At 55.0% G+C, this 56673-nt stretch carries 56 protein-coding genes (2 of these 56 running past the window's edge); 47 read left to right on the top strand and 9 right to left on the bottom strand.

Annotated features, from left to right (window positions below; genetic code table 11):
* The 11 genes from cvpA to ACREYP_RS06655 all read left to right on the top strand — a co-directional run.
* Positions 1 to 141, top strand: the 3' end of a protein-coding gene (gene cvpA / locus ACREYP_RS06605; RefSeq protein ID WP_008459721.1) for a colicin V production protein. It extends 345 nt beyond the left edge of the window; only the last 141 of its 486 coding nucleotides appear in the window; its start codon lies beyond the left edge, outside the window; the stop codon is at positions 139 to 141.
* A gap of 37 nt (positions 142 to 178) precedes the next feature.
* Positions 179 to 1696 (top strand): amidophosphoribosyltransferase, encoded by a 1518-nt coding sequence (purF, locus tag ACREYP_RS06610; RefSeq protein WP_008459723.1) that lies wholly within the window; start codon positions 179 to 181, stop codon positions 1694 to 1696.
* Between the two features lie 135 nt (positions 1697 to 1831).
* A complete protein-coding gene (locus ACREYP_RS06615; protein ID WP_336819260.1) occupies positions 1832 to 3244 on the top strand; it encodes an MFS transporter in 1413 nt (470 codons plus the stop codon).
* Between the two features lie 65 nt (positions 3245 to 3309).
* Positions 3310 to 3981 (top strand): ArsR/SmtB family transcription factor, encoded by a 672-nt coding sequence (locus tag ACREYP_RS06620; RefSeq protein WP_166862568.1) that lies wholly within the window; start codon positions 3310 to 3312, stop codon positions 3979 to 3981.
* Positions 3982 to 4002: 21 nt separating this feature from the next.
* Positions 4003 to 4575, top strand: coding sequence for a UbiX family flavin prenyltransferase (locus ACREYP_RS06625; RefSeq protein ID WP_008459730.1), 573 nt, complete (start codon positions 4003 to 4005; stop codon positions 4573 to 4575).
* Between the two features lie 287 nt (positions 4576 to 4862).
* Positions 4863 to 5645, top strand: a complete 783-nt coding sequence (argT, locus tag ACREYP_RS06630) for an ABC transporter substrate-binding protein (RefSeq protein ID WP_498881203.1) — start codon at positions 4863 to 4865, stop codon at positions 5643 to 5645.
* Positions 5646 to 5836: 191 nt separating this feature from the next.
* Entirely contained in the window at positions 5837 to 6619 is a 783-nt protein-coding gene (gene hisJ, locus ACREYP_RS06635; protein ID WP_008459733.1) for a histidine ABC transporter substrate-binding protein HisJ, read from the top strand.
* A gap of 74 nt (positions 6620 to 6693) precedes the next feature.
* Positions 6694 to 7380 carry a histidine ABC transporter permease HisQ gene (locus ACREYP_RS06640; protein WP_008459735.1) on the top strand — a complete coding sequence of 229 codons (687 nt, stop codon included), beginning with the start codon at positions 6694 to 6696 and terminating at the stop codon, positions 7378 to 7380.
* The gene (locus tag ACREYP_RS06645) at positions 7377 to 8090 is read left to right on the top strand and encodes an ABC transporter permease (RefSeq protein WP_008459736.1); all 714 of its coding nucleotides are present in this window, start codon (positions 7377 to 7379) and stop codon (positions 8088 to 8090) included. Before ACREYP_RS06640 ends, ACREYP_RS06645 begins: the two co-directional genes overlap by 4 nt.
* A gap of 10 nt (positions 8091 to 8100) precedes the next feature.
* On the top strand, positions 8101 to 8874 hold the full coding sequence (gene hisP / locus ACREYP_RS06650) for a histidine ABC transporter ATP-binding protein HisP (protein WP_008459737.1): 774 nt from the start codon (positions 8101 to 8103) through the stop codon (positions 8872 to 8874).
* Between the two features lie 154 nt (positions 8875 to 9028).
* Positions 9029 to 10447 (top strand): putative phage abortive infection protein, encoded by a 1419-nt coding sequence (locus ACREYP_RS06655; RefSeq protein ID WP_336819259.1) that lies wholly within the window; start codon positions 9029 to 9031, stop codon positions 10445 to 10447.
* Positions 10448 to 10546: 99 nt separating this feature from the next.
* Here the strand turns inward: ACREYP_RS06655 and ACREYP_RS06660 are convergent, their stop codons facing one another.
* The 3 genes from ACREYP_RS06660 to yfcG all read right to left on the bottom strand — a co-directional run bounded on the left by ACREYP_RS06660 (position 10547) and on the right by yfcG (position 12533).
* Complete coding sequence (locus tag ACREYP_RS06660; RefSeq protein ID WP_336819258.1) at positions 10547 to 11443, bottom strand: TIGR01777 family oxidoreductase; 897 nt, start codon at positions 11441 to 11443, stop codon at positions 10547 to 10549.
* A gap of 23 nt (positions 11444 to 11466) precedes the next feature.
* The gene (gene folX, locus ACREYP_RS06665) at positions 11467 to 11826 is read right to left on the bottom strand and encodes a dihydroneopterin triphosphate 2'-epimerase (protein ID WP_192810979.1); all 360 of its coding nucleotides are present in this window, start codon (positions 11824 to 11826) and stop codon (positions 11467 to 11469) included.
* Positions 11827 to 11903: 77 nt separating this feature from the next.
* A complete protein-coding gene (gene yfcG, locus ACREYP_RS06670; RefSeq protein ID WP_336819257.1) occupies positions 11904 to 12533 on the bottom strand; it encodes a GSH-dependent disulfide bond oxidoreductase in 630 nt (209 codons plus the stop codon).
* 151 nt (positions 12534 to 12684) lie between these two features.
* Here yfcG and yfcF point away from each other — a divergent pair, with 151 nt between their 5' ends.
* From yfcF to yfcD, 3 genes are read left to right on the top strand one after another with little or no spacing between them, the layout of a single operon-like run.
* A complete protein-coding gene (yfcF, locus tag ACREYP_RS06675) occupies positions 12685 to 13329 on the top strand; it encodes a glutathione transferase (RefSeq protein WP_008459745.1) in 645 nt (214 codons plus the stop codon).
* A gap of 57 nt (positions 13330 to 13386) precedes the next feature.
* Positions 13387 to 13938, top strand: coding sequence for a phosphodiesterase (yfcE, locus tag ACREYP_RS06680; protein ID WP_008459747.1), 552 nt, complete (start codon positions 13387 to 13389; stop codon positions 13936 to 13938).
* Positions 13939 to 13996: 58 nt separating this feature from the next.
* On the top strand, positions 13997 to 14539 hold the full coding sequence (gene yfcD / locus ACREYP_RS06685; protein WP_039305105.1) for an NUDIX hydrolase YfcD: 543 nt from the start codon (positions 13997 to 13999) through the stop codon (positions 14537 to 14539).
* A gap of 57 nt (positions 14540 to 14596) precedes the next feature.
* Here yfcD and ACREYP_RS06690 read toward each other — a convergent pair whose 3' ends face one another.
* Positions 14597 to 15616 carry a LacI family DNA-binding transcriptional regulator gene (locus tag ACREYP_RS06690; RefSeq protein ID WP_008459749.1) on the bottom strand — a complete coding sequence of 340 codons (1020 nt, stop codon included), beginning with the start codon at positions 15614 to 15616 and terminating at the stop codon, positions 14597 to 14599.
* Between the two features lie 256 nt (positions 15617 to 15872).
* Here ACREYP_RS06690 and ACREYP_RS06695 point away from each other — a divergent pair, with 256 nt between their 5' ends.
* The 5 genes from ACREYP_RS06695 to ACREYP_RS06715 all read left to right on the top strand — a co-directional run bounded on the left by ACREYP_RS06695 (position 15873) and on the right by ACREYP_RS06715 (position 19869).
* Positions 15873 to 16316 (top strand): PTS sugar transporter subunit IIA, encoded by a 444-nt coding sequence (locus tag ACREYP_RS06695; RefSeq protein WP_336819256.1) that lies wholly within the window; start codon positions 15873 to 15875, stop codon positions 16314 to 16316.
* Positions 16317 to 16401: 85 nt separating this feature from the next.
* Positions 16402 to 16674 (top strand): PTS sugar transporter subunit IIB, encoded by a 273-nt coding sequence (locus tag ACREYP_RS06700; RefSeq protein ID WP_008459751.1) that lies wholly within the window; start codon positions 16402 to 16404, stop codon positions 16672 to 16674.
* Positions 16675 to 16698: 24 nt separating this feature from the next.
* A complete protein-coding gene (locus tag ACREYP_RS06705; protein ID WP_008459752.1) occupies positions 16699 to 18090 on the top strand; it encodes a PTS ascorbate transporter subunit IIC in 1392 nt (463 codons plus the stop codon).
* The gene (locus ACREYP_RS06710) at positions 18090 to 18923 is read left to right on the top strand and encodes a transketolase (protein ID WP_336819255.1); all 834 of its coding nucleotides are present in this window, start codon (positions 18090 to 18092) and stop codon (positions 18921 to 18923) included. Before ACREYP_RS06705 ends, ACREYP_RS06710 begins: the two co-directional genes overlap by 1 nt.
* Complete coding sequence (locus ACREYP_RS06715) at positions 18916 to 19869, top strand: transketolase family protein (RefSeq protein ID WP_008459755.1); 954 nt, start codon at positions 18916 to 18918, stop codon at positions 19867 to 19869. The genes ACREYP_RS06710 and ACREYP_RS06715 overlap by 8 nt, the downstream gene beginning before the upstream one ends.
* Positions 19870 to 19933: 64 nt before the next feature.
* On the opposite strand, the gene pta is transcribed toward ACREYP_RS06715, so the two are convergent.
* Both pta and ackA read right to left on the bottom strand, forming a co-directional pair.
* Positions 19934 to 22075, bottom strand: a complete 2142-nt coding sequence (pta, locus tag ACREYP_RS06720; protein ID WP_336819254.1) for a phosphate acetyltransferase — start codon at positions 22073 to 22075, stop codon at positions 19934 to 19936.
* An 85-nt stretch (positions 22076 to 22160) separates the two neighbouring features.
* Positions 22161 to 23363, bottom strand: coding sequence for an acetate kinase (ackA, locus tag ACREYP_RS06725; protein ID WP_008459758.1), 1203 nt, complete (start codon positions 23361 to 23363; stop codon positions 22161 to 22163).
* Positions 23364 to 23441: 78 nt separating this feature from the next.
* On the opposite strand from ackA, the gene ACREYP_RS06730 reads away from it, so the two are divergent.
* The 5 genes from ACREYP_RS06730 (at position 23442) to ACREYP_RS06750 (ending at position 27344) form a co-directional block, all read left to right on the top strand.
* Complete coding sequence (locus tag ACREYP_RS06730) at positions 23442 to 23645, top strand: hypothetical protein (RefSeq protein WP_157141428.1); 204 nt, start codon at positions 23442 to 23444, stop codon at positions 23643 to 23645.
* A gap of 56 nt (positions 23646 to 23701) precedes the next feature.
* On the top strand, positions 23702 to 24157 hold the full coding sequence (gene yfbV / locus ACREYP_RS06735; RefSeq protein WP_008459760.1) for a terminus macrodomain insulation protein YfbV: 456 nt from the start codon (positions 23702 to 23704) through the stop codon (positions 24155 to 24157).
* 95 nt (positions 24158 to 24252) lie between these two features.
* Complete coding sequence (locus tag ACREYP_RS06740; protein ID WP_008459766.1) at positions 24253 to 24747, top strand: YfbU family protein; 495 nt, start codon at positions 24253 to 24255, stop codon at positions 24745 to 24747.
* Entirely contained in the window at positions 24725 to 25420 is a 696-nt protein-coding gene (locus ACREYP_RS06745) for a sugar phosphatase (RefSeq protein ID WP_336819253.1), read from the top strand. The genes ACREYP_RS06740 and ACREYP_RS06745 overlap by 23 nt, the downstream gene beginning before the upstream one ends.
* Before the next feature lie 91 nt (positions 25421 to 25511).
* Positions 25512 to 27344 (top strand): SLC13 family permease, encoded by a 1833-nt coding sequence (locus ACREYP_RS06750; RefSeq protein WP_336819252.1) that lies wholly within the window; start codon positions 25512 to 25514, stop codon positions 27342 to 27344.
* Between the two features lie 82 nt (positions 27345 to 27426).
* Here the strand turns inward: ACREYP_RS06750 and yfbR are convergent, their stop codons facing one another.
* Positions 27427 to 28026 (bottom strand): 5'-deoxynucleotidase, encoded by a 600-nt coding sequence (yfbR, locus tag ACREYP_RS06755; protein WP_008459769.1) that lies wholly within the window; start codon positions 28024 to 28026, stop codon positions 27427 to 27429.
* Positions 28027 to 28101: 75 nt separating this feature from the next.
* On the bottom strand, positions 28102 to 29316 hold the full coding sequence (gene alaA, locus ACREYP_RS06760) for an alanine transaminase AlaA (protein ID WP_008459770.1): 1215 nt from the start codon (positions 29314 to 29316) through the stop codon (positions 28102 to 28104).
* Positions 29317 to 30318: 1002 nt separating this feature from the next.
* Between alaA and lrhA the strand changes: the two genes are divergently transcribed.
* The 14 genes from lrhA to nuoN all read left to right on the top strand — a co-directional run bounded on the left by lrhA (position 30319) and on the right by nuoN (position 47010).
* The gene (lrhA, locus tag ACREYP_RS06765) at positions 30319 to 31254 is read left to right on the top strand and encodes a transcriptional regulator LrhA (RefSeq protein ID WP_008459771.1); all 936 of its coding nucleotides are present in this window, start codon (positions 30319 to 30321) and stop codon (positions 31252 to 31254) included.
* A gap of 631 nt (positions 31255 to 31885) precedes the next feature.
* On the top strand, positions 31886 to 32332 hold the full coding sequence (gene nuoA / locus ACREYP_RS06770; RefSeq protein WP_336819251.1) for an NADH-quinone oxidoreductase subunit NuoA: 447 nt from the start codon (positions 31886 to 31888) through the stop codon (positions 32330 to 32332).
* A gap of 15 nt (positions 32333 to 32347) precedes the next feature.
* Positions 32348 to 33022, top strand: a complete 675-nt coding sequence (nuoB, locus tag ACREYP_RS06775) for an NADH-quinone oxidoreductase subunit NuoB (protein WP_008459774.1) — start codon at positions 32348 to 32350, stop codon at positions 33020 to 33022.
* Between the two features lie 86 nt (positions 33023 to 33108).
* The gene (gene nuoC / locus ACREYP_RS06780) at positions 33109 to 34920 is read left to right on the top strand and encodes an NADH-quinone oxidoreductase subunit C/D (protein WP_008459775.1); all 1812 of its coding nucleotides are present in this window, start codon (positions 33109 to 33111) and stop codon (positions 34918 to 34920) included.
* Positions 34921 to 34922: 2 nt separating this feature from the next.
* The gene (gene nuoE / locus ACREYP_RS06785) at positions 34923 to 35423 is read left to right on the top strand and encodes an NADH-quinone oxidoreductase subunit NuoE (protein WP_008459776.1); all 501 of its coding nucleotides are present in this window, start codon (positions 34923 to 34925) and stop codon (positions 35421 to 35423) included.
* Positions 35420 to 36766 carry an NADH-quinone oxidoreductase subunit NuoF gene (gene nuoF, locus ACREYP_RS06790; RefSeq protein ID WP_039305072.1) on the top strand — a complete coding sequence of 449 codons (1347 nt, stop codon included), beginning with the start codon at positions 35420 to 35422 and terminating at the stop codon, positions 36764 to 36766. Before nuoE ends, nuoF begins: the two co-directional genes overlap by 4 nt.
* Before the next feature lie 169 nt (positions 36767 to 36935).
* A complete protein-coding gene (nuoG, locus tag ACREYP_RS06795; RefSeq protein ID WP_336819250.1) occupies positions 36936 to 39659 on the top strand; it encodes an NADH-quinone oxidoreductase subunit NuoG in 2724 nt (907 codons plus the stop codon).
* Positions 39656 to 40633 (top strand): NADH-quinone oxidoreductase subunit NuoH, encoded by a 978-nt coding sequence (gene nuoH / locus ACREYP_RS06800; RefSeq protein ID WP_008459779.1) that lies wholly within the window; start codon positions 39656 to 39658, stop codon positions 40631 to 40633. Before nuoG ends, nuoH begins: the two co-directional genes overlap by 4 nt.
* Before the next feature lie 14 nt (positions 40634 to 40647).
* The gene (gene nuoI, locus ACREYP_RS06805; protein WP_008459780.1) at positions 40648 to 41190 is read left to right on the top strand and encodes an NADH-quinone oxidoreductase subunit NuoI; all 543 of its coding nucleotides are present in this window, start codon (positions 40648 to 40650) and stop codon (positions 41188 to 41190) included.
* Between the two features lie 10 nt (positions 41191 to 41200).
* The gene (gene nuoJ / locus ACREYP_RS06810; RefSeq protein WP_008459782.1) at positions 41201 to 41758 is read left to right on the top strand and encodes an NADH-quinone oxidoreductase subunit J; all 558 of its coding nucleotides are present in this window, start codon (positions 41201 to 41203) and stop codon (positions 41756 to 41758) included.
* Complete coding sequence (gene nuoK, locus ACREYP_RS06815) at positions 41755 to 42057, top strand: NADH-quinone oxidoreductase subunit NuoK (RefSeq protein ID WP_008459783.1); 303 nt, start codon at positions 41755 to 41757, stop codon at positions 42055 to 42057. Before nuoJ ends, nuoK begins: the two co-directional genes overlap by 4 nt.
* Positions 42054 to 43895, top strand: coding sequence for an NADH-quinone oxidoreductase subunit L (gene nuoL, locus ACREYP_RS06820; protein ID WP_336706920.1), 1842 nt, complete (start codon positions 42054 to 42056; stop codon positions 43893 to 43895). The genes nuoK and nuoL overlap by 4 nt, the downstream gene beginning before the upstream one ends.
* Positions 43896 to 44016: 121 nt before the next feature.
* Positions 44017 to 45546: an NADH-quinone oxidoreductase subunit M gene (gene nuoM / locus ACREYP_RS06825; RefSeq protein WP_336819249.1), complete on the top strand. Its 1530-nt coding sequence runs from the start codon at positions 44017 to 44019 to the stop codon at positions 45544 to 45546.
* Positions 45547 to 45552: 6 nt separating this feature from the next.
* Positions 45553 to 47010, top strand: coding sequence for an NADH-quinone oxidoreductase subunit NuoN (gene nuoN, locus ACREYP_RS06830; RefSeq protein WP_008459789.1), 1458 nt, complete (start codon positions 45553 to 45555; stop codon positions 47008 to 47010).
* Between the two features lie 54 nt (positions 47011 to 47064).
* Here nuoN and ACREYP_RS06835 read toward each other — a convergent pair whose 3' ends face one another.
* Entirely contained in the window at positions 47065 to 47967 is a 903-nt protein-coding gene (locus ACREYP_RS06835; RefSeq protein WP_336819248.1) for a LysR family transcriptional regulator, read from the bottom strand.
* 112 nt (positions 47968 to 48079) lie between these two features.
* Here ACREYP_RS06835 and ACREYP_RS06840 point away from each other — a divergent pair, with 112 nt between their 5' ends.
* The 9 genes from ACREYP_RS06840 to menE form a co-directional block, all read left to right on the top strand.
* On the top strand, positions 48080 to 48937 hold the full coding sequence (locus ACREYP_RS06840; protein ID WP_336819247.1) for an NmrA family NAD(P)-binding protein: 858 nt from the start codon (positions 48080 to 48082) through the stop codon (positions 48935 to 48937).
* 37 nt (positions 48938 to 48974) lie between these two features.
* On the top strand, positions 48975 to 49424 hold the full coding sequence (locus ACREYP_RS06845) for a GNAT family N-acetyltransferase (protein WP_336819246.1): 450 nt from the start codon (positions 48975 to 48977) through the stop codon (positions 49422 to 49424).
* 68 nt (positions 49425 to 49492) lie between these two features.
* Complete coding sequence (gene elaB / locus ACREYP_RS06850; RefSeq protein WP_166872207.1) at positions 49493 to 49789, top strand: stress response protein ElaB; 297 nt, start codon at positions 49493 to 49495, stop codon at positions 49787 to 49789.
* 111 nt (positions 49790 to 49900) lie between these two features.
* Complete coding sequence (gene menF, locus ACREYP_RS06855; RefSeq protein WP_336819245.1) at positions 49901 to 51202, top strand: isochorismate synthase MenF; 1302 nt, start codon at positions 49901 to 49903, stop codon at positions 51200 to 51202.
* 82 nt (positions 51203 to 51284) lie between these two features.
* Positions 51285 to 52955, top strand: a complete 1671-nt coding sequence (menD, locus tag ACREYP_RS06860; RefSeq protein WP_336819244.1) for a 2-succinyl-5-enolpyruvyl-6-hydroxy-3-cyclohexene-1-carboxylic-acid synthase — start codon at positions 51285 to 51287, stop codon at positions 52953 to 52955.
* Positions 52952 to 53725, top strand: a complete 774-nt coding sequence (gene menH, locus ACREYP_RS06865; protein ID WP_336819243.1) for a 2-succinyl-6-hydroxy-2,4-cyclohexadiene-1-carboxylate synthase — start codon at positions 52952 to 52954, stop codon at positions 53723 to 53725. The genes menD and menH overlap by 4 nt, the downstream gene beginning before the upstream one ends.
* A gap of 9 nt (positions 53726 to 53734) precedes the next feature.
* Positions 53735 to 54592 carry a 1,4-dihydroxy-2-naphthoyl-CoA synthase gene (menB, locus tag ACREYP_RS06870; RefSeq protein WP_008459804.1) on the top strand — a complete coding sequence of 286 codons (858 nt, stop codon included), beginning with the start codon at positions 53735 to 53737 and terminating at the stop codon, positions 54590 to 54592.
* The gene (gene menC, locus ACREYP_RS06875; RefSeq protein ID WP_336819241.1) at positions 54592 to 55557 is read left to right on the top strand and encodes an o-succinylbenzoate synthase; all 966 of its coding nucleotides are present in this window, start codon (positions 54592 to 54594) and stop codon (positions 55555 to 55557) included. The genes menB and menC overlap by 1 nt, the downstream gene beginning before the upstream one ends.
* A protein-coding gene (gene menE, locus ACREYP_RS06880; protein ID WP_336819240.1) for an o-succinylbenzoate--CoA ligase crosses the window boundary here: on the top strand, positions 55554 to 56673 show its 5' portion. It continues 236 nt past the right edge of the window; only the first 1120 of its 1356 coding nucleotides appear in the window; its start codon is at positions 55554 to 55556; its stop codon lies beyond the right edge, outside the window. The genes menC and menE overlap by 4 nt, the downstream gene beginning before the upstream one ends.

A 56673-nucleotide genomic window follows, 5' to 3' on the forward strand; every position in this document is an offset into this window, starting at 1 on the left:
ATTCTGTTCTTCCTGGATACCTTTACCGGTTTTTCGAAAAGCGATGACTGGCAAAAGTCGCAGCTTATCCCGCAATTCAGTTTCATCATCAGATGGTTCTTTGACTATCTGCAAAGCTCGTCAAGTTTCTTGCCCCGCTAATCGTAGTGGGGATGTGGCTTAATGAGGAAAAGACAACATGTGCGGTATTGTCGGTATCGCCGGTTTCATGCCGGTAAACCAGTCGATTTATGATGCGTTAACGGTGCTTCAGCACCGTGGCCAGGATGCCGCAGGCATCGTCACCATCGACGCGTTAAATTGCTTCCGTCTGCGTAAAGCGAATGGCCTGGTGAGCGATGTGTTTGAAGCCCGTCACATGCAGCGTCTGCAGGGGAATATGGGTATTGGCCACGTGCGTTACCCCACAGCCGGCAGTTCCAGCGCTTCTGAAGCTCAGCCTTTCTACGTCAACTCGCCTTACGGGATTACGCTGGCGCATAACGGTAATCTGACCAATGCCCACGAGCTGCGCAAAAAGCTGTTCGAAGAAAAGCGCCGCCACATTAACACCACTTCTGATTCTGAAATCCTGCTCAATATCTTTGCCAGCGAGCTGGATAACTTCCGTCATTATCCGCTGGAAGCAGACAACATTTTTGCTGCTATCGCCGCCACTAACCGCCAGATTCGCGGCGCTTACGCCTGCGTGGCGATGATTATCGGCCACGGCATGGTTGCCTTCCGCGACCCGAACGGCATCCGCCCGCTGGTGATCGGCAAACGCGATCTGGGCGATGGCCGCACCGAATACATGGTGGCCTCCGAGAGCGTGGCGCTGGACACTCTGGGCTTTGAATTCCTGCGTGATATCGCGCCGGGCGAAGCAGTTTACATTACCGAGAAAGGCCAGCTGTTCACCCGGCAGTGCGCCGACAACCCGGTCAGCAATCCTTGCCTGTTCGAGTACGTGTACTTTGCTCGCCCGGACTCCTTCATCGACAAGATCTCCGTCTACAGTGCGCGCGTTGAGATGGGGAAAAAGCTTGGCGAAAAAATTGCCCGTGAATGGGAAGACCTGGATATCGACGTGGTCATTCCGATTCCAGAAACCTCCTGCGACATCGCGCTGGAAATCGCCCGCATTCTTGAGAAGCCGTACCGCCAGGGGTTTGTGAAAAACCGCTACGTAGGCCGTACGTTTATTATGCCGGGCCAGCAGCTGCGCCGTAAATCCGTGCGCCGCAAGCTGAATGCCAACCGCGCTGAATTCCGCGACAAGAACGTGCTGCTGGTGGATGACTCCATCGTGCGTGGCACCACCTCTGAGCAGATTATCGAGATGGCGCGTGAAGCCGGTGCCAAAAAGGTTTACCTGGCATCCGCTGCACCGGAAATTCGCTTCCCTAACGTGTACGGCATTGATATGCCGAGCGCCAACGAGCTGATTGCTCACGGCCGCGAAGTGGATGAAATTCGCCAGATCATCGGCGCCGACGGCCTGATTTTCCAGGATCTGGACGATCTGATCGAAGCCGTACGCGTGGAAAACCCGGACATCACCCAGTTCGAATGCTCCGTCTTTAACGGCATCTACGTGACGAAAGACGTTGACCACAAATACCTGCAGTATCTCGAATCCTTGCGTAACGACGACTCCAAAGCACTGGCGCGTCAGAACGAAGTGGAAAACTTAGAGATGCACAACGAAGGCTAAGCTAAGCCGCCCTCGTTTACAGGCCCACGGTTTACCCCGTGGGCTTTTTTATGCCCGATGCACAGAGAGACAAATTGTGGTTGGTTTTTCATTCTATCATTCCATTACTTTATGGAATGATAGATGGAAGAGTGAATGTCAGACATTACGAGTCAAAATGCCTCCTGGGCCACGCTGCTTAGCGGCCATAACGGGCTGCGATCCCTGGCCCTTGCCGGCGGCGTGGCGCTGCATGCCATTAATATCTATATCGTCACCACGATTTTGCCGACCGTCATTCAGGAGATTGGCGGCCTGGCCTGGTATGCGTGGAACACCACGCTCTTTGTCGCCGCGTCGATTGTAGGCTCCGCCGTCTCTGCGAAGCTGATTGCGCGGCAGGGCGCGGCGATGGCCTACCTGTCGGCCCTGCTGCTGTTTTCCTGCGGGGCGGTAATCTGCGCGCTGGCACCCTCCATGCCGGTCATGCTCCTGGGGAGAGTGGTGCAGGGACTCGGAGGTGGTGTGCTGTTTGCGCTGAGCTACGCGCTGATCCGCGTCGCCTTTGAGGCTCCGCTTTGGTCCCGGGCTATGGCGCTGGTTTCCGGCATGTGGGGTATCGCAACCCTTTGTGGCCCGGCGATCGGCGGTGTTTTCGCGGAGATCGGCGAATGGCGCCTTGCGTTTTGGGCGTTGCTGCCGATAGCCGCCGTGCTTGCCCTGATTGTGATGGTGCAATTTAGAAGCATGTCGAAGCCTGAAGCCGGTGAGGCACGATTGCCCGTACTCACCATCTCGCTGTTGGTCCTGTCTGTGCTAGCCATTTCCCTCGCCGGGCTGGGCGGCTCTTTGGCCCTGAATATCTCCGGAATAGCCGTTGGTCTGGGGCTAGGGTGGCTCATCGCTCGCCTGGACAGCAGGCCGGACGCGGCAAAATTGCTGCCTCGCGGCGCTTATTCCCCGACGCGCGGTATTGGCCTGCTTTATGCGATGATGGCGCTGCTGGTCATTGGCCTGACGACGGAAATTTACGTGCCATACTTTCTGCAGCTCATCCATCTATTCAGCCCGTTGTCTGCCGGTTATTTGACGGCAATGATGGCCGGGGGCTGGACGCTGGCGGCGCTTTTTAGCGCTTCAGTCAGTTCAAAAATGTCGCAGCGGATAATCTGCGTCGGGCCGCTGGTGGTGCTTGTGTCGTTGGTCACGCTGTCCATTATTATGCCGACACCTTTTAACGGCCCGGCGGGCGTGGTTGCCTGCGGTACGGCGCTGGCGGGCGTTGGGTTCGGGATTGGTCTTGCCTGGCCTCATCTTTTAACGAAGGTATTTCAGGCGGCACCGCCCGGGGAAGAAACGCTGGCGTCCGCCTCCATTACTACCGTGCAGCTTTACGCGACGGCGCTCGCCGCCGCCCTGGCCGGGGTTATTACTAACGGGGCCGGCATCACTTCACCCGGAGGGGTTGAAGGGGCCAGCGCGGCCAGTATGGCGTTGTTTGGGGTCTTCGCTTTGGCGCCGGCCGGTGCGACGCTTTTAGCAATACGCCTGAGTCGGCAGGCCAGGTGATATCTGTCACTTTAGGGGCGGCAATGCTAACATCGGCGGCGTTTGGCGGATAACGGGCAGCGTGGATGAAAAAAGTGATGGGGAGCCCGCAGGGCCAACTAGAAATACTGGCAGGTCTTGCTCGCGCGATGGCGCATCCCCATCGTCTTGCCTTGCTGGAGGCCGTTTTTCAGCACGAAAGTTCAGTTGAGCAACTGGCAGAGACAACCGGCCTTTCCGTGACCAATACCTCCCAGCATTTACAGCAGCTCAGGCGGGCCGGGTTCGTACAGTCGCGGCGCGTCGGGAAGCAGGTTTTTTACCGCGAAGGCGAAGGGCCGGTGGCAAACGTGCTTTCTGCTCTGCACAATTTTAATACCTGGCAGCACAGCGAAATGCAGCGCGTTGCGACGGAGAGTCTCTACAACCCGCAGCGGCTGGAGGGGGTTTCCATTGAAGCGCTGCTGGCCAGGCTGGAGCAGGGCGCGTTGTTGCTGGATGTTCGCTCCGCGGAAGATTATTCCGCCGGCCATATTCCCGGTGCGCTGAATATTCCGCTGGAGAAGCTGGAGCAGCACCTGTCTGATTTACCTCGCGACAGGGATATTCTGGCCTACTGCGGCGGGCGTTTCTGCGTACTTTCCAGACAGGCAGTGGCGTTTCTGCGCCAGAAAGACTTTATGGTGCAGCGCGTGGATGATGGTTTTCCTGGCTGGCAGGCGGCCGGGTTGCGAGTTGAGTCGAAATGGTCATCCTGAAAGGGTGAGAAAAGGTGATGAATGAAACGACTGATTGTCGGTATTTCCGGCGCAAGCGGCGCCATTTACGGGGTGCGTTTACTGCAGATCCTCCAGCAGCTGCCGGAGGTGGAAAGCCACCTGGTGATGAGCAATGCGGCGCGCCAGACGCTGGCGCTGGAAACCGATTACTCGCTGCGTGATGTGCAGGCCCTGGCGGATGTTGTGCACGACTCACGGGATATCGCCTCCAGCATCTCCTCTGGTTCGTTTAAGACCATGGGGATGGCGGTGCTGCCGTGCTCGATTAAAACGCTGTCCGGCATCGTGCACAGCTATACGGACGGGCTGCTGACCCGTGCGGCGGACGTAGTGCTGAAAGAGCGTCGCCCGCTGGTGCTTTGCATTCGCGAAACGCCGTTGCACCTCGGGCACCTGCGCCTGATGACCCAGGCGTCCGAGCTGGGCGCGGTGATCATGCCGCCAGTGCCGGCTTTTTATCATCGCCCGCAAACGCTGCAGGATATTGTCGACCAGACGGTCAACCGGGTGCTGGATCAGTTTGACCTTGAGCTGCCCGAAGACCTGTTCGTTCGCTGGGGTGAACACAAGTAATGCACTGCTGCGGTGCATCACAAAATGATTGCCTCATTATGGGGCAATTCTGCAACGCCGATCGCTTTTAGAAGATTTAATCCTCGAAAACCGCCTTCCCCTCTAGTCCCGCTTCCCAGACCTGCTATCTTTCAAACTAGCGCGAAGTTGCAACGTTTTATTAACATAAATCAGCGGCTTTTTTCCACGCAGGGAAAAGTGGCATGAGAACTGCAACTCTCCGTATGCAAAGGCATTACCACACAACAAGACATCACAAATAAGAAAGCCAAACTTGAGGGTATCGTATGAAGAAGTCGGTTCTTGCACTGTCTTTACTGCTCGGCCTGTCCAGCGCAGCCAGCGTGTTTGCAGCGATTCCGCAAAACGTCCGCATTGGTACCGACGCGACCTACGCGCCATTCTCTTCGAAAGACGCGAAAGGCGATTTTGTTGGGTTTGATATCGATCTGGGTAACGAACTTTGCAAGCGCATTCAGACCAAATGTACCTGGGTTGGCAGCGACTTTGATTCCCTGATCCCGTCGCTGAAAGCGAAGAAAATTGACGCCATTATCTCGTCTCTGTCGATCACTGAAAAACGCCAGCAGGAGATCCTTTTCTCCAACAAGCTGTACGCGGCGGATTCCCGCCTGATCGCGGCCAAAGGTTCCCCGATTCAGCCGACGCTCGAATCGCTGAAAGGCAAGCACGTTGGGGTGCTGCAGGGCTCCATTCAGGAGACCTACGGCAACGCTGAATGGCGCCCGAAAGGCGTTGATGTGGTGGCCTACGCCAACCAGGATTTGATTTACTCTGACCTCGCTGCAGGGCGCCTGGATGCGGCATTCCAGGACGAAGTTGCCGGGAGCGAAGGCTTCCTGAAACAGCCTGCCGGGAAAGACTATGCCTTTGCCGGTCCGTCCGTGAAGGACAAAAAATACTTCGGCGATGGGACCGGGATCGGCCTGCGTAAAGATGACGTTGAGCTGAAGGCCGCGTTTGACAAAGTGCTGGCTGAAATGCGTAAAGACGGGACTTACGACAAACTGGCGAAAAAGTACTTCGACTTTAATGTTTACGGCGAATAAGTTTATCCCTTAGTCTGTAGCCCGGTTTTGAATATATTCTTAACCGGGCAGGATAACTATGCAGTGGTGCAGCCCCGTTCCGGCTGCACCGTTATGGTGCGAAAACGGTTTGTTCGCAACGTGTTGCGTAAGTTTTCCCTGTTTGTAGTGGGTGTGAGCCTTAAGTAACGGACAGTCTATTGAGGATAATTATGAAAAAGCTGGTTTTGTCTCTTTCTCTGGTGCTGGCGTTTTCCAGCGTGACCACAGCATTCGCTGCCATTCCGAAAACCCTGCGGATTGGCACGGACCCAACCTATGCGCCATTTGAATCCAAAAATGCTCAGGGCCAGCTGATCGGCTTTGATATCGATTTGGCGAAAGAACTCTGCAAGCGCATTAACACCCAATGTACCTTCGTTGAAAACCCATTGGATGCGCTGATCCCGTCGCTGAAAGCGAAGAAGATCGACGCCATCATGTCTTCGTTGTCCATCACCGAGAAACGCCAGCAGGAAATTGCGTTTACCGACAAGCTGTACGCGGCAGATTCTCGTCTGGTGGTGGCCAAGGGTTCCCCGATTCAGCCGACCCTTGAGTCGCTGAAAGGCAAGCGCGTCGGCGTGCTGCAGGGCACCACGCAGGAAACCTACGGCAATGAACACTGGGCGCCGAAAGGCATCGAAATTGTCTCCTATCAGGGACAGGATTCCATTTACGCCGACCTGGCTGCCGGACGTATTGACGCCGCCTTCCAGGATGAAGTCGCCGCCAGCGAAGGCTTCCTGAAGCAGCCGGTGGGCAAAAACTATCAGTTCGGTGGCCCGTCCATCAAAGACGACAAGCTGTTTGGCGTAGGCACCGGCATGGGCCTGCGTAAAGAAGATAACGAACTGCGTGAGGCGCTGAACAAGGCGTTCGCGGAGATGCGTAAAGACGGCACTTACGACAAGTTAGCGAAGCCGTACTTTGATTTTAATGTGTATGGTGAATAAGCCTTACCGGTGACAAAGGCCCCGCGTCAGACGGGGCCCAATAAGCAGCAAACACTGACGACAGGATACGCACCATGTTGTATGGCTTTTCCGAAGTAATTTTCAAAGGGGCTCTGGTTACGCTTGAGCTGGCGCTCGCCTCGGTTGTCCTTTCCGTGCTGATTGGGCTTGCCGGTGCTGGTGCAAAACTGTCCAAAAATCGCCCACTCGCTTTGCTGTTTGAAGGCTACACCACGCTGATTCGCGGTGTGCCTGATCTGGTGCTGATGCTGTTAATTTTCTACGGGCTGCAGATGCTGCTCAACAGCATTACAGATGCGCTGGGAATGGCGCAGTTTGATATCGACCCAATGATCGCCGGGATCATCACGCTCGGTTTTATCTACGGGGCTTATTTCACCGAAACCTTCCGTGGGGCCTATCTTGCCGTGCCGAAGGGCCATATTGAGGCGGCCACCGCCTTTGGCTTTACCGGGTCACAAACTTTCCGCCGTATTCTGTTCCCGGCCATGATGCGTTACGCGCTGCCGGGCATAGGTAACAACTGGCAGGTGATCCTCAAAGCCACCGCGCTGGTTTCTCTGCTTGGCCTGGAAGACGTGGTGAAAGCCACGCAGCTCGCCGGGAAAAGCACCTGGCAGCCGTTCTACTTCGCGATTGTCGCCGGGATTATCTACCTGGTCTTTACCACGGTTTCAAACGGAGTGCTGCTCTGGCTTGAACGCCGCTATTCCGTTGGCGTGAAGAGGGCCGAGCTATGATCGATATTATTCACGATTACTGGCAGTCGCTGCTGTGGACGGACGGTTACCGCTTTACGGGCGTCGCCATTACGCTGTGGCTATTGATTACGTCCGTGGTGATGGGCGGAATTCTGGCGCTGTTCCTCGCCATTGGGCGAGTGTCCAGCAACAAATTTATTTCGTTCCCCATCTGGCTCTTTACCTACGTATTCCGCGGTACGCCGCTCTACGTGCAGTTGCTGGTTTTCTATTCCGGGATGTACACGCTGGAGATAGTCAAAGGGACGGAGCTGCTGAACGCGTTCTTCCGCAGCGGCCTGAACTGTACCGTACTGGCGCTGACGCTCAACACCTGCGCCTACACCACGGAGATTTTCGCCGGTGCTATTCGCTCGGTTCCGCACGGTGATATTGAAGCGGCGCGCGCTTACGGCTTCTCAAAAGTGAAAATGTACCGCTGTATTATTCTGCCTTCCGCGCTGCGTATTGCGCTGCCGGCCTACAGCAACGAAGTGATCCTGATGCTGCACTCTACGGCGCTGGCGTTTACCGCCACGGTGCCGGATCTGCTCAAGATTGCCCGTGATATCAACTCCGCAACCTACCAGCCGTTTACCGCGTTTGGCATCGCGGCCGTGCTGTATTTGATTATCTCTTATGTGCTGATAAGCCTGTTCCGCAAAGCGGAAAAACGCTGGCTGCAGCACGTTAAACCCGTTTCGCACTGAGTGACTTCTGATGGCTGAAATTAAATTAAACGTAACGGATCTGCACAAACGCTACGGCGAACATGAAGTGCTCAAAGGGGTGTCTCTGAAGGCTAACGCCGGGGACGTGATCAGCATCATCGGTTCGTCTGGCTCGGGCAAAAGTACCTTTTTGCGCTGCATTAACTTCCTTGAAAAACCAAGTGAAGGCACGATTGTGGTCAGCAACCAGAACATCAATCTGGTGCGGGACAAAGACGGCCAGCTCAAAGTCGCCGACAAAAACCAGCTGCGCCTGCTGCGCACTCGCCTGACGATGGTGTTCCAGCACTTCAACCTGTGGAGCCACATGACGGTGCTGGAAAACGTGATGGAAGCGCCTATTCAGGTGCTTGGACTGAGCAAGCAGGAATCAAAAGAACGGGCGATTAAGTACCTGGCCAAAGTCGGCATCGACGAGCGTCAGTACGTTAAATACCCGGTGCATCTGTCCGGTGGCCAGCAGCAGCGCGTTTCCATTGCCCGTGCGCTGGCGATGGAGCCGGAAGTGCTACTGTTTGACGAGCCTACTTCGGCGCTTGACCCGGAGCTGGTGGGCGAAGTCCTGCGCATTATGCAGAAGCTGGCGGAGGAGGGGAAAACCATGGTGGTGGTCACCCACGAGATGGACTTTGCCCGGCATGTTTCCAGCCACGTCATCTTCCTGCATCAGGGCCGCATTGAAGAAGAAGGCCCGCCAGCCGAGCTGTTTGGCAGCCCTAAGAGCGCTCGACTGCAGCAGTTCCTTTCTGGTTCGTTGAAGTAATCTCTTTCTTTTTTCATTTACTCTCTCCCCCTAAGTTAAATTTTTCTTAGGGGGATATTTTTGAACTGAACTATATCAATATCTTTTTCTTTCAATAGAATATGGGTGTCTATTGCGAATTGCATTTTGCTCTGGTTTACAGGATAAGATAGAAATGGCGTTACGGAAGATGTGCGAGCTGATAAAGCAAAGTCGGAAAACATTCAGCGTTGCCTTAGTTATTATCATCTTTGATTTTTTTATTTTCCTTTGGGCCGTCTGGAAAACTGAATGGAAAGAATTCGCTATTGCCTGTATTTCTGTTGTCAGTGCAGTAGGCACTGGTTGGGCCGCGATCGCAGCGAGTCAGAGCGCAAGGTCATCTAATCGATCGCTTGAAGTAACAGAACGTATTGCACGTGAAAATATAGCCTTAGCGGAAGAAACGCTAAAAGAGTCCCAAGCGACTAACCGTCGGAATATATTTGAGCAGCGTTTTAGCCTACTCCTGGAACAGCATAACTTCTATCATAATAAAGTTTGTGACCTTATTGATACGAATATTGGTAAACAGAGGAGCAAAGAGTTTCTCATTTTTAATGATAGATTTACTAACGGAAGTTTGGATTCTTCGTTGAAGTATCTAACGGGGCATAAGGTATTAAGCCCCTATATGAGAACACTTTACCACTTGTTAAAATTTATAGATGAGGAATTTTTCGATCCTCAAGGAGCTGTTGAAGCGAAAAAGGTCTATTCATCGCCATTGAGATCAGTGATCCGTAACGATATTCTCTATTTAATTGCCGTTAATGCTTTAAACGTGAAGTCAGAATCAATGCAAAAATCTGGATATCCTAAGTATCAGCAACTGCTGCACAAGTTTGACTTTTTTGAACACGCAGTTTTCTATGATCCTTTAGAACCTAATGTGTTTTCCTATGATGCCAATCCAGTCAATCTACTATCAAATAAGCTGAATGTATCGGTTGAGGAGTACTCTAACATGATGTTTTCTTTGGCGGAAAATATGGATTTTGAAAATTGTGATGTTAATTTTATTAGCCCCGCTATTATATGTATAACAATCTATAAGAATCCCTTTCAGAAGTATGTGAAAAAAGCATTTTATAACTCATTTCTTTCATTTGAAAGTAAGGTTTACTCGTGCTTTGAAAATAACAAGAAAAGACACGATGACTGTGTTGATGCTATAAAGGGGTGGGCTAATGGTTATTTTTTTTATGAGTCACTTGGTGATTGGTTTGAAAATAATGAGTATAGGATGAAAATGGGTGTCAAGGCCATCGAAAATAATAATGAGCGCCTCGCAAGGAAATTTACTGGTGATCGTTTTGTTAGTTCTAGTGAATACATTGAAAATTTTAATTTTAAAGATACCACAACGGGCTCACCAACATATGAAACTCTGAAAAATTGGGCCCTGACTATTAAAAAACTGAGAGTCGCTGTGGATCATTATTATGCTGCAGATAAGTGTTTGCTTTCCAGAAAGAAAGTCAAACAGCATACTCGTCAACAGTTTAAAAATAATATTAAAAGAATCTTTAGTTACAATATACCAATGCACTGATGTTAATTCTGATACGAGTATGTTGGATGGAGTAGATGAAATAACAAAAGTCCACATTCAGGTGCGAGGGAAGTTGTATCTATTATTTTCCCGTGGGTACTATTTTTGTATCACATCCGCCAGAGCTTCATCTAAATCAAACCAGCGGAAGCCAAAGCCGGATTCCTCAAGGCGTTTAGGCAGCGCCCGCTGCCCGCCGAGCACTAACACCGAAGATTCCCCCATCAGAAGACGAATGGCCGTGGCCGGGGCGCGAAGTATCGCCGGGCGCTTGAGGGCATGGCCGAGAGCATGGGAAAACTGTTCGTTACGAACCGGGTAAGGGGAAACCAGATTAAACGGCCCGCGCAGGTCGTTATCCAGCAGCCAGAGAATGCCGTTTACCATATCGTCGATGTGGATCCACGCCAGATACTGCCTGCCATTGCCGATGGGGCCGCCGAGCCCCAGCCGGAACAGCGGCAGCATTTTGGCCAGAATTCCGCCTTTGGGGGCTAAAACAACGCCGGTACGTAACAGGCAAACTCGCGTCTTTTCACTTTGCGCACCACAGGCGATTTGCTCCCAGCGGGCGCAAAGTTTGTGGGTAAATTCGTTGTGGGGAGGTTCGTCTTCGGTAACGACCACTTCGCCAAGGTCGCCGTAATAGCCGGTGGCTGACCCGGAAATGAAGACTTTGGGCGGCTGCTGGCTGGCTTTAAACAGCTCGACCAGCCGCTCGGTGATTTGCCAGCGGCTCTGGCACAGGCGCTGCTTTTGCTCCTCGCTCCAGCGCTTATCGGCGATCGGCTCCCCGGCCAGGTTGATGACCGCGTCAAAGGCGTCGAGATTCTGTAAGCCGTCGAGTCCTTTGAGCAGTACGACGCGATTATTCAGCCGCTTGCGGGCCTTTTCCGGCTCACGTGTGACGACCGAAACAGTATGGCCCAGCTCGAGCAGGCGAGCTGTCAGGTGGCGGCCAATCAGCCCGCTGCCGCCGGTAATCAGGATCTCCATACTTTCCTCCCACCTGGACGCGCTTATCGCCGCCAGCTCAGGGTCATGGATACCGAGTCGGCATAGCGGAGCGCGTGAAGTTTATCGATCTCTACTTCAGCATATGTCACCCACGGGTGGGCGCATGCGATGTTCAGCACATCCTGAGTTAATTTTTCCAGCAGGGAGAAGCGGTTATTCTCAACCAGCTGGATGATGTCTTTGGTCACGGTGCGGTAGTTCAGCGCGTCGTTGATGTCTTCACTCTCCCTGGCTTTGCCCGCTGGGTAGTGGAGAGCGACGTTAATCACGACATCCTGCCGGTTGGCGATCTCTTCTTCTTTGATACCAATAAAAGTCCGCAGGCGCAGGTTTTTAATGCGAATAATGGCGTCTGGTTGCATGGATGACATTGCAGGTTCCTTATTAGTCTTTTCCCGCCACAGGATACACCAGCGCGGGAAAAAACCTGAACCGGGGATTATCCCTTCTCTGCCTGCTGATAAGCCTTCACGGTGGCAGGCCGGGTGCGGATCCGCTCAAACCAGTTCCTTACCGCCGGGAAATTGGCGAGGTCAACGCGCTGGCGCTCATGGGACACCACCCAGGGATAAGTCGCGATGTCCGCAATGCTGTAATCGTGGCCGCCAAGCCACGGGGCTTTTTCCAGCTGTTTATTGAGTACGCCGTAAAGACGCTGGGTTTCAACCTGGTAGCGCTCGATAGCATAAGGGACGGGCTGCGGAGCAAAGTGGTTGAAATGGTGATTCTGGCCCAGCATCGGGCCGAAGCCGCCGACCTGCCAGAAAAGCCACTGCAGCGTGGCATGGCGGGCGCGCAGTTCTTTGCTGAGGAGTAACCCGGTTTTATCCGCCAGATAAAGCAAAATTTCGCCGGACTCAAAGAGACTTAAAGGCTCGCCGCCGTCGGCCGGTTTGTTATCCACGATGGCAGGAATTTTGTTATTCGGCGAGATAGCCAAAAAATCCGGGCGAAACTGTTCGCCTTTGCCGATATCGACCCGGTGGATTTTGTACTCCAGGCCGGCCTCTTCCAGAAACAGGGTAATTTTATGGCCGTTTGGGGTAGGCGCATAATAAAGTTCGATCATGGTCACTCCAGGGGTTAGTCCATTTTGGCAAATGTTTCGAGTATAGAAGTTATTGCTATTTCTGCACCGCAATGGTGCGTTTTAAGCGGATGACAAAACGCTTTTTTCGCTCTATGTTCAATAACCTGTCGCGCGAATAAGTGAGGATATGATGAGCCAGCCTGCCATTACGTTGTGGACCGATAGCCAGTGTTTCAGCCCCTATGTGCTTTCCGTTTTTGTTGCGCTGAAAGAGAAAGGACTCGCCTTTGCGCTGCAAACCATCGACCTCGCCAGTGGCCAGAATTTAAAGCCTGGCTGGAAGGGGTTTGATCTGACTCGCCGCGTGCCGGTGCTGGCGGTTGGCGATTTTGTGCTCAGCGAATCCTCCGCCATTGATGAATATCTGGAAGAGCGTTTTGCGCCGCCGACGTGGGAACGCATTTATCCTCATGACATTGAAAAACGCGCCCGGGCGCGGCAGGTGCAGGCGTGGCTGCGCAGCGACTTAATGCCCATTCGGGAAGAGCGCTCCACGGCCGTGGTCTTTGCCGGCGAGAAGAAACCGGCGCTAAGCCCGGCGGGCCAACGGGCTGCAGAGAAGTTAATCGCTACCGCAGAGCATTTGCTCCCGCAAGGGCAGCAAAATTTGTTTGGTGAATGGTCTATCGCCGACACCGACTTGGCGCTAATGCTCAACCGTCTGATCCTGAACGGGGATGAAGTGCCTGAGCGGCTGAAAGAGTATGCGAGCTTTCAGTGGCAGCGCGCGTCGGTGCAGCTTTGGCTGGCGCAGTCGGCCAAAAACGCAGGCTGATAGTGGGCGGGGAATTCGTTATCATTGGCGGATTGTCATTACTGGAGCCAGGGATAAATGAAACTGATGTTTGCTTCGGACCTTCACGGTTCGCTACCCGCTACGGAAAAAGTCCTGGAACGTTTTGCACACAGCGGCGCGAAATGGCTGGTTATTCTGGGCGACTTACTGAATCACGGTCCTCGGAACGCGTTGCCCGAAGGCTATAATCCTCCGGCGGTGGCGCAGTGCCTGAATAGCGTTGCCGATAAGATTATCGCGGTGCGCGGAAACTGCGACAGCGAAGTGGACCAGATGCTGCTCCAGTTTCCGATTACCGCGCCCTGGCAGCAGGTTTTGCTGGCGGAGCAGCGGCTTTTTCTGACCCACGGGCATCTTTATCATCCTGGGCATTTGCCGCCGCTGTCCGCTGGCGATGTTCTGATTTTCGGCCATACGCATCTTCCGGTTGCAGAAAAGCACGAACAGATCTATTTGTTTAATCCAGGCTCTGTCAGCATACCGAAGGGCGGTTTTGAGGCCAGTTACGGGATGCTGGATGATGGTGTTCTGACCGTTCGCACGCTGGAGAGTGATGGGGTTATTGCACAGGTGCGTATTACCCCGTAACGTTGACAGGTTAATCCAATAACGCGCCGTAAGAGCGCCCCTGAATAAGGTTTCCCTGATGGTGGAACAGAGTCATTTTGTCGGCACGGAATGGGTAGATATTGTTAATGAGGACAATGAGGTCATCGCACAGGCAAGCCGCGAGCAAATGCGTGCGCAGCGGCTGCGTCATCGCGCGACCTATATTGTTGTTCACGATGGCATGGGCAAAATTCTGGTGCAGCGTCGCACCGAAATTAAAGACTTCATGCCGGGCATGCTGGATGCTACCGCAGGCGGCGTAGTACAGGCGGATGAACAAATGCTCGAGTCAGCTCGCCGCGAGGCGGAAGAAGAGCTGGGTATTGCCGGCGTGCCGTTCGCGGAACACGGGCAGTTCTACTTCGAAGACGATAGCTGCCGCGTTTGGGGCGGGCTTTTTAGCTGCGTGTCCCACGGGCCTTTCGCGCTGCAGGAAGAAGAAGTCAGCGAAGTGAGCTGGATGTCCCCGGAAGAGATCACCGCGCGCTGTGACGAATTTACCCCTGATTCGCTGAAGGCGCTGGCGCTGTGGATGACCCGCAACGCCAAAAACGAGTCACAAAGCGAAGAAAGCGAGTAATTGTTGGCCCTCACCCCGATCCTTTTCCAGCCAGGAGGGGACCTGGGTGAGGGAAAATCAGCAGCTCTCCCGCATGCACAGCGATGACGCGATAGTCGGGCTTCTGTCCCATTCTTCTTCGTTAATTCTTGCCAACAGCGCTCGCCCGGCTTCAATCCCAATCTTACGATGCGGTACCGCAATGGTGGTCAGCGCGGGCTGGCACACGCGGCTCACGTCGCTGTCGCCAAACCCGACGATGGCTAAGTCGTCAGGCACTTTGATGCGCCTGCGCTGGCATTCGTACAGCGCGCCGCAGGCCAGCTCATCCGACACGCAAACCAGCGCATCCAGCTCCGGCCAGGCCAGCAAAAACTCGGGTAGCTGTGCGGCCCCGGTGGAGAAATTCGGCGGCGCGGCAGCGTTGATCACCCTGTTGGGCGACATATGGTGGCGCAGCATCGCTTTGTACCAGCCTTGAAGGTGCTGCTGGAAAATCCACTGTTCCTGGTTCGCGCACAGTAGCCCGATATTCTGATAGCCCCGGTGGATGAGCATTTCCGTCAGTTCAAACATGGCGGCGACGTTATCAATGCCGATGTTCATGTCCAGCGGATCGGCGCGGGTGGCACCGATTTCGAGCACAGGAATGCTGGCGTGTTTCAGCCAGCCTCGCACCGTGTCGCTGTGTTCCACGCTCAGTAGGATCGCCGCGGCAATATTGGACGCCAGTAGGGTTTCCAGCAGCTTCTCCTCCTGCTCCAGCCGGTGCTGGGATTCTGCCAGGACTATCTGATACCCCGCAGGCTGCAGCACCTGCTGCAGGCCGGCAAACATTTCACTGCAGCCGGATTCTGCCAGGCTTGGGACCACCATTGCAATGGTGTACGAGGAGGCGGAGGCCAGCGCGCTTGCCGCCAGGTTGGGCATATAACCCAGCTCGGAAACCGCCGCTTCGATTTTTTCGCGTAATTTGTCGGAAACCTGCTCCGGGGTTCTTAGCGCTCGCGAAACGGTCATAGTACCGACTCCGGCGAGCTGAGCCACATCTGCAAGCGTCACCTTACCGGTACTTCGCCGCTTTCGGGTTATGGACATTGTGATTCCTGATTCTCGACCTGAAAAACGCCAGGCTGACGTTGGCCCCTGAAAACGAAGGGGAAATATCGCTCAAGTATACGCCTGAAATCGTGCGCCTAAATGCGATTTAACACAATGATTGCAATTTGATAGCGCTATCACAAAATCGAGTGATAGTTATTGGTAGCGCTATCTTTGTGATATCAATCACAGTTAAACCCAGGGCCGTTGAATAAAGTTTGCCCATCATCAATGTCGATTTCGAGAGGTTATCGTGCTCAACCAATGGCTGCATCCGCAGACTATTCAGCTTCAGGAAGAGGTCGCAAACTGGCAGCAGGCGCTGGAGATTAGCGCCCGGCCGCTGCTGGACGCGGGGATTATTGCGCCCCATTACCTGACGGCCATTATGCAGCAGCACCAAAAGCTTGGGCCGTACTATGTGCTGGCACCGGGCCTGGCGATGCCGCATGCGCGTCCGGAAGAGGGCGCGACCGGGCTTGGCCTGTCGCTGCTGAAGCTGAAGCGGGGCGTGAGCTTTCATTCTGAGGGGAACGACCCGGTGGACGTCATTATTATGCTGGCGGCCCCGGACAGCCATAGCCATATTGAAATGATTTCTGCGCTCGCTGAGCTATTTTCCAGCGACGAGGACATGGCGTTACTGCATCAGGCCAATAACCTGGAGGAAATACAAAAAATCATTAATCGATTCTAATTTTTTAATTTAACACCATAGGTTTTTACGTTGCATTGAAAAATGCGATGCGCTCTTACTCTACTAAAAATATAAGGTACACAAAATGAAGATAATGGCAATCTGCGGTTCCGGCCTCGGCAGTAGTTTTATGGTCGAAATGAATATTAAAAAGGTGCTTAAAAAACTCAATATTGAGGCAGAGGTTGAACACTCGGATTTATCTTCCGCCACGCCGGACGCGGCGGATGTGTTTGTGATGGCGAAAGATATTGCCGCCAGCGCGCGCCTGCCGGATAGCCAACTGGTGGTGATCAACAACATCATCGATATCAATGAGCTGGAAAATAAGCTGAGCGCTTATTTCGCCGGTCGTTAATCATAATAATAAGCGGAGGCGGATATGTTTATCCTTGGCACGCTGAATTTTATTGTTGATATTCTGAAGGTCCCGGCCATTCTCGTCGGGCTGATAGCCTTAATTGGTCTGGTAGCGCAAAAGAAGTCATTTTCTGATGTGGTGAAAGGCTCAATTAAAACCGTATTAGGTTTTATTGTTTTGGGCGGCGGTGCCACCGTATTAGTGGGGTCTTTGAATCCACTGGGCGGTATGTTTGAGCACGCCTTTAATATCCAGGGTATTATTCCGAATAATGAAGCGATTGTTTCTATCGCACTGGAGAAATACGGGGCATCCACGGCGCTGATCATGGCCTTCGGGATGGTGGCGAACATCATTGTGGCTCGCTTTACCCGCCTGAAGTACATCTTCCTGACCGGGCACCACACATTCTACATGGCGTGCATGATAAGCGTCATCCTGACCGTGGCGGGCTTTGAAGGCGTGGCGCTGGTGTTCACCGGGTCGCTGATCCTCGGGCTGATAATGGCGTTCTTCCCGGCCATTGCGCAGCGCTATATGCGCCGCATCACCGGCACCGATGATATCGGCTTTGGCCACTTCGGTACGCTGGGTTACGTCCTGTCCGGCTGGATCGGCAGCAAGTGCGGGAAAGGTTCGCGCTCAACGGAAGAGATGAACCTGCCGAAGAACCTCAGCTTCCTGCGTGACAGTTCAATCTCCATCTCCCTGACCATGATTGTCATCTACATGATCCTCGCGATTTGTGCAGGCCAGGCTTATGTAGAAGAGAAACTCAGCGGCGGCCAGAACTTCCTGGTTTACTCCATTATTCAGGCGATTACCTTTGCGGCCGGGGTGTTCATCATCCTGCAGGGCGTGCGCTTGATTCTGGCGGAAATCGTCCCGGCGTTTACCGGTTTCTCTGAGAAGCTGGTACCTAATGCACGTCCGGCGCTGGACTGCCCGGTGGTTTACCCTTATGCGCCGAATGCCGTGCTGGTGGGCTTCCTTTTCAGCTTCCTCGGCGGCCTGGTGGGCTTGTTTCTTTTAGGGCAGATGAAGCTGGTGCTGATTTTGCCGGGCGTGGTGCCTCACTTCTTTACCGGGGCGACAGCGGGCGTGTTTGGTAACGCTACCGGCGGCCGTCGCGGCGCGATGGTGGGGGCTTTTGCCAACGGGCTGCTGATCACCTTCCTGCCGGTCTTGCTGCTGCCTGTTCTGGGCGCGCTGGGCTTCGCCAACACAACCTTCTCCGACGCCGATTTTGGCGTGGTGGGGATTATCCTCGGCAACCTTGCACGCTTCCTGTCACCTGCGGCGATTACCGCAGTAGTGGTCGCCGTGTTTGCGGTACTGGTCGGGTTCAACTATCTGGGCAAAGGAAAAGGCACTCCTGCCGTACATACTGAAGACAAGACGGGGGCAAAATAATGAATGAACTGGCTGACGTCACGCGGTTTGCGCGCGACATCCGGGTAGAGACGCTGAAAGCACTCACCCAACTGGGGTTTGGCCATTACGGCGGCAGCATGTCGGTGGTCGAGACGCTGGCGGTGCTGTACGGCGACGTGATGAATATCGATCCGGGCGACCCTGACTGGGCTGAACGCGACTACTTTGTGCTGTCGAAGGGGCATGCTGGCCCGGCGCTGTACAGCACGCTGGCGCTGAAAGGGTATTTTCCTGTGGAGCAGTTGGCCACGCTAAACCAGAACGGTACCAGCCTGCCCAGCCACCCCGATCGGCTGAAAACGCGCGGTGTGGATGCGACCACAGGTTCGTTAGGGCAAGGGATTTCGATTGCTGCCGGCATGGCGCTGTCCCACAAACTGTCGCAGCGTCGCAACCGGGTCTTCAGCATTGTCGGCGACGGCGAGTTGAACGAGGGGCAGTGCTGGGAGGCTTTCCAGTTTATTGCTCATCACCGTCTTAACAATCTGACGGTGTTTGTGGACTGGAACAAACAGCAGCTGGACGGCGAGCTGGACGAAATCATCTGTGCTTTCGATCTGGCAGAGAAGTTCAGCGCCTTCGGGTTTGACGTGGTGCAGGTGAAAGGCGATGACATTCCCGGTTTGCTGGCGGCGGTGAAACCCGTTCGCAGCGGCGAACAGCGCCCTTTGCTGGTGATCCTCGACAGCATTAAAGGGCAGGGGGTGCCGTACCTTGAGCAACTGGGGAACTCCCACCATCTCCGCCTGACGGAGCAGTTAAAACAGGCGCTGGAGCAGGCCATCGCGCAACTGGAGGCGGCACATGATTAAGGTAAGTCAGAGCGGCGGCCAGGACGCCGTAGAAATGCGTAAAGTCTACGCCGGGTTTGTTCAGCAGCAGATTGGCGAAGGCAGCGGGATCATCGCGCTGGAAGCTGACCTGATGAGTTCGATGGCGATGGATGGCGTGCAGCGAGATAACCCGCAGCATGTGATTAACTGCGGCATCATGGAAGCCAACGTGATTGGCGTGGCGGCCGGGCTGTCGCTGACCGGCCGCAAACCGTTCGTCCACACCTTTACCGCCTTCGCCAGCCGCCGCTGCTTTGACCAGCTGTTTATGTCGCTGGATTACCAGCGGAATAACGTCAAGGTCATTGCTTCCGACGCCGGGGTGACGGCCTGCCATAACGGCGGGACCCATATGTCGTTTGAAGATATGGGCATTGTTCGCGGGCTGGCGCATTCTGTTGTGCTGGAAGTGACTGATGCGGTGATGTTTAAAGACATTCTGCGTCAGTTGATCGAGCTGGAAGGCTTCTACTGGGTGCGGACTATTCGCAAGCAGGCGGCGACGGTTTATGAGGCAGGTTCAACCTTCACCATCGGCAAAGGTAATGTGCTGCGTGAGGGAACGGATATCACGCTAATCGCCAACGGAATTATGGTTGCGGAAGCGCTGAAAGCGGCTCAGCAGCTGGAGCAGGAAGGGGTTAGCGCGGCGGTCATCGACATGTTTACCCTCAAGCCTATCGACCGCATGCTGGTGAAGAACTACGCCGAAAAAACCGGCCGAATTGTGACCTGTGAAAACCACAGTATTCACAACGGGCTGGGCTCAGCGGTGGCGGAAGTGCTGGTGGAAACCTGCCCGGTGCCGATGCGCAGAGTGGGCGTGAAGGAGCGTTACGGCCAGGTCGGGACTCAGGACTTCCTGCAGCAGGAGTATGGCCTGACGGCGGCAGATATCGTGCAGGCGGCGAAAGAGCTGCTGTAGCGGTTAAAGGTGACAGAAAAAGAAAAGGCAGCCAGATGGCTGCCTTTTTTGCGTCTCAGTGAGCTTACGCTTGCTGAGCGGACTGAATCGCGGTCAGCGCGATGGTGTAGACGATATCGTCCACCAGCGCGCCACGGGACAGATCGTTAACCGGCTTGCGCATACCCTGCAGCATTGGCCCGATGGAGATCAGGTCTGCAGAACGCTGTACCGCTTTGTAGGTGGTGTTCCCGGTGTTCAGGTCAGGGAAGATGAACACGGTCGCACGGCCCGCAACAGGAGAGTTTGGTGCCTTAGACTTAGCCACGTCAGCCATAACCGCAGCGTCGTACTGCAGTGGACCGTCGATGACCAGATCAGGGCGTTTTTCCTGAGCGATACGGGTGGCTTCACGCACTTTCTCAACGTCGCTACCCGCGCCGGAGTTACCGGTGGAGTAGGAGAGCATTGCGACGCGTGGGTCGATACCGAAGGCGGCAGCGGAGTCAGCGGACTGAATCGCGATTTCTGCCAGCTGTTCTGCGGTTGGATCCGGGTTGATCGCGCAGTCGCCGTAAACGTAAACCTGTTCAGGCAGCAGCATGAAGAACACGGAAGAGACCAGAGAACTGCCCGGTGCGGTTTTGATCAGCTGCAGCGGTGGACGGATGGTGTTGGCGGTGGTGTGAACCGCGCCGGAAACCAGGCCGTCAACTTCGTCCTGCTCGAGCATCAGGGTGCCCAGCACAACGTTGTCTTCCAGCTGCTCGCGGGCAACGGCTTCGGTCATGCCTTTGCTCTTACGCAGCTCAACCAGGCGGGCAACGTAGCTTTCGCGAACCACTTCCGGATCAACGATTTCGATGCCTGCACCCAGCTCAACGCCCTGCGCCGCAGCAACACGGGTGATTTCATCCGGGTTACCCAACAGAACACAGGTAGCGATACCGCGCTCAGCACAGATGGCTGCCGCTTTAACGGTACGCGGTTCGTCGCCTTCCGGCAGCACGACGCGTTTACCGGCTTTGCGAGCCAGTTCGGTCAGCTGGTAACGGAACGCTGGAGGAGACAGACGACGGCTGCGCTCGGAGGTCGCGGTCAGGGATTCGATCCAGTTAGCATCGATGTGGCTGGCCACATATTCCTGCACTTTTTCGATACGCTGATGGTCGTCGGTTGGGACTTCCAGGTTGAAGCTCTGCAGGCTCAGAGAGGTCTGCCAGGTGTTGGTTTCAACCATGAACAGCGGCAGGCCGGTAGCAAAAGCACGTTCGCACAGCTTGCTGATGCGTGGGTCCATTTCGTAACCACCGGTCAGCAGGATAGCGCCGATTTCCACGCCATTCATGGCGGCCAGGCAGGCAGCAACCAGCACATCCGGGCGATCTGCGGAGGTAACCAGCAGAGAGCCAGGGCGGAAGTGTTCCAGCATGTGCGGAATGCTGCGCGCACAGAAGGTCACGGACTTCACGCGGCGGGTGTTGATGTCGCCTTCGTTAACGATGGTGGCGTTCAGGTGGCGAGCCATGTCGATTGCGCGGGTGGCAATCAGTTCGAAGCTCCACGGCACGCAGCCCAGAACCGGGAGCGGGCTGTCGGCAAACAGCAGCTTAGGATCGATGTTCGCGATGCTTGCTTTGCTGGAATCGTCGAAGATTTCGGACAGATCCGGACGGGTACGGCCCTGCTCATCAACCGGGGCATTCAGTTTGTTAATGATAACGCCGGTGATGTTGGTGTTCTTGCTGCCGCCGAAGCTGCTGCGAGTCAGTTCGATACGCTCTTTCAGCTGCTCCGGAGAGTCGTTGCCCAGAGACATTACGAAGACGATTTCTGCGTTCAGGGTTTTGGCGATTTCATAGTTCAGCGCCTGCGCAAACTGGTGTTTACGGGTTGGCACCAGGCCTTCAACCAGTACAACTTCAGCATCTTTGCTGCTGTTGTGGTAGTTGGCGATGATCTCTTCCATCAGCACATCCTGCTGGTTGCTGGACAGCAGAGACTCAACGTGGCTCATGTGCAGCGGCTCAGCGGCCGGGATGGTGGAGTTAGCACGGATGATGCTGGTGGTCTGGTCCGGCGTATCACCACCGGTACGCGGCTGGGCGATAGGTTTGAACACGCTCAGGCGAACGCCTTTTTGTTCCATAGCACGGATAACGCCAAGGCTTACGCTGGTAAGGCCGACGCTGGTTCCGGTAGGGATCAGCATAATAGTACGGGACACGGTATAACCTCTTTCGTTTTCGCGAGCAGATATGCTCACTCGACTCAGAAAACAACACCGCCAGCTAAGGCTGGCGGTGAGGGAATCAGGCGGTCAGGCGGGATGCATCCTGAGCGATGACCAGCTCTTCGTTGGTGGTGATAACCACCGCCGGGCGGGTGCCTTCCTTGTTGATGAAGCCAGACTTGCCGAAACGTGCAGCCAGGTTGCGCTCGTGATCAACGTCGAAGCCCAGTACGCCCAGTTTGCCCAGGGACAGCTCGCGCACCATTGCAGCGTTTTCACCGATACCGCCGGTGAAGACAACGGCGTCCAGACGACCATCCATCAGCGCGGTGTAAGAACCGATGTATTTCGCCAGACGGTGGCAGTAAACGTCCATTGCACGTTTAGCGTCTTCTTTCGTTGCGTAGTTGTCTTCAACGTAACGGCAGTCGCTGGTCACTTCGGTCAGACCCAGCAGGCCGGACTCTTTGGTCAGCATTTTGTTGATGTCTTCTACGCTCATGCCCAGGGCATCGTGCAGGTGGAAGATGATAGCCGGGTCGATGTCGCCGGAACGGGTACCCATCACCAGACCTTCCAGCGGGGTCAGACCCATGGAGGTATCAACACATTTGCCGTTACGGATAGCAGAAACGGAACCGCCGTTGCCCAGGTGGCAGGTGATGATGTTCAGTTCATCAACCGGCTTGTTCAGCATTTTTGCGGCTTCCTGAGTCACGTAGAAGTGGCTGGTGCCGTGTGCGCCGTAGCGACGAACGCCGTGCTCTTTGTACAGTTTGTACGGCAGAGCGTAGAGGAAAGATTCTTCCGGCATGGTCTGATGGAACGCGGTGTCGAACACGGCAACGTTTTTATCAGCCAGGTTAGGGAAGGATTTCAGGGCTTCAGCGATACCGATCAGGTGAGCCGGGTTATGCAGCGGTGCAAAAGAGGCTGAATCTTTGATACCCTGAATCACGGAATCATCGATAACTACGGAACTGGTGTATTTTTCACCGCCGTGTACGATACGGTGACCAATTGCGGTCAGCTGAGCGGACAATTCTGGTTTTTCTGCCAGAATTTTATTAACGATGAAGTTAAGAGCTTCGCTGTGAGCGGCACCTGCACCCAGAGCCGCTTCTTGTTTAGCGCCGTCCAGCTTCCACTTGATACGGGCTTCAGGAAGGTGGAAACACTCTGCTAAACCAGAAAGGTACTCTTCACCGTTTACAGCATCGATAATTGCGAATTTCAGGGATGAGCTACCGCAGTTCAGAACCAGTACTAGCTTACTCGACATGGAAGTACCTATTTTTGATACGTGGCTAAAAAAACGTCAGTGAGTCTATCAGCGTAGCGCATGATGACGCGGACATTTATGATTAACGTCATGCCGGAAGCGTTTTTCGGCATGGCGAATAAAATTACTCAGAGTTTACGCCATATTCCTGAAGCTGCAGGTCACGGCGATGTAAAAGAATGTTTGACAGCTTGTGGTTTCCCAACTACGGCCATCAAAGGCCGGCACAGGGTAGCAGATAGCGGCTCGGAAAGACAAAATTTTTTGAACGATGTCATTTAGAGTTGTTGAGTTACAGTATTATTTTATTTTTTATACGTAGAGTTGAGGTATGAGCCATGTCGACACCCCAGAATAGCCATGTAAGCTGGTTTAGCCTGTTCGGACGTGGGCAACACTACTCGAAGACCTGGCCGCTGGATAAGCGTCTGGCGCCGGTATTTATCGAAAACCGCGTGATACGCGCCACCCGCTATGCCATCCGCTTTATGCCGCCGCTGGCGGTATTTACCCTGACGTGGCAAATCGCGTTGGGTGGCCAGCTTGGCCCGGCGGTGGCGACGGCACTCTTTGCCTGTAGCCTGCCGATGCAAGGGCTGTGGTGGCTGGGTAAGCGCTCGGTCACGCCATTACCGCCGTCGACGTTACAGTGGTTTTATGACGTTCGCATGAAGCTTCAGGAAGCCGGGCAGGCGCTGGCGCCGGTGGAAGGCAAGCCAGACTACCAGGCGCTGGCGGACGTGCTGAAGCGCGCGTTTAAGCAGCTGGATAAAACTTTCCTGGATGATTTGTAATTACCCTGCGGTTGCGCATATAAAGGAAGGCACACTTTCTTACAGGTTATCCTCGTCGTAACCTGCATTTTTCCATGTACCAAAGGAGCCAGGAAATGGAAATGACTCACGCGCAACGTCTGATTTTATCTAACCAGTATAAGATGATGACGATGATGGACCCGGATAACGCCGAACGCTATCGCCGTCTGCAGACCATCATCGAACGCGGCTATGGCCTGCAAATGCGCGAGCTGGATCGCGAGTTTGGCGAGCTAAAAGAAGAAACATGCCGCATCGTTATCGACATCATGGAAATGTATCACGCGATGCATGTCTCCTGGACCAACCTGAAAGACAGCAAAGAAATCGATGAACGCCGCGTCACCTTTATGGGGTTTGATGCTGCCACCGAAGCCCGCTTCCTCGGCTATGTTCGCTTTATGGTGAATATTGAAGGCCGCTATACCCATTTTGATGCCGGCACCCACGGTTTCAACGCCCAAACCCCAATGTGGGACAAATACCAACGAATGCTGAAAGTGTGGCACGCCTGCCCACGTCAGTATCACTTAAGCGCCAACGAGATTGCGCAGATCATTAACGCCTGAGGAGAGACGCGGAGTGAAGTGTAAAGGTTTCTTGTTTGATTTGGATGGTACGCTGGTTGACTCTCTTCCCGCCGTTGAACGCGCGTGGGTAAACTGGGCAAAGCGTTTTAGTATTTCCCCGGAAGAAGTATTAGGCTTCATCCACGGCAAGCAGGCGATTACCTCACTGCGCCACTTTATGGCCGGTGCTTCTGAGGAAGAGATTCAGCAAGAGTTCCTGCGTCTGGAAAAGCTTGAGTCTGAAGATACCGACGGCATTGTCGCGCTACCGGGAGCTGCGGAGTTGCTGGCGCATCTTAACGAAGCGGGTATTCCGTGGGCCATTGTCACCTCAGGTTCCGTGCCGGTGGCATCCGCTCGTCGCCTGGCCGGTGGGCTGCCAGAGCCGGAAGTGTTTGTGACGGCGGAACGCGTCGCACGTGGTAAACCTGAGCCGGATGCCTATTTACTTGGCGCGCAGCTGCTTGGCCTGGAGCCGGAAGAGTGCGTTGTCGTTGAAGATGCCCCTGCGGGCGTGCTTTCAGGGCTGGCAGCAGGTTGTCACGTAATAGCGGTCAACGCTCCGGCGGATACACCCCGGCTTGAGCACGTGGATTACGTTCTGACGTCCCTCACCGAACTGCTCGTCCAGAAATCCCCGGACGGAGTCGTCGAAGTGTTAAGAAAACACTAATCCCATGATTTAACCCCGCATTTGCGGGGTTTTTTTATGGCATTCTCGTCTACATTCAATTCACCAATATTCAGCCATTCAGGGACTCGTTTTGAATTCGGAACTCATTTGGGTGTTGTCGTTACTGGCGGTTGCCGTTCTGCTGTTCGCCACCGGAAAAATGCGTATGGACGCGGTGGCGTTATTGGTGATTGTCGCTTTTGTGCTCAGCGGAACATTAAGCCTCAGCGAAGCATTTTCCGGCTTTAGCGATCCCAACGTGATTCTGATTGCCGCGCTGTTCATTATTGGCGACGGGCTGGTGCGCACCGGTGTAGCCACCAAGATGGGAAGCTGGCTGGTGGACGTGGCGGGCAGCAGCGAAACCAAAATGCTGGTCCTGCTGATGGTGACGGTGGCCGGGTTGGGGGCATTTATGAGCTCCACCGGCGTGGTGGCGATTTTTATTCCGGTGGTACTCAGCGTTTCTATGCGCATGAAAATCTCGCCTTCCCGGCTGATGATGCCGCTCAGTTTTGCCGGGCTGATAAGCGGCATGATGACGCTGGTTGCGACGCCGCCTAACCTGGTAATCAACAGCGAACTGCTTCGTGAGGGGCTGGAGGGGTTCCAGTTCTTTAGCGTGACGCCAATTGGCCTGGCGGTGCTGGTGCTTGGCATCCTTTATATGCTGGTGGCACGTTTCGCGCTCAAAGGCCAGGGCGAAGAGGCAGGCAAAGAGAGCTGGAAGCGCCGTTCATTTCGCGATCTGATAAAAGAATATCGCCTGACCGGGCGGGCTCGCCGGTTGGCTATTCGCCCTGGCTCACCGATGGTTGGCCATCGTCTGGACGATTTAAAGCTGCGTGAACGCTATGGCGCGAACGTGATTGGCCTGGAGCGCTGGCGCCGCTTTCGGCGCGTGATTGTCAACGTGACCGGCGGTACGGAATTCCGCGCCCGCGATGTACTGCTGATTGACATGTCGGCCTCAGAGGTTGATTTGCGAGAGTTTTGCGGGGAGCAAATGCTGGAGCCAATGATCCTGCGGGGGGAGTATTTTTCCGATCAGGCACTGGATGTGGGGATGGCAGAAGTTTCTCTGCTGCCAGAGTCAGGGCTCACCGGGCAGACTTTGCGAGAAATGGCTTTCCGAACCCGCTACGGCCTTAACGTTGTTGGCCTGCGGCGGGCGGGTGAAGCCATGGAAGGATTGCTGGTGGATGAACCTATCCAGTTGGGCGACATTATACTGGTGGTTGGTGACTGGAAGCTGATCAACCAGCTTTCACAGCAGAACCGTGATTTCCTGGTGCTGAGTCTGCCTGTGGAAGAGCAGGATGCCTCCCCGGCCCACAGCCAGGCACCTCATGCGATTTTCTGCCTGACGCTGATGGTGGCACTGATGCTGACCGACGAAATACCCAATCCAATCGCCGCGATTATCGCCTGTTTGTTGATGGGCAAATTCCGCTGTATTGATATGGAAAGCGCCTATAAGGCGATTCACTGGCCGAGCATTATTCTGATTGTCGGGATGATGCCTTTCGCTTTAGCGCTGCAGAAAACCGGCGGGGTGGATCTGATCGTTCATGGGCTGATGGAGTTTGGCGGCGGCTACGGCCCATATATCATGCTGGTGTGCCTGTTTGTGATGTGTGCGGCTATCGGGTTATTTATTTCTAATACCGCCACGGCAGTATTGATGGCGCCTATTGCGCTGGCTGCGGCTAAATCGATGGGGGTGTCGCCGTATCCGTTTGCGATGATTGTGGCGATGGCGGCTTCTGCGGCGTTTATGACGCCAGTCTCTTCACCAGTGAACACGCTGGTGCTGGGGCCAGGAAACTATAAGTTCAGCGACTTCGTAAAGCTCGGCGTGCCGTTTACCGTCATTGTGATGATCGTGAGCGTGGTGATGGTACCGATGTTATTCCCGTTCTGATATTTACCCTCATCCCGGCCTCCTCCCTGTAAGGGAGAAGGGGAAAACATTATCCTGATTTCGCCTCGGCAGATGGACGTGTTTAAAGCGGCGAATCCTGGCTGATTTCATCCAGCGAAAGCTGGAAGCTCGGCACAAAGACCTGCATAAAATAATCCATCTCCGGGCTGTGGCGGTCGGCCAGCGTTTTTTCCAGGCGACTTTTCGCCAGCAGAAACTCGTTGTTCCCGGCCGACAGCTCCTCCAGGCATTTCAGATAAGCGCATAACGCATCGGCCTGCTTCACCAGCGCTTTCTCTTCTTCACTGTAGCTGTGCTCATCAATCAGCGGCGCCCAGATATCACGAAGCTCTTCCGGCACCATTTCGATCAGTTTTTGCTGCGCAATCTTTTCAATGGCTTTGTATTCATGGGCAATTTGCGAGTTGAAGTATTTTACCGGCGTGGGGAGATCCCCGGTCAGCACCTCGCTGGCGTCGTGATACATCGCCAGCAGCGCAATACGTTCGGCATTTACGTTGCCGTTAAACTTGCGATTTTTGATAGCGGCAAGGGCGTGGGCAACCATGGCGACCTGCAGGCTGTGTTCAGACACGTTCTCGGTGCGGACATTCCGCATTAGTGGCCAGCGGCTAATCAGTTTCAGGCGGGAGAGGTGGGCAAAGAAATGGCTCTGACTCATGACGTTCTCGCGGTAACAACTTGGTGACGTCATTGTGCGGGGAGAAAGGGGGCATTGCAAATGCCCCCGAATGGCTTACTGATGGTAGTGTCCGAGGAAACGTCCCAGCTTAGCTATCGACATTTCCAGATCATCAATGCGTGGCAGAGTGACAATACGCACGTGATCCGGCCACGGCCAGTTAAATGCCGTACCCTGAACCAGCAGAACCTTTTCCTGCAGCAGGAAGTCCAGCACCATTTTCTGGTCGTCATGAATATTGAAGCGCTTTGCGTCAATTTTCGGGAACATGTACAGCGCCCCACGAGGCTTAACGCAGGAGACGCCAGGAATTTCGTTGATCAGCTCCCAGGCACGATTACGCTGTTCGTACAGACGGCCACCAGGCACGATAAACTCGCTAATGCTTTGGTATCCTCCCAGCGCTGTCTGGATAGCATGTTGGGCAGGGACGTTGGCGCACAGGCGCATAGAGGCTAACATTTCCAGACCTTCAATATAGCCTTTAGCGTGTTTCTTCGGCCCGTTGAGCACCATCCAACCCTGACGGAAACCGGCCACGCGATAGGTTTTTGACAGGCCGTTGAAGGTAATGGTTAACAGATCCGGTGCCAGGGCTGCGATCGAGTGATGCTCGGCATCGTCATAAAGGATTTTGTCGTAAATCTCATCGGCAAAGATGATCAGATTGTGCTGGCGTGCAATCTCGACAATCTCTAACAGCAACTCTTTGGAGTAAACGGCGCCGGTAGGGTTGTTTGGGTTAATAATCACAATGCCACGCGTGCGTGGGGTGATTTTAGCGCGGATATCGTCGAGGTCCGGGAACCAGTCAGAACTCTCATCACACAGATAATGCACGGCTTTGCCGCTGGACAAAGAAACGGCAGCTGTCCAAAGCGGGTAGTCTGGCGCGGGAACCAGCATTTCGTCACCGCTGTTTAGCAGCGCCTGCATCGACTGGACGATCAGTTCGGAAACGCCGTTCCCGATATAAATATCTTCCGTAGTCACATCCCGCATCCCACGAGCCTGATAATGCTGCATGATTGCTTTACGGGCAGAGAAAAGCCCTTTGGAGTCGCAATATCCCTGGGCGGTTGGAAGATTACGGATCACATCAACAAGGATTTCATCCGGCGCTTCGAAACCGAACGGCGCGGGGTTGCCGATGTTGAGCTTAAGCACTTTGTTGCCTTCTTCTTCAAGGCGTTTTGCCTCTTTGAGTACCGGGCCACGGATGTCATAACAGACATTATCAAGTTTGCTGGATTTTTCGATGGGGGACATGAAGCTTCGACCTTTGTTGTTAATTTCGCGTCCTGCCGTGGAAGCGCACCGCCACAATGTACTCCTGCTTAAGCGAGATTTGAAGGATGGGGCCTGAAGAAATGCAATTTATCTTTACAGCACAATGTATAAGCACGGAACGCGATTTGAAAATACCGATAGTTAAAAAAACTATTAATTTTAGTTGTTGTAGTTTTATTATCTAATTATATCGCCGTGATGTAATGGTATTCACTGCTTCTTGCTCACTGCGGAGGGAGAGGTGCTGCCGACGTAAATGCGTTGTCGCTAAACATAAGTAAAAATTAATATTCATGCCTGAAACATTAAGGGATTAATGAAAAGGTAGTTAAAGAGATGTATATCAAAAGATTGGTCAATGTAATAGATAAATACCTCGGCAATAATTAAGTGTCTTTTATTATAGTGTGTGGCTGACTTCAAAAAACGTTGTAAATAATCAACAGAGTGGAAACCACAAAAAGAGAATAAGATCAGATAATTCGCAATAAGTGTTATAAAACATCATGTTTTACTGTAAGATACACTACGAAAAATGGTAGGTTTTGGATGCCAGTGGCTGTGCCAACGACATGGCTTTGCCGGAAAATTAAAATATTTCCATTATTATTCAGCTGGTTGTGTGTTTTGGCCGGTTTAAGCCTGCCGCTGCACTCCAGCCCGTTAAATAATCATATAAAAGCTTATTAAAAGTCGTTTTTTGAAGCTGACTTACCTTTCTAACGCAGTTTTAAAATAGTCGACTGGTACGATGAGTTGGTGGTTTTTTTCTTATCCTGACCTGCTTAATATCCCGTTTGGGTGTGTTTTAGATTATTGGGACATGCCGGGGAATACAAAAATAACAAACAGAACCGTCGCTAACGTATGCGGCCAAGACTACCGGAGACATTCGGTAAAAGGAATTGCTTTATCTCTTTGATAAATCATAGCAATACAACCAGGGCAGACTCGAAAGAGCAACCTATTAGTGAATAAATTATGATTAACGCAAATCGTCCGATACTGAACCTCGACCTCGATCTGCTGAGGACATTCGTTGCGGTCGCCGATCTCAATACCTTTGCGGCAGCGGCGGCGGCAGTGTGCCGTACTCAATCCGCTGTAAGCCAACAGATGCAGCGCCTCGAGCAATTAGTCGGAAAAGAGCTTTTTGCCCGACATGGCCGCAATAAACTGCTCACCGAGCACGGCATTCAACTGCTGGGCTATGCGCGTAAAATCCTACGCTTTAATGATGAAGCGTGCTCTTCGCTGATGTTTAACAACCTGCAAGGGTCGCTTACCCTTGGCGCCTCCGATGAAACGGCGGACACCATCCTGCCGTTCCTGTTAAACCGCATCAGTTCGGTTTACCCCAAGCTTGCGCTGGATGTCAGGGTCAAACGCAACCCCTTTATGATCGAAATGCTTAATCAGCATGAGGTCGATTTGGTGGTGACGACATCAAACCCTTCTAACTTTGATGCCATTGTCCTGCGAACCTCGCCTACGCTGTGGTACTGCGCCGCTGATTATGTTTTTCAAAGTGGGGAAGCGCTGCCGCTGGTGATGCTGGACGATCCAAGCCCGTACCGCGATATGATGCTCGAACATCTTGATGCCAGCCAGACGCCATGGCGTATTTCTTATGTCGCCTCTACGCTTGCCGCGGTCAGGGCCGCCGTAAAAGCGGGATTAGGCGTAACGGCCAGGCCGGTTGAAATGATGAGTCCGGAACTTCGTGTGCTGGGGGCGTCAGAAGGACTGCCTATTTTACCTGAAACCCAATATCTGCTGTGTAAAAACCCCGAAAGTGGTAATGAGCTGGCGCAAGCGATCTTCAGTGCGCTGGCGACGCCGGAAAACCCATACCGTTATAACACCGTGGGAAGTGAAGGGGACGACACGCTGCTGGTTGAAGGGGATTTTGAGTAGCTGCAGGTCGACTAGTTAGTAACAAAATATTAAAGATACAAAATGGGTCGTTGGTGGTTTTTTTTACGCCAACGGCCCATTTTTTATACCTGATTTTCATTAAATCACATGGGTGCTCATCTTTTCTAACAAATTCAATATATTGGTTGCATGTTTATTTTCGCTCGTTTTATGCGCAAAAACTTCATGCAAAGGCCAGGTAATGTTAAAAAACGCATAACAATGTTGCTTCTTTTTGAAGTGGATTAACAAAAGCGTGTCTCAGATCAAGAAAATACTCCCTCTTGGGGGGAGGAATAGTTGTAATTTCCTGCCAAAATATAGGGGCTGTTTATTTTTTCACACGGAACGGACACGATTCACCCTCATCTAAATCTGGTCTTTACGCGAGTGTTGATGAGTTTTAACGCATTAAATGTTAATGAATTGCTGTCGGTGTAAATTAATGTGTGGATACTTTTGTTAAAGTTGACAAAAGGTTATAGAAAGGAGTAAAAAACCCCATCAATTGGCTGCCTACGTATTATTTCCGGTAGTTATTGTACGGTTGATTGTTCCTCCCCATGAATCGATGTGGCGTTCATCTGCCAACAAGAGCAGAGACTTTGGCGCCACTTTTGATGAGTAAGCAATGAGTATGTCAACATCCACTGAAGTTATCGCTCATCACTGGGCGTTCGCTGTCTTTCTTATTGTCGCCGTTGGCCTGTGTTGTTTGATGCTTGTCGGGGGCTGGTTCCTTGGCGGACGAGCTAAGGCACGGCACAAAAACATCCCCTTCGAGTCGGGCATCGACTCCGTTGGTACGGCGCGTCTACGTCTCTCCGCCAAGTTTTACCTGGTCGCCATGTTCTTCGTTATTTTTGACGTGGAAGCCTTGTATCTCTACGCGTGGTCAACTTCTATCCGTGAAAGCGGCTGGATTGGCTTCGTCGAGGCCGCAATTTTCATTTTAGTGCTACTGGCTGGTCTGGTTTATCTGGTGCGCGTTGGCGCTCTGGATTGGACTCCTGCGCGTTCGCGTCGTGAGAAAATCAACCCGGAAACAGACAGTCTCACTAACCGTCATACGCAGTAATAGCGAGGCAATAAGATGGACTATACGCTCACCCGCATAGACCCCAACGGTGAGAATGACCGTTACCCCCTGCAAAAGCAGGAGATCGTAACCGATCCCCTCGAACAAGAGATTAACCGCAGCGTTTACATGGGCAAGCTCGAGCATGCTATGCACGATGTGGTGAACTGGGGTCGCAAAAACTCAATCTGGCCATACAACTTTGGCCTTTCCTGCTGCTATGTAGAGATGGTGACCTCGTTTACCGCTGTACATGACGTGGCGCGTTTCGGTGCAGAAGTTTTACGTGCTTCTCCTCGTCAGGCTGACCTGATGGTGGTGGCCGGTACCTGCTTCACCAAAATGGCTCCGGTAATTCAGCGCCTTTACGATCAGATGCTGGAGCCTAAATGGGTCATTTCCATGGGCGCCTGCGCTAACTCTGGCGGCATGTACGACATCTATTCCGTTGTGCAAGGTGTCGATAAATTTATCCCGGTTGATGTGTACATCCCAGGTTGCCCGCCGCGTCCGGAGGCTTACATGCAGGCGTTGATGCTGTTGCAGGAGTCTATCGGTAAAGAGCGTCGCCCGCTGTCGTGGGTCGTTGGCGATCAGGGCGTTTACCGCGCCAACATGCAGTCCGAGCGTGAGCGTAAGCGCGGCGAGCGTATCGCGGTCACCAACCTGCGGACGCCGGACGAGATTTAATTAGCGCCTGCGGTCAGTGAGCGTCTTTGTATATCAATAATATAAAAACAAAGACACTGAACGCAGTCACCACAGAACCATTTGCAATGGTGAGAACTATGACCGATTTAACCGCGCAAGACGCCGCTATGCCAGCCTGGCAGACAAGGGATCACCTGGATGATCCGGTCATTGGCGAATTGCGTAACCGTTTTGGGCCGGATGCCTTTACCGTTCAGCCAACCCGCACCGGGGTGCCCGTCGTTTGGGTTAAGCGTGAACAGTTACTGGAAGTGGTCGATTTCCTTAAGAAATCACCAAAACCCTACGTTATGCTGTTCGACCTGCATGGCATGGATGAGCGTCTACGCACACACCGCAACGGTTTACCGGCTGCGGATTTTTCCGTTTTCTACCACCTGATTTCCATTGAACGCAATCGCGATATCATGCTCAAGGTGGCGTTGTCTGAAAACGATCTCAACCTGCCGACGCTGACCAAACTCTTCCCGAACGCCAACTGGTATGAGCGTGAAACCTGGGAGATGTTTGGCATCACCTTTAATGGTCACCCGCACCTGACGCGCATCATGATGCCGCCGACCTGGGAAGGCCACCCGCTGCGTAAAGACTACCCGGCGCGCGCCACCGAATTCGATCCGTTTATCCTGACTAAACAGAAAGAAGATCTGGAAATGGAAGCGCTGACCTTCAAGCCTGAAGAGTGGGGCATGAAGCGCAGCAGCGAACATGAAGACTTCATGTTCCTGAACCTGGGGCCGAACCACCCCTCCGCGCACGGTGCTTTCCGTATCATCCTGCAGCTGGACGGCGAAGAGATCGTCGACTGCGTGCCGGATATCGGCTACCACCATCGTGGTGCTGAGAAGATGGGTGAGCGTCAGTCCTGGCACAGCTACATTCCGTATACCGACCGTATTGAGTACCTCGGCGGTTGCGTCAACGAAATGCCTTACGTGCTGGCGGTTGAAAAGCTGGCTGGCATCGTCGTGCCGGAACGCGTTGAAGTTATTCGCGTTATGCTCTCTGAGCTGTTCCGTATCAACAGCCACCTGCTGTACATCTCCACCTTTATTCAGGACGTAGGCGCCATGACGCCGGTCTTCTTCGCGTTTACCGATCGTCAGAAAATCTACGATCTGGTGGAAGCGATTACCGGTTTCCGTATGCACCCGGCCTGGTTCCGTATTGGCGGTGTTGCACACGACCTGCCGAAGGGCTGGGAACGCCTGCTGAAAGAGTTCCTGGAGTGGATGCCGAAGCGCCTGGATTCTTATGAGAAAGCCGCGCTGCGCAACACCATTCTGAAAGGCCGTTCCCAGGGCGTTGCAGCCTATACCGCGAAAGAAGCGCTGGAGTGGGGCACCACCGGTGCTGGCCTGCGCGCCACCGGTATCGACTTCGACGTGCGTAAGGCTCGTCCTTACTCCGGCTACCAGAACTTCGATTTCGAAGTCCCGGTTGGCGGTGGCATCAGCGACTGCTACACCCGCGTTATGCTGAAAGTTGAAGAGCTGCGCCAGAGTCTGCGCATCCTTGAGCAGTGTCTGAAAAATATGCCAGCCGGCCCGTTCAAAGCGGATCATCCGCTGACTACGCCGCCGCCGAAAGAGCGCACGCTGCAGCATATCGAAACCCTGATCACTCACTTCCTGCAGGTTTCCTGGGGCCCGGTCATGCCGGCCAATGAATCCTTCCAGATGATTGAGGCAACGAAAGGGATTAACAGTTACTACCTGACCAGCGACGCTAGCACCATGAGCTATCGTACCCGTATCCGTACCCCGAGCTTTGCGCACCTGCAGCAAATTCCGGCGGCGATCCGCGGCAGCCTGGTTTCTGACCTGATTGTCTATCTGGGTAGTATCGATTTTGTAATGTCTGATGTGGATCGCTAACTATGCACGATAACCAACAAAACCAGGCTGAAGCTTTTGAGCTGAGTGCGGCAGAGCGTGAGGCGATTGAGCACGAGAAACACCATTACGAAGATGCCCGTGCGGCCTCTATCGAAGCGCTGAAAATCGTTCAGAAACAGCGCGGTTGGGTGCCAGATGGTGCCATCTACGCGATTGCTGACGTGCTGGGTATCCCGGCGAGCGATGTAGAAGGTGTGGCCACTTTCTATAGCCAAATATTCCGCCAGCCGGTTGGCCGCCACGTGATTCGCTACTGCGACAGCGTGGTTTGCCATATCACCGGTTACCAGGGCATTCAGTCGGCTATCGAAGCCAAACTGAACATCAAGCCGGGCCAGACTACGTTTGACGGCCGCTTTACCCTGCTGCCAACCTGCTGCCTGGGGAACTGCGACAAGGGGCCGACCATGATGATTGATGAGGACACTCACAGCCATCTGACGCCGGAAGCCATCCCTGACTTGCTGGAGCAGTATAAATGAAGACGATTATTCGTACTGCCGAAACCCATCCGCTGACCTGGCGTCTGCGCGATGACAAACAGCCGGTCTGGCTTGACGAATACCGTAGCAAAAACGGCTATGAAGGCGCGCGTAAAGCGCTGACCGGCATGGCGCCAGATGAAATCGTGACTGCGGTAAAAGACGCTGGCCTGAAAGGGCGCGGCGGCGCGGGCTTTTCCACCGGTTTGAAGTGGAGCCTGATGCCGAAAGACGAGTCCATGAACATCCGTTACCTGCTGTGTAACGCCGATGAAATGGAGCCAGGCACCTATAAAGACCGCCTGCTGATGGAGCAACTGCCGCACCTGCTGGTGGAAGGCATGCTGATTTCCGCTTTTGCGCTGAAAGCATACCGTGGCTACATCTTCCTGCGTGGTGAGTACATCGAGGCGGCAGACCACCTGCGTCGCGCGATTGCCGAAGCCACCGAAGCGGGCCTGCTGGGTAAGAACATCCTGGGTTCCGGTTTCGATTTCGAACTGTTCGTACACACCGGAGCCGGGCGTTATATCTGCGGGGAAGAAACCGCGCTGATTAACTCCCTGGAAGGCCGTCGTGCGAACCCACGTTCTAAGCCACCGTTCCCGGCATCAAGCGGCGTTTGGGGTAAACCGACCTGTGTAAACAACGTCGAAACCCTGTGTAACGTCCCGGCTATTCTGGCTAACGGCGTGGAGTGGTATCAGGGCATTGGCGGCGGCATGAGTAAAGATGCCGGCACCAAACTGATGGGCTTCTCTGGCCGCGTGAAAAACCCTGGCGTCTGGGAATTGCCGTTCGGCACAACCGCTCGCGAAATCCTGGAAGAATACGCCGGCGGCATGCGTGATGGCCTGAAGTTTAAAGCCTGGCAGCCGGGTGGGGCGGGGACCGACTTCCTGACGGAAGCTCATCTCGACCTGCCGATGGAATTTGAAAGTATTGGTAAAGCAGGCAGCCGTCTCGGTACGGCGCTGGCAATGGCGGTTGACCATGAAATTGGTATGGTGCCGCTGGTGCGTAACCTGGAAGAGTTCTTTGCCCGTGAATCCTGCGGCTGGTGTACACCGTGCCGCGATGGTCTGCCGTGGAGCGTAAAAATCCTGCGCGCGCTTGAGCGCGGCGAAGGACAGCCGGGGGATATCGAAACCCTGGAGCAGCTTTGCCGCCATCTGGGTCCAGGTAAAACCTTCTGTGCCCACGCGCCGGGTGCCGTTGAGCCATTGCAGAGTGCGATTAAATATTTCCGCGACGAATTCGAAGCAGGCATTGCCAAACAGGATTACGGAAATCTGCGTGCCATTAATGGTATTCAGCCGAACCTGTTAAAAACGCGCTGGTGATAGACAGCTTTTCACCCTCACCCTACCCCTCACCCTGAGGGAGAGGGGATAGACCGGTGATTTTCTCCCTCTCCTGGGGGAGAGGGCCGGGGTGAGGGCGAAGGTGGTTCGCACAAGAATTTTTGATTAACGCCTGAAGTTATTCAGGCCAACTGGAAGCATGCTGACTATGGCTACGATTCATGTAGACGGCAAAGAATACGAGGTCAACGGAGCAGACAACTTGCTGGAAGCTTGTCTCTCCCTCGGTCTTGATATTCCTTATTTTTGCTGGCATCCGGCGCTGGGCAGCGTCGGTGCTTGCCGCCAGTGTGCGGTGAAGCAATATCAGAACGCGGAAGACACTCGCGGTCGCCTGGTGATGTCCTGTATGACACCGGCCTCCGACGGGACCTTCATCTCTATTGATGATGGCGAAGCGAAACAGTTCCGTGAAAGCGTTGTGGAATGGTTGATGACTAACCACCCGCACGACTGTCCGGTCTGTGAAGAGGGCGGCAACTGCCACCTGCAGGATATGACCGTGATGACCGGTCATAGCTTCCGTCGCTACCGCTTTACCAAGCGTACTCACCGCAATCAGGATCTCGGTCCGTTCATCTCTCATGAAATGAACCGCTGTATCGCCTGCTACCGCTGCGTGCGTTACTACAAAGACTACGCAGACGGTAAAGACCTGGGCGTTTACGGCGCGCACGACAACGTCTACTTCGGTCGTCCGGAAGACGGCACGCTGGAAAGCGAGTTCTCCGGTAACCTGGTAGAAATTTGCCCGACCGGCGTATTCACCGACAAAACGCATTCCGAACGCTACAACCGTAAGTGGGATATGCAGTTCGCACCGAGCATCTGCCAGCAGTGCTCGCTGGGCTGTAACACCAGCCCGGGTGAACGTTACGGCGAACTTCGTCGTATCGAAAACCGCTACAACGGCACCGTGAACCACTACTTCCTGTGCGACCGCGGCCGTTTCGGTTATGGCTATGTGAACCTGAAAGACCGTCCGCGTCAGCCAATTCAGCGCCGTGGTGATGACCTCATTACCCTGAACGCCGAACAGGCAATGCAGGGTGCGGCGGATATCCTGCGTCAGTCGAAGAAAGTGATTGGCATCGGTTCTCCGCGCGCAAGCGTGGAAAGCAACTTTGCTCTGCGCGAGCTGGTTGGCGCTGAAAACTTCTACACTGGTATTGCAGCTGGTGAGCAGGCTCGCCTGCAGCTGATGCTGAAAGTGCTTCGTGACAGCGGCGTTCACACGCCTGCGTTGCGTGAAATCGAATCATATGATGCGGTGCTGATCCTGGGCGAAGACGTTACCCAGACCGGCGCTCGTGCTGCCCTGGCTATCCGTCAGGCGGTCAAAGGCAAGGCGCGTGAAATGGCAGCGGCTCAGAAAGTGGCTGACTGGCAGATCGCCGCAATCCTGAACATCGGTCAGAACGCTAAGCATCCGCTGTTTGTCACCAACGTGGATAGCACCCGCCTGGACGATATCGCCGCATGGACTTACCGTGCGCCGGTTGAAGATCAGGCTCGCCTTGGTTTTGCGATTGCCAATGCGCTGGACAGCAACTCTCCGGCGGTTGAACTGGATCGTGACCTGAAAAACAAAGTGGACGTTATCGTGCAGGCGTTGGCCGGTGCGAAGAAACCTCTGATTGTTTCCGGGACGAACGCCGGTAGCGAAGCTGTGATTCAGGCTGCGGCCAATGTGGCTAAAGCGCTGAAAGGCCGCGGTGCAGACGTCGGCGTCACCATGATTGCTCGCGCGGTTAACAGCGTTGGCCTCGGCATGATCGGCGGTGGCTCTTTGGAAGAGGCTCTGAGCGAGCTGGAAAGCGGCGCTGCCGATGCGGTAGTGGTGCTGGAAAACGATCTCCATCGCCATGCTTCCGCTGCCCGTGTAGATGCGGCGCTGAGTAAAGCCCCTCTGGTAATGGTTATTGACCATCAGCGTACGGCCATCATGGACAAAGCACACCTGGTACTTTCCGCGGCGAGCTTTGCAGAAAGCGACGGGACGGTGATCAACAACGAAGGTCGCGCCCAGCGTTTCTTCCAGGTTTATGACCCGGCTTACTACGACACCAGCGTGACGATGTTCGAAAGCTGGCGCTGGCTGCACTCGCTGCACAGCACCGTGCAGAGCCGTGACGTTGACTGGACGCAGCTTGACCATGTGATTGACGCCTGCGTGAAGGTATTGCCTCAGTTAGCCGGTATTAAAGATGCCGCGCCGGATGCTTCCTTCCGTATCAAAGGTCAGAAGCTGTCTCGTTCTCCTATCCGTTCGAGCGGACGCACCGCTATGCGCGCCAATATCAGCGTGCACGAACCGCGTCAGCCGCAGGATAAAGACACGATGTTTGCCTTCTCGATGGAAGGGAACAACAGCCCGCTGGCCGACCGTCAGCAGATTCCGTTTGCCTGGGCTCCAGGCTGGAACTCCCCGCAAGCATGGAACAAATTCCAGGCCGAAGTGGGCGGTCATCTGCGCCACGGCGATCCGGGCGTGCGCCTGATCGAAGCCTCTGAAACGGGCCTGGACTACTTCACTTCCGTGCCGGATACCTTCCACGCGGAAGAGGGCAAATGGCGAATCGCGCCGTACTACCACCTGTTTGGTAGCGACGAGCTGTCCCAGCGTTCTCCTGTGTTCCAGAAGCGTATGGTTGAGCCTTACATCAAGCTGAACCCGGCCGATGCCGCGAAGCTTGGCGTTAACGCCGGAAGCCTGATCTCCTTCAGCTACGAAGGCCAGACGCTGAGTCTGCCGCTGCAGCTGTCCGAAGGTCTGGTTGCAGGGCAGGTTGGTTTGCCGATGGGGATGCCGGGGATTGCGCCAGTGCTTGCCGGTGCTCGTCTTGAAAATCTGCAGGAGGCTGCGCAATGAGCTGGCTGACACCGGAAGTTATCGACATTCTGCTGAGCATCCTCAAAGCGGTTGTCATTCTACTGGTCGTGGTGACCTGTGGGGCATTCATGAGTTTCGGCGAACGTCGTCTGCTCGGTCTGTTCCAGAACCGCTACGGACCGAACCGCGTAGGCTGGGGTGGTTCACTCCAGCTGGTTGCGGACATGATCAAGATGTTCTTTAAAGAGGACTGGATCCCTAAGTTTTCTGACCGCGTGATCTTTACGCTTGCACCCATGATCGCGTTCACCTCGCTGCTGCTGGCCTTTGCTATTGTGCCGGTCAGCCCAAGCTGGGTGGTGGCGGATTTGAACATCGGGATCCTGTTCTTCCTGATGCTGGCGGGCCTGGCGGTGTACGCCGTGCTGTTCGCTGGCTGGTCCAGTAACAACAAATACTCCCTGCTTGGTGCGATGCGTGCTTCCGCGCAGACCCTGAGTTATGAAGTGTTCCTGGGGCTTTCCCTGATGGGCGTGGTGGCGCAGGCCGGTTCCTTTAATATGGCCGACATCGTCAACAACCAGGCACATCTGTGGAACATCATCCCGCAGTTCTTCGGCTTCGTGACCTTTGCGATTGCCGGCGTTGCGGTTTGCCACCGTCACCCGTTTGACCAACCGGAAGCCGAGCAGGAACTGGCCGATGGTTATCACATCGAGTATTCCGGTATGAAGTTCGGTCTGTTCTTCGTCGGGGAATACATCGGCATCGTCACCGTTTCTGCACTGATTGTGACGCTGTTCTTTGGTGGCTGGCATGGCCCGTGGTTACCACCGTTCATCTGGTTCGCGCTGAAAACCGCGTTCTTCATGATGATGTTCATTTTGATTCGCGCCGCACTGCCTCGTCCACGTTATGACCAGGTGATGTCCTTCGGCTGGAAAGTTTGCCTGCCGCTGACGCTAATCAACTTGCTGGTGACCGCCGCGGTCATTCTTTACCAGGCACCATAAGGGGTGAAAAAACCATGACATTGAAAGAGTTAGTGGTTGGTTTCGGCACCCAGGTACGCAGTATCTGGATGATCGGCATGCACGCTTTCGCCAAGCGCGAAACCCGCATGTATCCGGAAGAACCAGTGTATCTGCCGCCGCGCTACCGTGGCCGTATCGTGCTGACGCGCGACCCGGACGGTGAAGAGCGCTGCGTTGCCTGTAACCTGTGTGCGGTAGCCTGCCCGGTAGGCTGTATTTCCCTGCAGAAAGCCGAGATGAAAGACGGTCGTTGGTATCCGGAGTTCTTCCGCATCAACTTCTCACGCTGCATCTTCTGTGGCCTGTGCGAAGAAGCCTGTCCAACCACCGCGATTCAGCTTACCCCGGACTTTGAGCTGGGTGAGTATAAGCGCCAGGATCTGGTGTACGAGAAAGAGGATCTGCTGATCTCCGGTCCGGGCAAATACCCGGAATATAACTTCTATCGGATGGCAGGTATGGCAATCGACGGCAAAGATAAGGGCGAAGCGGAAAATGAAGCTAAGCCTATCGACGTCAAAGGCCTGTTACCTTAAGGAGTCAGGAATGGAATTCGCTTTTTATATCTGCGCCATTGTGGCCGTCCTGACGACCCTTCGGACGATCACTCACACCAATCCAGTGCATGCGCTGCTGTACCTGATCATCTCGCTGCTGGCGATCTCCGGGGTGTTTTTCTCCCTCGGAGCTTACTTCGCCGGTGCGCTGGAGATCATCGTGTACGCCGGGGCTATCATGGTGCTGTTCGTCTTCGTGGTGATGATGCTTAACCTCGGTAACGCGGTTCAGCAGCAGGAACGCGAGTGGCTGAAACCGCAGCTGTGGATTGGGCCTGGCGTCCTGTCTGCAGTCCTGCTGGTGGTTCTGATTTACGCCATCCGCACCGTTAACGACCAGGGTATTGATGGCACGTCCATCGATGCGAAGCAGGTCGGTATCGCGCTGTTCGGGCCTTACGTACTGGCGGTGGAGCTGGCCTCCATGCTGCTGCTGGCGGGTCTGGTCGTTGCGTTCCACCTGGGTCGTGAAGACCGTGCCGGTGAGGTGCTGAGCAATCGCCCTGCTGACATGGCCGTGAGAAGAAAAACGGAGGAGAACGTATGATCCCGCTGCAACATGGACTGATCCTCGCCGCCATTCTGTTCGTGCTGGGACTGACCGGGCTGGTCATCCGCCGCAACCTGCTGTTCATGTTGATCAGCCTGGAAGTGATGATTAACGCCGCCGCGCTGGCCTTCGTGGTTGCCGGCAGCTACTGGGGCCAGGCTGACGGTCAGGTGATGTATATACTCGCGATTAGCTTAGCTGCTGCCGAAGCCAGTATTGGCCTCGCGCTGTTACTGCAGCTCCATCGTCGTCGCCAGAATCTGAATATCGATTCAGTAAGTGAGATGCGTGGATGAACCTTCTCTGGTTAACCATTGTTCTGCCATTGATTGGCTTTTTACTGTTGGCATTTTCCCGCGGCCGCTGGTCAGAAAACCTGTCCGCAACCATCGGGATGGGCTCTGTAGGTCTGGCGGCGGTAGTCACCGCCATTGCCGGGGTTGATTTCTTTAACAACGGGCAGCAGGCGTTCACTCAGCCGCTGTGGACCTGGATGGCGGTCGGTGATTTTAATATCGGCTTCAACCTGGTGCTGGACGGCCTGTCCCTGACCATGCTTTCTGTGGTTACCGGTGTTGGCTTCCTGATCCACATGTTCGCTTCCTGGTACATGCGCGGTGAAGAGGGTTATTCCCGCTTCTTCGCCTACACCAACCTGTTCATCGCCAGCATGGTGGTTCTGGTCCTTGCCGACAACCTGCTGCTGATGTACCTCGGCTGGGAAGGCGTGGGCCTCTGTTCTTACCTGCTGATCGGTTTCTACTACACCGATCCGAAGAACAACGCGGCGGCAATGAAAGCGTTCGTGGTGACTCGCGTCGGGGACGTGTTCCTGGCCTTCGGCCTGTTCATCCTCTACAACGAGCTGGGCACGCTGAACTTCCGCGAAATGGTTGAGCTGGCACCGCAGCACTTCGCTGCCGGCAACCAAATGCTGACCTGGGCAACCCTTATGCTGTTAGGCGGTGCGGTCGGTAAGTCTGCACAGCTTCCGCTGCAAACATGGCTTGCGGATGCGATGGCGGGCCCAACCCCGGTTTCTGCGCTGATTCACGCGGCTACCATGGTTACCGCGGGCGTCTACCTGATTGCCCGTACCCATGGCCTGTTCCTGATGACCCCGGAAATTCTGCATCTGGTGGGTATCGTAGGTGCCGTTACGCTGGTGCTGGCAGGCTTTGCCGCGCTGGTACAGACCGACATCAAACGCGTACTCGCTTACTCCACCATGAGCCAGATTGGCTACATGTTCCTGGCGCTGGGCGTGCAGGCGTGGGATGCGGCAATCTTCCACCTGATGACCCACGCGTTCTTTAAAGCGTTGCTGTTCCTGTCATCCGGTTCGGTGATTCTGGCGTGCCATCACGAACAAAACATCTTCAAGATGGGTGGGCTGCGTAAGTCTATTCCGCTGGTGTATGTCTGCTTCCTGGTTGGGGGCGCGGCGCTGTCCGCTCTGCCGCTGATTACCGCAGGCTTCTTCAGTAAAGATGAAATTCTTGCTGGTGCGATGGCGAACGGCCACATCAACCTGATGGTTGCGGGCCTGGTCGGGGCGTTTATGACCTCGCTCTACACCTTCCGCATGATTTTCATTACGTTCCACGGTGAAGAAAAAATTCACGCTCACGCAGGGAAGGGGATTACCCACCACCTGCCGCTGGTTGTTCTGCTGGTGCTGTCCACCTTCGTTGGCGCAATGATTGTGCCACCGCTGCGCGGCGTACTGCCGGAAACCACTGAACTTGCGCACGGCAGCGTGCTGACCCTGGAGATCATCTCCGGCGTCGTCGCCATTGCCGGTATCCTGATTGCCGCCTTCCTGTGGCTGGGTAAACGTACTCTGGTGACGTCGCTTGCGAACAGCGCACTGGGGCGTTTCTTCGGTACCTGGTGGTTCAATGCCTGGGGCTTCGACTGGCTGTACGACATGATTTTCGTCAAGCCATTCCTCGGTATTGCGTGGCTGCTGCGCCGTGACCCGCTGAATGCTTTGATGAACATTCCGGCAGTTCTCTCCCGCTTTGCTGGCCGCGGCCTGCTGGTGAGCGAGAACGGTTATCTGCGCTGGTATGTTGCGTCCATGAGCATCGGTGCCGTTGTAGTTCTCGGCCTGCTGCTGGTTCTGCGTTAACAGGATTTCTTCCATCCCCCTCTCTCTGTTGAGAGAGGGTCGGAGTGGGGCTTAATACCTCCTCTGGCGCTGGGAAGTGAGCGATGTTTAAGAATTATTTTGACTTAGGGACTCAAACGCCATGCTATTACCCTGGCTAATACTAATCCCCTTTATCGGCGGCTTCTTCTGCTGGCAGACCGAACGCTTCGGCGTGAAAGTGCCTCGCTGGATTGCGCTGATCACCATGGGGTTGACACTGGCACTGTCTCTGCAATTGTGGTTGCAGGGTGGCTATTCTCTGACGCAGTCGGCGGGTTTGCCGCAGTGGCAGTCAGAGTACATTCTGAAATGGATCCCACGTTTTGGCATTGATATTCACCTGGCGCTCGACGGTCTGTCGCTGCTGATGGTGGTGCTGACCGGCCTGCTTGGCGTGCTGGCGGTGCTCTGTTCCTGGAATGAAATCGAAAAATATCAGGGATTCTTCCACCTCAACCTGATGTGGATCCTCGGCGGCGTTATCGGCGTGTTCCTTGCCATCGACATGTTCCTGTTCTTCTTCTTCTGGGAAATGATGCTGGTGCCGATGTACTTCCTGATTGCGCTGTGGGGCCACAAAGCCTCCGACGGGAAGACGCGTATTACCGCCGCGACCAAGTTCTTCATCTATACCCAGGCGAGCGGCCTGGTGATGCTGATTGCTATCCTGGGTCTGGTGTTTGTGCACTACAATGCGACCGGCGTATGGACCTTCAACTATGAGCTGTTGCTGAAAACGCCGATGTCCCACGGTGTACAGTGGCTGCTGATGCTGGGCTTCTTTATCGCCTTCGCGGTAAAAATGCCGGTGGTTCCTCTTCACGGCTGGCTGCCGGATGCGCACTCCCAGGCACCAACGGCGGGTTCCGTTGACCTGGCAGGTATCTTGCTCAAAACTGCGGCCTACGGCCTGCTGCGTTTCTCTCTGCCGCTGTTCCCTGAAGCGTCTGCTGAATTTGCACCAATCGCCATGTGGCTGGGTGTCATCGGCATCTTCTACGGCGCGTGGATGGCCTTTGCCCAGACCGACATTAAACGCCTGATAGCTTATACCTCCGTTTCCCACATGGGCTTCGTGCTGATTGCTATCTACACCGGCAACCAGCTGGCTTACCAGGGCGCGGTAATTCAGATGATCGCTCACGGTCTGTCCGCGGCGGGTATGTTCATCATCTGCGGTCAGCTTTACGAGCGTCTGCACACGCGTGACATGCGCATGATGGGCGGCCTGTGGAACAAAATTAAATGGCTGCCTGGTCTGTCGATGTTCTTCGCTGTTGCCACGCTGGGTATGCCCGGGACCGGTAACTTCGTCGGTGAATTCATGATCCTGTTCGGCAGCTTCCACGTTGTGCCGGTCATTACCGTGATTTCAACCTTCGGTCTGGTCTTTGCCTCTGTTTACTCTCTGGCGATGCTGCATCGCGCGTACTTCGGGAAAGCTAAGAGCGAAATCAGCGATAAACAACTGCCTGGCATGTCCATGCGCGAGTTCTTTATCATTCTGTTGCTGGTGGTGCTGTTAGTTCTGCTGGGCTTCTTCCCGCAGCCGATTCTGGATACCTCGCATTCTGCGATGAGCAATATTCAGCAGTGGTTTACCAGTTCACTTTCTACTACAAGGCCGTAATTCGCCATGACAATAACTCCTCAACATTTGATCGCGCTGCTACCGCTGTTGATCGTCGGATTGACGGTGGTGGTTGTGATGCTCTCCATTGCGTGGCGACGCGACCATTTTCTGAATGCTACGCTGTCGGTTATCGGCCTTAACGCCGCGCTGATTTCACTGTGGTTTGTCGGTCAGGCAGGGGCGATGGATGTCACCCCGCTGATGCGCGTTGACGGCTACGCCATGCTCTACACCGGGCTGGTACTGCTGGCGAGTCTGGCAACCTGTACCTTTGCTTATCCGTGGCTGCAGGGCTACACCGACAACCGCGAAGAGTTCTATCTGCTGGTCCTGATTGCTGCCCTGGGCGGTATTCTGCTGGCTAACGCGAACCACCTCGCGGCGCTGTTCCTCGGCATTGAGCTGATCTCTCTGCCGCTGTTCGGCCTGGTTGGCTACGCCTTCCGCCAGAAGCGTTCTCTGGAAGCGAGCATCAAGTACACCATTCTGTCAGCGGCGGCATCGTCCTTCCTGCTGTTCGGTATGGCGCTGGTATACGCTGATTCCGGTAGCCTGTCGTTTGTTAGCCTCGGCAAGAGCCTGGCGGACAACATGCTGCACGAACCTCTGCTGCTGGCGGGCCTGGGTCTGATGATCGTCGGTCTTGGCTTCAAGCTTTCTTTGGTGCCGTTCCACCTGTGGACCCCAGACGTATACCAGGGCGCGCCTGCCCCGGTTTCCACCTTCCTGGCAACCGCCAGCAAAATCGCCATCTTTGGCGTGGTGATGCGTCTGTTCCTGTACGCCCCAGTGGGCAACAGCGAAGCGGTTCGCGTCGTGCTGGGTATTATCGCCTTCGCGTCAATCCTGTTCGGTAACCTGATGGCGCTGAACCAGTCCAACATCAAGCGTCTGCTGGGCTACTCTTCCATCGCACACCTCGGTTACCTGTTGGTGGCGCTGATTGCGCTGCAAACCGGTAACATGTCGATGGAAGCGGTAGGGGTTTATCTGGCCGCTTACCTGTTCAGCAGCCTGGGTGCATTCGGCGTGGTTAGCCTGATGTCCAGCCCTTACCGTGGCCCGGATGCCGACTCACTGTTCTCCTACCGCGGTTTGTTCTGGCACAAGCCGGTGCTTTCGGCGGTGATGACCGTGATGATGCTTTCTCTGGCGGGTATCCCAATGACCCTGGGCTTCATCGGTAAGTTCTACATCATTGCCGTGGGCGTTCAGGCTCACCTGTGGTGGCTGACCGGCGCCGTGGTTCTGGGCAGTGCCATCGGCCTGTACTACTACCTGCGCGTGACCGTGAGTCTGTACCTGAGCGCGCCTCAGCAGCTTAACCGCGACACCCCATCTAACTGGGCGTTGACTGCGGGCGGCGTGGTGGTGCTGATCTCCTCCCTGCTGGTGCTGTTGCTCGGTATTTATCCGCAGCCGCTTATCAGCCTGGTGCAGCTGGCGCAGCCGCTGATGTAATCGGGTTAACAAGACAGTTCAAAACCGCCACTTGCTGGCGGTTTTTTTATGGGCTTAGTTTTTGGCTAGCTCGAGGATAAAATCCAGAAAACAGCGGGTGCGTGCGGCGGGATTGATACGTGAAGGGTAGTAAGCATAAAGCGGAAAACGCTCGTCCGGCCAGTCGGGAAATAAATCCACCAACAGTCCCTGTTTCACAAGATCGTCAGAGCCAAACGTCATCATCTGGGCAATCGCGTGCCCGCTCAGGCAGGCTTCATGCAAAGTGCGGGCGTCGTTCAGCGTCAGGCGGCCGCTGACCGGGACTTTAATCGCTTCTCCTTTACGATGAAACTCCCATTCAAACGGCCTGCCGGTTTCCGGATCGCGGAAATGAATGCAGGTATGCCCCAATAGCGCCTGTGGTGTTTCAGGCCTGCCGTGCCGCGCCAGATAGGCCGGGGTGGCAACCGTCATGATGCGAGTTTCCAGCAGCTTGCGTGCCACCAGCGTGCTATTTCGAGGCACGCCAAAACGAACAGCCAGATCGAAACCATCGCCAATCATATCCCCCAGCCGATCGCTTGTGACCAGATCCAGTTTAAGATCGGGATAGCGGGACATAAAAGTTTCCAGTTGAGGCCCCAGGATCAGGCTAGAGAAGAACGGATCGATGTTGACCCGAAGTCTGCCGGTAATGGCTTTAGTGGCGAGCGACGCGGTGCTGGTCACATCTTCCAGCGCGGCCAACAGCGGAAGGATCTGACGATAAAACGCTTTGCCTTCAACGGTCAATGCCACTGCGCGGGTAGTGCGGTCAAAAAGGCGGATGCCGAGGCGTTTCTCCAGGCGGGCAATCGCCCGGCTGACCCCCGGCGGGGACATATTGATCACCTCCGCGGCGGCGGCAAACGTGCCGCTTTCCACTACGGCGGTAAACACGGACAGACCATTAAAGGTCCGATCGTTAAAAATCATATTAGTGCTCCGCAGTCATCAGTGAATTGTCTTAGGTGCTATCGATACAACATAGCTGCATCCGCATAATGCCGTCCACACCCTGCGGGGGATCTCTAACTGGAGAAACATTATGTTCGCAATTACAGGTATTACCGGACAAGTTGGCGGTGCACTGGCAGAAGCATTGCTTGCTCAAGGGCATGAGATTCGGGCCGTCGTTCGCTCTGAAGCTAAGGGACAGCCCTGGGCACAGCAGGGCGCAGACGTTGAGCTGGCTGAAATGCACGATGGCGAAGCGCTGGCACAAGCCTTCACCGGGGCCGAAGCGGTCTTTATCCTGCTGCCGCCGGTGTTCGATCCTTCAGGGAATATGGCTGAACCAAGAGCCCACATCTCGGCCATCAGGCACGCACTGCTGGCTGCGCGCCCGCAGCACGTGGTCTGCCTTTCAACCATCGGGGCGCAGGCAACGCAGCCAAACCTGCTGAATGCTCTGGGCCTGATGGAAAAAGAGCTCACGGATGTTTGTGATTCCGTCGCGTTCCTCCGCGCGGGCTGGTTTATGGAGAACTTCCTCTGGGATGTAGAAAGTGCCAAAGAGACCGGGACTATCTACAGCCACCTGCAGCCGCTTGAGCGCGTTATCCCAATGATTGCGACAGTCGATATCGGCCAGCTTGCCGCCGAATTATTGACTCAGCCAGAATCAGGAACCCGGATTGTGGAACTGGAAGGACCGCAGCGCTACAGCCCGCAGCTGGCAGCCGAAGCGTTCTCTCAAGTTTTGGGGCGGCCGGTAACGGTAAAAGCCGTGCCGCGGGAAAACTGGGAGGCAGATTTCCTTGCTCAGGGCATGAAAAACCCGCTCCCACGCATGCAGATGCTGGACGGCTTTAACGAAGGCTGGATTGATTTCACCGGCGATACGGTGAAAGGTGCCACGCCTCTGGAAACTGTGCTAAAACAGTTGCTTGAGCGGCACCAGTAATCCGTCAGGTGGCGCCTGAATCAAAAGGAGTTTTTCAATGCTTAACTGGCAGGATTTACACCATTCTGAACTGAGCGCCACCGACCTTTATGCCCTTTTGGCCCTGCGCTGCGAAGTCTTTATTGTTGAGCAGCGTTGTGCATATCTGGATGTTGATGGTGAGGACTTGGTGGGAGAGAACCGCCATATCCTCGGCTGGCGGGACGGCAAACTGATTGCCTATGCCCGCATTCTAAAGAGTGACAACGAGCTGGAGCCGGTGGTCATTGGCCGGGTTATTGTTGATGCGTCGGTGCGCGGCGAAAAGCTTGGGCAACAGCTCATGACTCAGGCGCTTGCCGCCTGCCAGCGCCAATGGCCTGACCGTGCAATTTACTTGGGCGCTCAGGCGCATTTGCAGGCGTTTTATGCCCAGTTCGGCTTCTACCCGGTCACCGAAGTGTATGACGAAGATGGTATTCCGCATGTCGGGATGGCCAACGGCTAACGCAGGCGAAATCAGCTCCGGTTGTCTATAGTTAGCGGACGAGAAATTTTTTAACACGGAGAACAGTGATGCAACCGTATGAATCTCGTCTCGATGATGACCTCGCACTTTTAAGCGACACGCTTGAAGAAGTGCTTCGCGCCTCCGGCGACCCGGCTGACCAGAAGTACATTGAGCTAAAGGAAAAGGCCGAGCAGGCGCTGAATGACGTCAAAGCACGCATCAGCAACGCTTCCGACACTTACTATTACCGCACCAAAAAAGCAGTCTACCGCGCCGATGATTACGTGCATGAAAAGCCCTGGCAGGGTATTGGCATCGGGGCTGCAGTCGGGTTGGTGGTTGGGCTTTTACTCCGCCGATAATCTTGACCGCGCCTGCAAATGGCAAATAAAAAATCTTACCCCCTGGGTAGGATTTTTTTTTGTGGGAACGACCACGTATAATCAGGGGTTTTTACGGGGCGTGAGGTAAACGTGAATTCAGTAGCCGTCGCACTGCAGCAAATGCAGCAGGAATTAGCAGGGGAATTTGCGGATAAGCCGGGCCTTCAGCGCCTGTGCGTGCCGGTCACGCTGAGTGACGCCTCCGATCCTCTCGCCTGGCTCACGGCTCAGTCACGTTATCCCCAATTTTACTGGCAGCAGCGCAACGGTAACGAAGAAGTGGCTGCCCTGGGGGCATTGCTGAGTTTTTCTGCGTTGGAAGACGCCCAGGCTTTTCTGCAGTCCCACCCGGAACAGCCTTTCCTGCGCGTCTGGGGATTAAATGCCTTTGATCCGTCCCACGGTTTTCTTTTTCTCTCGCGGCTGGAATGGCGGCGAGTAGGTGGGGAGGCGTTTCTTTGGCTGCATCTGTACAGCGAAACTTCCTTGAAGCAGGATGCGTTGGCGGCTGCGGCTTTTATTGAGCAGCTTCTGCCGGCGAAACTTCTCCCGCAGCTCAATCTCAAATGCCTCGGTGAAACTCATCTGCCGGAGCAGCTCGAATGGCACCGCCTGGTGGATCAGGTGGTCAGTGCCATCAGCCAGAAAGCGCTGGATAAAGTCGTGCTCGCCCGGGCCACCGATCTGGCGTTTTCTTCCCCGGTTTCTGCTGCAGGGTTCATGGCCGCCAGCCGCCGAATTAACCTGAACTGCTACCATTTTCTGATGGCGTTTGATGCGAAAAACGCCTTCCTTGGCTCCAGCCCGGAACGCCTGTGGCGAAGAATCGACGATGCGCTGCGAACGGAAGCCCTGGCCGGAACGGTGGCAAACCACCCGGACGATGCTCAGGCCGCTAAACTAGGCCAGTGGCTGCTGAAAGATGACAAAAACCAGCGTGAAAATATGCTGGTGGTAGAGGACATTTGCCAGCGCTTGCAGGCTGCGGTCGGCGCGCTGGATGTGTTGCCGCCACAGGTTATGCGGTTGCGCAAAGTTCAGCATTTGCGTCGCTGTATTTGGACGCAACTCAAGCGTCAGGACGATGCGCTTTGCCTTAAACAGTTGCAGCCTACCGCCGCCGTGGCGGGATTACCGCGTGAGCTGGCTCGGGAATTTATTGCCGAGAACGAGCCTTTTGAGCGTGAATGGTACGCAGGTTCGGCGGGTTATTTGTCCCGCCATCAAACGGAGTTTTGTGTGGCGCTGCGCTCGGCAAAAGTGAGCCATACCGGCGTTCGCCTTTATGCCGGGGCGGGCATTGTCGCCGGCTCGGTTGCCGCAGAAGAGTGGCAGGAAATTGAAAACAAAGCGGCCGGTTTGAAGACGTTACTGATCGGCAGTGGTAACTGAATAAGCTATTCACGACGCAAATCAATTTAACCCTTGCCATAGTATTTATAATCGAAAGTCGAAATTGACTGCGGACAATATTATGTCGATAAGCTCATTTAACCGCCGCTGGGCGGGCGTCATACTCGAAGCATTAACCCGACATGGGGTGCGGCATGTGTGTATCGCGCCCGGCTCCCGCTCCACGCCGCTGACGCTCAGCGCGGCGGAAAACCGCAGTTTCATTTGCCATACTCACTTTGATGAACGGGGCCTGGGCCATCTGGCGCTTGGGCTGGCAAAAGCCAGCGGCGAGCCGGTGGCAATCATTGTCACCTCCGGCACCGCCGTGGCCAATCTTTATCCTGCCGTGATAGAAGCCGGATTGACCGGCGAAAAGCTGATTTTGCTGACGGCAGATCGCCCGCCCGAACTTATCGACTGTGGTGCGAACCAGGCGATTCGTCAGCCGGGACTGTTTAACTCCCATCCTTCCGCTGCACTCAATCTGCCTCGCCCAACGCATGATATTCACGCCAGCTGGCTGGTCTCTGCCATTGACAGCGCCGTCGGCCAGCTCAACGGGGGCGCACTGCATATCAACTGCCCCTTTGCTGAGCCATTTTATGGCGCGCCGGACGATACCGGCGTCGACTGGCAAAACCAGCTTGAAGGCTGGTGGGAAGGCAACACGCCCTGGCTGCGTGAAGTGCACGACAATGCCGTGCCGAAGCAAAGAGACTGGTTCTTCTGGCGGCAAAAACGCGGCGTGGTAGTGGCCGGACGGCTTTCTGCCAGCGAAGGTGAGCAGGTCGCGGCCTGGGCGCAAATGCTTGGCTGGCCGCTTATCGGCGATGTGCTTTCACAGACCGGACAGCCTCTGCCGTGTGCGGATCTGTGGCTGAGCAATAGCCAGGCCGTGACTTGTCTTGAACAGGCGCAAATTGTCATCCAGTTTGGCGGCAGTCTGACCGGAAAACGGGTTCTTCAGTGGCAGGCCGCCTGCAGGCCGGAAGAGTACTGGCTGGTGGACAAGCAGCCCGGGCGTCTCGATCCTGCCAACCACCGTGGCCGCCGTCTGGTTGCCAGCGTTGAAGCCTGGCTGGAAAAACATCCGGCAGAAAAACGCCTGCCCTGGGCCGAAGCGCTAACGTCTCTGGCCTGGCAGACGCTGGAAAAGGTTGAGCAAGGAACCCGAGAATTTGGTGAGGCACAGGTTGCCCAGCGCCTGTCGCAGCTGCTGCCGGAAGGCGGTCAGCTGTTTGTTGGCAACAGTTTAATTGTGCGTTTGATCGATGCTTTTGCCCAGCTTCCCGTGGGGTATCCGGTGTACAGCAATCGAGGGGCGAGCGGCATTGATGGCCTGCTGTCAACCGCCGCAGGCGTTCAGCGGGCAACGGCGCGCTCCACGCTCGCGATAGTCGGCGACATTTCGGCGCTCTATGATCTTAATGCCCTTGCACTGCTGCGTCACGCCTCGGCACCGTTTGTGCTGCTGGTGGTCAACAATAACGGTGGCCAGATCTTCTCACTTTTGCCGACGCCTGCCGAAGAGCGTGAGCGTTTTTACTGTATGCCGCAAAACGTGAACTTCTCCCACGCAGCCGCCATGTTTGAGTTGGGGTATCAGAACCCTGAAAACTGGCAGGCGCTTGAAGAGGCCGTTCGTCGGGCCTGGTTGCGCCCTGGCGCGACGGTGATTGAAATTAGCGTGCCGGAAACCGCCGGCGCTCAGACGCTGCAGCATTTGCTGGCCCTGGTTAGCCAGGCATGATCCTTCATGCAGCGCCGCATTCGGGCCACTGTTCAACTCTGCCACACATAGTCTGGCTGCACGGTTTTCTTGGTAGCCATCATGAGTGGCAGGCGCTTAAGCCGCACTTTTCCGACTGGCCGCAGCTGTGCGTGGACCTGCCCGGCCACGGTGGTTCCACCGATCTTCACGTGCAGAGTTTTGCCGAGGTTGATAACGCGTTACGAAATACCCTCAAACATCACGGTATAAATCACTATTGGCTCGTGGGCTACTCCCTGGGCGGGCGCATCGCGATGTATCACGCCAGTCAGGCTGAGTCGAAAGGGCTGCGTGGTCTGGTGGTAGAAGGCAGTCATCCTGGCCTGATAAGTGGGGCAGATCGCGAGGCGAGAGCGCTGAACGATGCCCGCTGGGCGCAGCGTTTGATGCACGAAGATATCCAGACCGTGTTGAACGACTGGTATCAGCAGCCTGTTTTCCGTTCCCTCAGCCGCGCGCAACGCACTGACTTAGTCGCCCTGCGTGCGCAAAACAATCCCGAGACGCTAGCCCGGATGCTTGAGGCAACGTCGCTTTCCCGACAGCCCGATTTACGTGAGCCACTTGGCCAGCTAGCCGCGCCGTTTCATTTTATTTGCGGTGAACGAGACGAAAAGTTTCGCGCCGTTGCCGCCGAGCTTAACTGTTCCCTGGCTCTTATTTCCGGGGCAGGACACAACGCCCACCGTGAAGCTCCCGCCGCGTTTAGTTCCGCTCTGTTAACCCTCTTTCGTCAATATGACCTGTAAGGATCTTTCATGATTTATCCTGATGAACAAATGCTTTATGCCCCGATTGAATGGCTGGATTGCTCCGAAGGTTACACCGATATTCGCTACCACAAATCCAGCGACGGTATCGCCAAAATCACCATCAACCGCCCGGAAGTGCGTAATGCGTTTCGTCCGCTGACCGTCAAAGAGATGATCAATGCCCTGGCCGATGCGCGCTATGACGACAACATTGGCACCATTATTCTGACCGGCGAAGGAGAAAAAGCCTTCTGTGCGGGCGGTGACCAAAAAGTGCGTGGTGACTACGGCGGCTACCAGGACGCAAGCGGCGTACATCACCTGAACGTGCTCGACTTCCAGCGCCAAATTCGCACCTGCCCTAAGCCAGTTGTGGCGATGGTGGCGGGTTTCTCCATCGGCGGCGGCCATGTGCTGCACATGATGTGCGACCTGACTATCGCGGCGGAAAACGCCGTGTTTGGCCAGACTGGCCCGAAAGTTGGTTCTTTCGACGGCGGCTGGGGCGCTTCCTACATGGCGCGTATTGTCGGCCAGAAAAAAGCTCGCGAAATTTGGTTCCTGTGCCGCCAGTACGATGCGAAAGAAGCGCTGGATATGGGCCTGGTGAATACCGTTGTACCGATTGCCGATCTGGAAAAAGAGACCGTGCGCTGGTGCCGTGAAATGCTGCAGAACAGTCCGATGGCGCTGCGTTGCCTGAAAGCGGCGCTGAATGCTGACTGCGACGGTCAGGCGGGGCTGCAAGAACTGGCCGGGAACGCCACGATGCTGTTCTACATGACCGAAGAAGGCCAGGAAGGGCGCAACGCGTTTAACCAGAAGCGTCAGCCGGACTTCAGCAAATTTAAACGGAATCCGTGATGCGCAGCGCGGCGCTGTGGCGCTTTCAAATCCCGATGGAGGCTGGCGTAGTGCTTCGCGACCAGCGTCTCAAATTTAGAGATGGGCTTCTGGTGCGCCTGACAGTGGGCGAACGCAGCGGATGGGGCGAAATTTCCCCTCTGCCGGGATTTAGCCAGGAAACACTCGCGGAGGCTCAGGCGCAGGTTGACCGCTGGCTTGAACAATGGCTGGCAGATGAATCGACTCCGTTACCCGAGTTGCCGTCGGTCGCTTTTGGCTTGAGTTGTGCGCTGGCTGAGGCAGAAGGTACGCTGCCACAGGCCGCTGACTACCGCCCCGCCCCGCTGTGCACCGGCGACCCCGACGAGCTGATCCTGGCACTGGCAGAAATGTCGGGCGAAAAAATCGCGAAGGTGAAAGTGGGGCTGTACGAGGCCGTTCGCGATGGCATGGTGGTTAATTTATTGCTTGAAGCCGTGCCTGAACTTCGTCTGCGTCTGGATGCTAACCGCAGCTGGACCCCGCTCAAAGCGCAGCAGTTCGCTAAATACGTCAACCCGGATCATCGCTCGCGCATCGATTTTATTGAAGAGCCGTGCAAAACCCGCGAGCAGTCCCGAGAGTTCAGCCGGGATACGGGAATTGCAATTGCCTGGGACGAAAGCCTGCGGGAGGCTGATTTTACTTTCAGCGCTGAGCCGGGCGTTTCAGCAGTGGTGATTAAACCGACGCTTACCGGTAGCCTGAACAAAGTGCGTGAGCAGGTTGCGGCGGCACATTGTCTGGGGCTGAAAGCGGTGATCAGTTCCTCCATTGAGTCCAGCCTCGGTTTGACTCAACTGGCCCGCATCGCCGCCTGGCTCACGCCGGGAACCCTGCCTGGGCTGGATACTTTATCCCTGATGCAGTCTCAGCTTGAGCGCAGCTGGCCCGGCAGCCCTCTGCCGTGTGTTACCGTGGACGGACTCGAGCGTATTCGATGATCTTTCCCGACTGGCCGTGGCGTCACTGGGCCGATGCCAGGAGCACAAGTGTTGCGCTCCGTCTCGACGATGAACTATTAACCTGGCAAACGCTGTGCCAGCGCGTGGATACGCTGGCGGGAGGTTTTCGCCAGCAAGGAGTAAAAGAAGGCGATGGCGTTGCGCTTAAAGCGAAAAATGGCCCGCAAACGCTGCTTGCCTGGCTGGCGTTATGGCAGTGTGGGGCGCGCATTCTGCCGTTAAATCCTCAGTTGCCTGATAGTTTGCTGGCGCAGCTTTTACCGTCGATGACGCTGAGCTACGGGTTAACTTTGACCGACAGCGAACCTCTGCCGGATGTGGTTCCATTATCGCTGACTAGTGCACTTGCCTGGCACGAAAGCTGGCAGCCGATGCGTCTGGCTTCCATGACGCTGACTTCTGGTTCAACCGGGTTACCCAAAGCAGCGGTGCATACATTCTCGGCCCACCTTGCCAGCGCAGCGGGTGTCCTGGCGATGATGCATTACGGCCCCGACGATAGCTGGCTTTTATCTTTACCGCTGTTTCACGTTTCCGGGCAGGGGATCCTCTGGCGCTGGCTGTATGCCGGCGGCCAGTTGGCGATATCAAGCGCGCAATCGATAAACGAGGCGTTGCATGGCTGTACCCACGCTTCCTTAGTGCCCACACAGCTTTGGCGGCTGCTGGAAAAACAGGAACCTCTGGCGTTGCGTGAAGTGCTCCTTGGCGGGGCAGCCATCCCCGTTGAACTGACGCAGCAGGCGGAGGCGCGTGGGGTGCGTTGCTGGTGTGGTTATGGGCTCACCGAGCTGGCCTCTACGGTTTGCGCCAAACGCGCCGATGGTCAGCCAGATGTGGGGGCTCCATTGCCAGGCCGGAAGGTAAAAATCGTCGATGAAGAAGTGTGGATACAGGCGAATAGCCTGGCCAGCGGCTACTGGCGGGACGGGCAACTTATTCCTCTGGTGAATGAACAGGGCTGGTTTGCTACCCGCGATAGGGGCGTTTTGCATTCGGGCCGCCTGACGATTGTCGGGCGTCTTGATAACCAGTTTTTCAGCGGCGGGGAGGGCATCCAGCCGGAAGAGGTTGAGCGGGTAATTGCCGCGCATC

The organism is Enterobacter sp. TMH.L2 (assembly GCF_050847315.1).
Lineage (GTDB): Bacteria > Pseudomonadota > Gammaproteobacteria > Enterobacterales > Enterobacteriaceae > Cedecea.

Excerpts from the sequence above, each read along its gene's own strand:
- nuoE (WP_008459776.1), top strand. The coding sequence starts at position 34,923 with ATGCACGATAACCAACAAAACCAGGCTGAAGCTTTTGAGCTGAGTGCG.
- ACREYP_RS06730 (WP_157141428.1), top strand. The coding sequence starts at position 23,442 with ATGATTAACGTCATGCCGGAAGCGTTTTTCGGCATGGCGAATAAAATT.
- yfbR (WP_008459769.1), bottom strand. The coding sequence starts at position 28,026 with ATGAGTCAGAGCCATTTCTTTGCCCACCTCTCCCGCCTGAAACTGATT.
- purF (WP_008459723.1), top strand. The coding sequence starts at position 179 with ATGTGCGGTATTGTCGGTATCGCCGGTTTCATGCCGGTAAACCAGTCG.
- nuoB (WP_008459774.1), top strand. The coding sequence starts at position 32,348 with ATGGACTATACGCTCACCCGCATAGACCCCAACGGTGAGAATGACCGT.
- ACREYP_RS06700 (WP_008459751.1), top strand. The coding sequence starts at position 16,402 with ATGAAGATAATGGCAATCTGCGGTTCCGGCCTCGGCAGTAGTTTTATG.
- nuoK (WP_008459783.1), top strand. The coding sequence starts at position 41,755 with ATGATCCCGCTGCAACATGGACTGATCCTCGCCGCCATTCTGTTCGTG.
- ACREYP_RS06660 (WP_336819258.1), bottom strand. The coding sequence starts at position 11,443 with ATGGAGATCCTGATTACCGGCGGCAGCGGGCTGATTGGCCGCCACCTG.
- ACREYP_RS06640 (WP_008459735.1), top strand. The coding sequence starts at position 6,694 with ATGTTGTATGGCTTTTCCGAAGTAATTTTCAAAGGGGCTCTGGTTACG.
- ACREYP_RS06715 (WP_008459755.1), top strand. The coding sequence starts at position 18,916 with ATGATTAAGGTAAGTCAGAGCGGCGGCCAGGACGCCGTAGAAATGCGT.
- ACREYP_RS06645 (WP_008459736.1), top strand. The coding sequence starts at position 7,377 with ATGATCGATATTATTCACGATTACTGGCAGTCGCTGCTGTGGACGGAC.
- folX (WP_192810979.1), bottom strand. The coding sequence starts at position 11,826 with ATGCAACCAGACGCCATTATTCGCATTAAAAACCTGCGCCTGCGGACT.
- yfcD (WP_039305105.1), top strand. The coding sequence starts at position 13,997 with ATGGTGGAACAGAGTCATTTTGTCGGCACGGAATGGGTAGATATTGTT.
- yfcE (WP_008459747.1), top strand. The coding sequence starts at position 13,387 with ATGAAACTGATGTTTGCTTCGGACCTTCACGGTTCGCTACCCGCTACG.
- alaA (WP_008459770.1), bottom strand. The coding sequence starts at position 29,316 with ATGTCCCCCATCGAAAAATCCAGCAAACTTGATAATGTCTGTTATGAC.
- ACREYP_RS06845 (WP_336819246.1), top strand. The coding sequence starts at position 48,975 with ATGCTTAACTGGCAGGATTTACACCATTCTGAACTGAGCGCCACCGAC.
- ACREYP_RS06835 (WP_336819248.1), bottom strand. The coding sequence starts at position 47,967 with ATGATTTTTAACGATCGGACCTTTAATGGTCTGTCCGTGTTTACCGCC.
- nuoJ (WP_008459782.1), top strand. The coding sequence starts at position 41,201 with ATGGAATTCGCTTTTTATATCTGCGCCATTGTGGCCGTCCTGACGACC.
- ACREYP_RS06655 (WP_336819259.1), top strand. The coding sequence starts at position 9,029 with ATGGCGTTACGGAAGATGTGCGAGCTGATAAAGCAAAGTCGGAAAACA.
- ACREYP_RS06690 (WP_008459749.1), bottom strand. The coding sequence starts at position 15,616 with ATGTCCATAACCCGAAAGCGGCGAAGTACCGGTAAGGTGACGCTTGCA.
- elaB (WP_166872207.1), top strand. The coding sequence starts at position 49,493 with ATGCAACCGTATGAATCTCGTCTCGATGATGACCTCGCACTTTTAAGC.
- menD (WP_336819244.1), top strand. The coding sequence starts at position 51,285 with ATGTCGATAAGCTCATTTAACCGCCGCTGGGCGGGCGTCATACTCGAA.
- menB (WP_008459804.1), top strand. The coding sequence starts at position 53,735 with ATGATTTATCCTGATGAACAAATGCTTTATGCCCCGATTGAATGGCTG.
- yfcG (WP_336819257.1), bottom strand. The coding sequence starts at position 12,533 with ATGATCGAACTTTATTATGCGCCTACCCCAAACGGCCATAAAATTACC.
- ACREYP_RS06710 (WP_336819255.1), top strand. The coding sequence starts at position 18,090 with ATGAATGAACTGGCTGACGTCACGCGGTTTGCGCGCGACATCCGGGTA.
- yfcF (WP_008459745.1), top strand. The coding sequence starts at position 12,685 with ATGAGCCAGCCTGCCATTACGTTGTGGACCGATAGCCAGTGTTTCAGC.
- nuoN (WP_008459789.1), top strand. The coding sequence starts at position 45,553 with ATGACAATAACTCCTCAACATTTGATCGCGCTGCTACCGCTGTTGATC.
- menH (WP_336819243.1), top strand. The coding sequence starts at position 52,952 with ATGATCCTTCATGCAGCGCCGCATTCGGGCCACTGTTCAACTCTGCCA.
- menC (WP_336819241.1), top strand. The coding sequence starts at position 54,592 with ATGCGCAGCGCGGCGCTGTGGCGCTTTCAAATCCCGATGGAGGCTGGC.
- argT (WP_498881203.1), top strand. The coding sequence starts at position 4,863 with ATGAAGAAGTCGGTTCTTGCACTGTCTTTACTGCTCGGCCTGTCCAGC.
- yfbV (WP_008459760.1), top strand. The coding sequence starts at position 23,702 with ATGTCGACACCCCAGAATAGCCATGTAAGCTGGTTTAGCCTGTTCGGA.
- ACREYP_RS06625 (WP_008459730.1), top strand. The coding sequence starts at position 4,003 with ATGAAACGACTGATTGTCGGTATTTCCGGCGCAAGCGGCGCCATTTAC.
- nuoI (WP_008459780.1), top strand. The coding sequence starts at position 40,648 with ATGACATTGAAAGAGTTAGTGGTTGGTTTCGGCACCCAGGTACGCAGT.
- ACREYP_RS06620 (WP_166862568.1), top strand. The coding sequence starts at position 3,310 with ATGAAAAAAGTGATGGGGAGCCCGCAGGGCCAACTAGAAATACTGGCA.
- nuoC (WP_008459775.1), top strand. The coding sequence starts at position 33,109 with ATGGTGAGAACTATGACCGATTTAACCGCGCAAGACGCCGCTATGCCA.
- hisJ (WP_008459733.1), top strand. The coding sequence starts at position 5,837 with ATGAAAAAGCTGGTTTTGTCTCTTTCTCTGGTGCTGGCGTTTTCCAGC.
- hisP (WP_008459737.1), top strand. The coding sequence starts at position 8,101 with ATGGCTGAAATTAAATTAAACGTAACGGATCTGCACAAACGCTACGGC.
- nuoM (WP_336819249.1), top strand. The coding sequence starts at position 44,017 with ATGCTATTACCCTGGCTAATACTAATCCCCTTTATCGGCGGCTTCTTC.
- nuoG (WP_336819250.1), top strand. The coding sequence starts at position 36,936 with ATGGCTACGATTCATGTAGACGGCAAAGAATACGAGGTCAACGGAGCA.
- lrhA (WP_008459771.1), top strand. The coding sequence starts at position 30,319 with ATGATTAACGCAAATCGTCCGATACTGAACCTCGACCTCGATCTGCTG.
- ackA (WP_008459758.1), bottom strand. The coding sequence starts at position 23,363 with ATGTCGAGTAAGCTAGTACTGGTTCTGAACTGCGGTAGCTCATCCCTG.
- nuoL (WP_336706920.1), top strand. The coding sequence starts at position 42,054 with ATGAACCTTCTCTGGTTAACCATTGTTCTGCCATTGATTGGCTTTTTA.
- nuoH (WP_008459779.1), top strand. The coding sequence starts at position 39,656 with ATGAGCTGGCTGACACCGGAAGTTATCGACATTCTGCTGAGCATCCTC.
- ACREYP_RS06705 (WP_008459752.1), top strand. The coding sequence starts at position 16,699 with ATGTTTATCCTTGGCACGCTGAATTTTATTGTTGATATTCTGAAGGTC.
- ACREYP_RS06615 (WP_336819260.1), top strand. The coding sequence starts at position 1,832 with ATGTCAGACATTACGAGTCAAAATGCCTCCTGGGCCACGCTGCTTAGC.
- ACREYP_RS06840 (WP_336819247.1), top strand. The coding sequence starts at position 48,080 with ATGTTCGCAATTACAGGTATTACCGGACAAGTTGGCGGTGCACTGGCA.
- nuoF (WP_039305072.1), top strand. The coding sequence starts at position 35,420 with ATGAAGACGATTATTCGTACTGCCGAAACCCATCCGCTGACCTGGCGT.
- nuoA (WP_336819251.1), top strand. The coding sequence starts at position 31,886 with ATGAGTATGTCAACATCCACTGAAGTTATCGCTCATCACTGGGCGTTC.
- ACREYP_RS06740 (WP_008459766.1), top strand. The coding sequence starts at position 24,253 with ATGGAAATGACTCACGCGCAACGTCTGATTTTATCTAACCAGTATAAG.